The 55,771-nt window shown below is 71.4% G+C and carries 55 protein-coding genes and 1 pseudogene; 23 read left to right on the top strand and 33 right to left on the bottom strand.

Translation table 11 applies throughout. From position 1 onward, the window contains the following. Window positions 1-91 precede the first annotated feature (91 nt). The 4 genes from ASE20_RS25735 to rsmI all read right to left on the bottom strand — a co-directional run bounded on the left by ASE20_RS25735 (window position 92) and on the right by rsmI (window position 4,032). Entirely contained in the window at window positions 92-1,252 is a 1,161-nt protein-coding gene (locus ASE20_RS25735) for a resuscitation-promoting factor (protein WP_056896669.1), read from the bottom strand. 245 nt (window positions 1,253-1,497) lie between these two features. After that, the gene (locus ASE20_RS21710; protein ID WP_056896668.1) at window positions 1,498-2,343 is read right to left on the bottom strand and encodes a TatD family hydrolase; all 846 of its coding nucleotides are present in this window, start codon (window positions 2,341-2,343) and stop codon (window positions 1,498-1,500) included. Further along, window positions 2,340-3,203, bottom strand: coding sequence for an alpha/beta fold hydrolase (locus ASE20_RS21705; protein ID WP_056896667.1), 864 nt, complete (start codon window positions 3,201-3,203; stop codon window positions 2,340-2,342). The genes ASE20_RS21710 and ASE20_RS21705 overlap by 4 nt, the downstream gene beginning before the upstream one ends. Then, window positions 3,196-4,032 (bottom strand): 16S rRNA (cytidine(1402)-2'-O)-methyltransferase, encoded by an 837-nt coding sequence (gene rsmI, locus ASE20_RS21700; RefSeq protein WP_056896666.1) that lies wholly within the window; start codon window positions 4,030-4,032, stop codon window positions 3,196-3,198. The genes ASE20_RS21705 and rsmI overlap by 8 nt, the downstream gene beginning before the upstream one ends. 88 nt (window positions 4,033-4,120) lie before the next feature. Between rsmI and ASE20_RS21695 the strand changes: the two genes are divergently transcribed. Then, window positions 4,121-5,896 carry a dolichyl-phosphate-mannose--protein mannosyltransferase gene (locus ASE20_RS21695; protein WP_056896665.1) on the top strand — a complete coding sequence of 592 codons (1,776 nt, stop codon included), beginning with the start codon at window positions 4,121-4,123 and terminating at the stop codon, window positions 5,894-5,896. Window positions 5,897-5,907: 11 nt separating this feature from the next. Here ASE20_RS21695 and ASE20_RS21690 read toward each other — a convergent pair whose 3' ends face one another. Genes ASE20_RS21690 through ASE20_RS21655 form a run of 8 tightly spaced genes read right to left on the bottom strand, consistent with a single transcriptional unit; the run spans window position 5,908 to window position 10,901 of the window. After that, window positions 5,908-6,177 (bottom strand): Rho termination factor N-terminal domain-containing protein, encoded by a 270-nt coding sequence (locus ASE20_RS21690; RefSeq protein WP_056896887.1) that lies wholly within the window; start codon window positions 6,175-6,177, stop codon window positions 5,908-5,910. A gap of 33 nt (window positions 6,178-6,210) precedes the next feature. Continuing rightward, a complete protein-coding gene (locus tag ASE20_RS21685; protein ID WP_056896664.1) occupies window positions 6,211-6,900 on the bottom strand; it encodes a hypothetical protein in 690 nt (229 codons plus the stop codon). Beyond that, window positions 6,900-8,126 (bottom strand): NRAMP family divalent metal transporter, encoded by a 1,227-nt coding sequence (locus ASE20_RS21680; protein WP_056896663.1) that lies wholly within the window; start codon window positions 8,124-8,126, stop codon window positions 6,900-6,902. The genes ASE20_RS21685 and ASE20_RS21680 overlap by 1 nt, the downstream gene beginning before the upstream one ends. 3 nt (window positions 8,127-8,129) lie before the next feature. Then, window positions 8,130-8,582 (bottom strand): hypothetical protein, encoded by a 453-nt coding sequence (locus ASE20_RS21675; RefSeq protein WP_056896662.1) that lies wholly within the window; start codon window positions 8,580-8,582, stop codon window positions 8,130-8,132. Then, window positions 8,579-9,049 carry a DUF6328 family protein gene (locus ASE20_RS21670; protein WP_056896661.1) on the bottom strand — a complete coding sequence of 157 codons (471 nt, stop codon included), beginning with the start codon at window positions 9,047-9,049 and terminating at the stop codon, window positions 8,579-8,581. Before ASE20_RS21670 ends, ASE20_RS21675 begins: the two co-directional genes overlap by 4 nt. Beyond that, on the bottom strand, window positions 9,046-9,312 hold the full coding sequence (locus ASE20_RS21665; protein WP_056896660.1) for a hypothetical protein: 267 nt from the start codon (window positions 9,310-9,312) through the stop codon (window positions 9,046-9,048). Before ASE20_RS21665 ends, ASE20_RS21670 begins: the two co-directional genes overlap by 4 nt. 45 nt (window positions 9,313-9,357) lie before the next feature. Beyond that, window positions 9,358-10,221 (bottom strand): SDR family oxidoreductase, encoded by an 864-nt coding sequence (locus tag ASE20_RS21660; RefSeq protein ID WP_056896659.1) that lies wholly within the window; start codon window positions 10,219-10,221, stop codon window positions 9,358-9,360. Between the two features lie 23 nt (window positions 10,222-10,244). Next, window positions 10,245-10,901, bottom strand: coding sequence for a PAS and ANTAR domain-containing protein (locus tag ASE20_RS21655; RefSeq protein ID WP_162260971.1), 657 nt, complete (start codon window positions 10,899-10,901; stop codon window positions 10,245-10,247). A 160-nt stretch (window positions 10,902-11,061) separates the two neighbouring features. Here ASE20_RS21655 and ASE20_RS21650 point away from each other — a divergent pair, with 160 nt between their 5' ends. Then, window positions 11,062-12,069 carry an iron-containing redox enzyme family protein gene (locus ASE20_RS21650; RefSeq protein ID WP_056896658.1) on the top strand — a complete coding sequence of 336 codons (1,008 nt, stop codon included), beginning with the start codon at window positions 11,062-11,064 and terminating at the stop codon, window positions 12,067-12,069. Next, a complete protein-coding gene (locus ASE20_RS21645) occupies window positions 12,066-12,290 on the top strand; it encodes a CDGSH iron-sulfur domain-containing protein (RefSeq protein ID WP_056896657.1) in 225 nt (74 codons plus the stop codon). Before ASE20_RS21650 ends, ASE20_RS21645 begins: the two co-directional genes overlap by 4 nt. A 71-nt stretch (window positions 12,291-12,361) precedes the next feature. Here the strand turns inward: ASE20_RS21645 and ASE20_RS21640 are convergent, their stop codons facing one another. Next, window positions 12,362-13,186: a sigma-70 family RNA polymerase sigma factor gene (locus ASE20_RS21640; protein WP_056896656.1), complete on the bottom strand. Its 825-nt coding sequence runs from the start codon at window positions 13,184-13,186 to the stop codon at window positions 12,362-12,364. Between the two features lie 234 nt (window positions 13,187-13,420). Here ASE20_RS21640 and ASE20_RS21635 point away from each other — a divergent pair, with 234 nt between their 5' ends. Together ASE20_RS21635 and ASE20_RS21630 are read left to right on the top strand one after the other, a co-directional pair. After that, window positions 13,421-13,783, top strand: coding sequence for a hypothetical protein (locus ASE20_RS21635; protein WP_157538326.1), 363 nt, complete (start codon window positions 13,421-13,423; stop codon window positions 13,781-13,783). Window positions 13,784-13,905: 122 nt separating this feature from the next. Further along, window positions 13,906-14,592 carry a response regulator gene (locus ASE20_RS21630; RefSeq protein ID WP_200952909.1) on the top strand — a complete coding sequence of 229 codons (687 nt, stop codon included), beginning with the start codon at window positions 13,906-13,908 and terminating at the stop codon, window positions 14,590-14,592. Between the two features lie 3 nt (window positions 14,593-14,595). Here the strand turns inward: ASE20_RS21630 and ASE20_RS21625 are convergent, their stop codons facing one another. The 10 genes from ASE20_RS21625 to flgN form a co-directional block, all read right to left on the bottom strand. After that, window positions 14,596-16,638 carry a hypothetical protein gene (locus tag ASE20_RS21625; protein WP_056896654.1) on the bottom strand — a complete coding sequence of 681 codons (2,043 nt, stop codon included), beginning with the start codon at window positions 16,636-16,638 and terminating at the stop codon, window positions 14,596-14,598. Next, window positions 16,638-17,321, bottom strand: coding sequence for a hypothetical protein (locus tag ASE20_RS21620; protein ID WP_056896653.1), 684 nt, complete (start codon window positions 17,319-17,321; stop codon window positions 16,638-16,640). The genes ASE20_RS21625 and ASE20_RS21620 overlap by 1 nt, the downstream gene beginning before the upstream one ends. Before the next feature lie 227 nt (window positions 17,322-17,548). Next, window positions 17,549-19,852 (bottom strand): methyl-accepting chemotaxis protein, encoded by a 2,304-nt coding sequence (locus ASE20_RS21615; protein WP_225868951.1) that lies wholly within the window; start codon window positions 19,850-19,852, stop codon window positions 17,549-17,551. Beyond that, window positions 19,849-20,325: a chemotaxis protein CheW gene (locus ASE20_RS21610; protein WP_056896652.1), complete on the bottom strand. Its 477-nt coding sequence runs from the start codon at window positions 20,323-20,325 to the stop codon at window positions 19,849-19,851. Before ASE20_RS21610 ends, ASE20_RS21615 begins: the two co-directional genes overlap by 4 nt. 67 nt (window positions 20,326-20,392) lie before the next feature. Next, window positions 20,393-22,645, bottom strand: a complete 2,253-nt coding sequence (locus ASE20_RS21605) for a chemotaxis protein CheW (protein WP_056896651.1) — start codon at window positions 22,643-22,645, stop codon at window positions 20,393-20,395. A gap of 126 nt (window positions 22,646-22,771) precedes the next feature. After that, window positions 22,772-23,017: a carbon storage regulator CsrA gene (csrA, locus tag ASE20_RS26100; protein ID WP_056896650.1), complete on the bottom strand. Its 246-nt coding sequence runs from the start codon at window positions 23,015-23,017 to the stop codon at window positions 22,772-22,774. Between the two features lie 182 nt (window positions 23,018-23,199). Further along, window positions 23,200-23,586 (bottom strand): flagellar assembly protein FliW, encoded by a 387-nt coding sequence (gene fliW, locus ASE20_RS21595; RefSeq protein WP_225868952.1) that lies wholly within the window; start codon window positions 23,584-23,586, stop codon window positions 23,200-23,202. A gap of 29 nt (window positions 23,587-23,615) precedes the next feature. Then, a complete protein-coding gene (gene flgL, locus ASE20_RS21590) occupies window positions 23,616-24,506 on the bottom strand; it encodes a flagellar hook-associated protein FlgL (protein ID WP_056896648.1) in 891 nt (296 codons plus the stop codon). Continuing rightward, window positions 24,506-25,909, bottom strand: coding sequence for a flagellar hook-associated protein FlgK (flgK, locus tag ASE20_RS21585; RefSeq protein ID WP_056896647.1), 1,404 nt, complete (start codon window positions 25,907-25,909; stop codon window positions 24,506-24,508). The genes flgL and flgK overlap by 1 nt, the downstream gene beginning before the upstream one ends. Beyond that, the gene (flgN, locus tag ASE20_RS21580; RefSeq protein WP_056896646.1) at window positions 25,909-26,388 is read right to left on the bottom strand and encodes a flagellar export chaperone FlgN; all 480 of its coding nucleotides are present in this window, start codon (window positions 26,386-26,388) and stop codon (window positions 25,909-25,911) included. The genes flgK and flgN overlap by 1 nt, the downstream gene beginning before the upstream one ends. A gap of 228 nt (window positions 26,389-26,616) precedes the next feature. On the opposite strand from flgN, the gene ASE20_RS21575 reads away from it, so the two are divergent. The 5 genes from ASE20_RS21575 to ASE20_RS21555 all read left to right on the top strand — a co-directional run bounded on the left by ASE20_RS21575 (window position 26,617) and on the right by ASE20_RS21555 (window position 30,573). Continuing rightward, window positions 26,617-27,474 carry a sigma-70 family RNA polymerase sigma factor gene (locus ASE20_RS21575; RefSeq protein ID WP_225868953.1) on the top strand — a complete coding sequence of 286 codons (858 nt, stop codon included), beginning with the start codon at window positions 26,617-26,619 and terminating at the stop codon, window positions 27,472-27,474. A 113-nt stretch (window positions 27,475-27,587) separates the two neighbouring features. After that, window positions 27,588-28,388, top strand: coding sequence for a flagellin (locus ASE20_RS21570; protein ID WP_056896645.1), 801 nt, complete (start codon window positions 27,588-27,590; stop codon window positions 28,386-28,388). An 87-nt stretch (window positions 28,389-28,475) separates the two neighbouring features. Next, window positions 28,476-29,810: a flagellar filament capping protein FliD gene (gene fliD, locus ASE20_RS21565; protein ID WP_056896644.1), complete on the top strand. Its 1,335-nt coding sequence runs from the start codon at window positions 28,476-28,478 to the stop codon at window positions 29,808-29,810. Between the two features lie 11 nt (window positions 29,811-29,821). Then, window positions 29,822-30,214 carry a flagellar export chaperone FliS gene (gene fliS / locus ASE20_RS21560; protein ID WP_056896643.1) on the top strand — a complete coding sequence of 131 codons (393 nt, stop codon included), beginning with the start codon at window positions 29,822-29,824 and terminating at the stop codon, window positions 30,212-30,214. 29 nt (window positions 30,215-30,243) lie between these two features. Next, window positions 30,244-30,573 (top strand): hypothetical protein, encoded by a 330-nt coding sequence (locus ASE20_RS21555; protein ID WP_056917914.1) that lies wholly within the window; start codon window positions 30,244-30,246, stop codon window positions 30,571-30,573. Window positions 30,574-30,609: 36 nt separating this feature from the next. Here the strand turns inward: ASE20_RS21555 and ASE20_RS21550 are convergent, their stop codons facing one another. After that, complete coding sequence (locus tag ASE20_RS21550) at window positions 30,610-32,952, bottom strand: hypothetical protein (RefSeq protein WP_056917915.1); 2,343 nt, start codon at window positions 32,950-32,952, stop codon at window positions 30,610-30,612. A gap of 270 nt (window positions 32,953-33,222) precedes the next feature. Further along, window positions 33,223-34,281 (bottom strand): protein-glutamate methylesterase/protein-glutamine glutaminase, encoded by a 1,059-nt coding sequence (locus ASE20_RS21545; RefSeq protein ID WP_056896640.1) that lies wholly within the window; start codon window positions 34,279-34,281, stop codon window positions 33,223-33,225. 72 nt (window positions 34,282-34,353) lie between these two features. On the opposite strand from ASE20_RS21545, the gene ASE20_RS21540 reads away from it, so the two are divergent. The 5 genes from ASE20_RS21540 to ASE20_RS21520 are packed head-to-tail and all read left to right on the top strand — an operon-like array spanning window position 34,354 to window position 36,955. Beyond that, entirely contained in the window at window positions 34,354-35,196 is an 843-nt protein-coding gene (locus ASE20_RS21540; RefSeq protein ID WP_056896639.1) for a CheR family methyltransferase, read from the top strand. 11 nt (window positions 35,197-35,207) lie between these two features. Continuing rightward, entirely contained in the window at window positions 35,208-35,594 is a 387-nt protein-coding gene (locus tag ASE20_RS21535) for a response regulator (RefSeq protein ID WP_200952921.1), read from the top strand. After that, on the top strand, window positions 35,591-36,106 hold the full coding sequence (locus tag ASE20_RS21530; RefSeq protein WP_157538327.1) for a chemotaxis protein CheX: 516 nt from the start codon (window positions 35,591-35,593) through the stop codon (window positions 36,104-36,106). The genes ASE20_RS21535 and ASE20_RS21530 overlap by 4 nt, the downstream gene beginning before the upstream one ends. Then, window positions 36,103-36,462 carry a response regulator gene (locus tag ASE20_RS21525; RefSeq protein ID WP_056896636.1) on the top strand — a complete coding sequence of 120 codons (360 nt, stop codon included), beginning with the start codon at window positions 36,103-36,105 and terminating at the stop codon, window positions 36,460-36,462. The genes ASE20_RS21530 and ASE20_RS21525 overlap by 4 nt, the downstream gene beginning before the upstream one ends. Before the next feature lie 10 nt (window positions 36,463-36,472). Then, window positions 36,473-36,955 (top strand): hypothetical protein, encoded by a 483-nt coding sequence (locus ASE20_RS21520; RefSeq protein ID WP_056896635.1) that lies wholly within the window; start codon window positions 36,473-36,475, stop codon window positions 36,953-36,955. Window positions 36,956-37,256: 301 nt separating this feature from the next. Here ASE20_RS21520 and ASE20_RS21515 read toward each other — a convergent pair whose 3' ends face one another. The 4 genes from ASE20_RS21515 to ASE20_RS21500 are packed head-to-tail and all read right to left on the bottom strand — an operon-like array spanning window position 37,257 to window position 42,135. Beyond that, a complete protein-coding gene (locus tag ASE20_RS21515) occupies window positions 37,257-38,273 on the bottom strand; it encodes a Rieske 2Fe-2S domain-containing protein (RefSeq protein ID WP_056896634.1) in 1,017 nt (338 codons plus the stop codon). 13 nt (window positions 38,274-38,286) lie between these two features. Continuing rightward, the gene (locus ASE20_RS21510; protein ID WP_056896633.1) at window positions 38,287-39,249 is read right to left on the bottom strand and encodes a PDR/VanB family oxidoreductase; all 963 of its coding nucleotides are present in this window, start codon (window positions 39,247-39,249) and stop codon (window positions 38,287-38,289) included. A 27-nt stretch (window positions 39,250-39,276) separates the two neighbouring features. Beyond that, on the bottom strand, window positions 39,277-40,629 hold the full coding sequence (locus tag ASE20_RS21505; RefSeq protein WP_056896632.1) for a glutamine synthetase family protein: 1,353 nt from the start codon (window positions 40,627-40,629) through the stop codon (window positions 39,277-39,279). Window positions 40,630-40,674: 45 nt separating this feature from the next. Then, on the bottom strand, window positions 40,675-42,135 hold the full coding sequence (locus tag ASE20_RS21500) for an APC family permease (RefSeq protein ID WP_056896631.1): 1,461 nt from the start codon (window positions 42,133-42,135) through the stop codon (window positions 40,675-40,677). 183 nt (window positions 42,136-42,318) lie between these two features. On the opposite strand from ASE20_RS21500, the gene ASE20_RS21495 reads away from it, so the two are divergent. After that, window positions 42,319-42,849, top strand: a complete 531-nt coding sequence (locus ASE20_RS21495) for a MarR family winged helix-turn-helix transcriptional regulator (protein WP_056896630.1) — start codon at window positions 42,319-42,321, stop codon at window positions 42,847-42,849. Here the strand turns inward: ASE20_RS21495 and ASE20_RS21490 are convergent. The 4 genes from ASE20_RS21490 to ASE20_RS21475 form a co-directional block, all read right to left on the bottom strand. Beyond that, on the bottom strand, window positions 42,810-43,541 hold the full coding sequence (locus tag ASE20_RS21490; RefSeq protein ID WP_056896629.1) for a gamma-glutamyl-gamma-aminobutyrate hydrolase family protein: 732 nt from the start codon (window positions 43,539-43,541) through the stop codon (window positions 42,810-42,812). The two genes, ASE20_RS21495 and ASE20_RS21490, sit on opposite strands and share 40 nt — an antisense overlap. Continuing rightward, on the bottom strand, window positions 43,538-45,217 hold the full coding sequence (locus tag ASE20_RS21485) for an amidase (RefSeq protein ID WP_082612761.1): 1,680 nt from the start codon (window positions 45,215-45,217) through the stop codon (window positions 43,538-43,540). Before ASE20_RS21485 ends, ASE20_RS21490 begins: the two co-directional genes overlap by 4 nt. Before the next feature lie 118 nt (window positions 45,218-45,335). Beyond that, window positions 45,336-46,520, bottom strand: coding sequence for a serine hydrolase domain-containing protein (locus ASE20_RS21480; RefSeq protein ID WP_056896628.1), 1,185 nt, complete (start codon window positions 46,518-46,520; stop codon window positions 45,336-45,338). 55 nt (window positions 46,521-46,575) lie between these two features. Then, window positions 46,576-48,228, bottom strand: coding sequence for a biotin carboxylase (locus tag ASE20_RS21475; RefSeq protein ID WP_082612759.1), 1,653 nt, complete (start codon window positions 48,226-48,228; stop codon window positions 46,576-46,578). Between the two features lie 193 nt (window positions 48,229-48,421). Between ASE20_RS21475 and ASE20_RS21470 the strand changes: the two genes are divergently transcribed. The 7 genes and pseudogenes from ASE20_RS21470 to ASE20_RS26095 form a co-directional block, all read left to right on the top strand. After that, complete coding sequence (locus ASE20_RS21470; protein WP_056896627.1) at window positions 48,422-49,486, top strand: helix-turn-helix transcriptional regulator; 1,065 nt, start codon at window positions 48,422-48,424, stop codon at window positions 49,484-49,486. 96 nt (window positions 49,487-49,582) lie between these two features. Further along, the gene (locus tag ASE20_RS21465; protein WP_056896626.1) at window positions 49,583-50,710 is read left to right on the top strand and encodes a class II histone deacetylase; all 1,128 of its coding nucleotides are present in this window, start codon (window positions 49,583-49,585) and stop codon (window positions 50,708-50,710) included. A gap of 76 nt (window positions 50,711-50,786) precedes the next feature. Then, complete coding sequence (locus ASE20_RS21460; RefSeq protein WP_056896625.1) at window positions 50,787-51,803, top strand: sugar ABC transporter substrate-binding protein; 1,017 nt, start codon at window positions 50,787-50,789, stop codon at window positions 51,801-51,803. A 24-nt stretch (window positions 51,804-51,827) separates the two neighbouring features. Then, on the top strand, window positions 51,828-53,327 hold the full coding sequence (locus ASE20_RS21455) for a sugar ABC transporter ATP-binding protein (protein ID WP_056896624.1): 1,500 nt from the start codon (window positions 51,828-51,830) through the stop codon (window positions 53,325-53,327). Further along, window positions 53,324-54,331 (top strand): ABC transporter permease, encoded by a 1,008-nt coding sequence (locus tag ASE20_RS21450; protein ID WP_056896623.1) that lies wholly within the window; start codon window positions 53,324-53,326, stop codon window positions 54,329-54,331. Before ASE20_RS21455 ends, ASE20_RS21450 begins: the two co-directional genes overlap by 4 nt. A gap of 16 nt (window positions 54,332-54,347) precedes the next feature. Then, a complete protein-coding gene (locus tag ASE20_RS21445; protein WP_056896622.1) occupies window positions 54,348-55,211 on the top strand; it encodes an alpha/beta hydrolase in 864 nt (287 codons plus the stop codon). A gap of 212 nt (window positions 55,212-55,423) precedes the next feature. Beyond that, window positions 55,424-55,771, top strand: a pseudogene (locus ASE20_RS26095) (DUF222 domain-containing protein); the annotation flags it as partial.

The following is a 55,771-nucleotide window of genomic DNA, read 5'->3' as shown; positions in this document are numbered from 1 at the left end:
TGTGAGGAATGGGGCTTCGAGGTGGCGCGTGCGGCGCATCTCGCACCCCCATTCCTCACACCTCGCGCCCCCATTCCTCACACTTCGTGGGTCAGCGGGGCAGGCCCAGCGACGCCGCGCAGCCGGGCCAGGCGCCGTAGCCGCCGGAGGCGTCGCGGACCTTGGTCGCGATCGCGATCTGGGTCTCGCGGGAGGCCTGGTGCGGGTAGCCCGAGCCGCCGTAGGCACGCCAGGTGCCGACGTTGAACTGCAGGCCGCCGTAGTAGCCGTTGCCGGTGTTGATGGCCCAGTTGCCGCCGGACTCGCACTGGGCGAGACGGTCCCAGACGGTGTTGCCGCCGGCGAAGTTCGCGGTGACGGTCTTGGTGCCGACGTGGACGATCTCGGCGCGCGGCGCCTTGCTGACGTCCTGGGTGAGCACGATGCGGCGCACGACGTCGCCGTTGCGGACGATCACGCGGTAGGTCACGTCGCGGACGCCGTCGACGCCCTCGGTGACGACCTTGGACTCACCCTCGTACATCGAGTCGTCCTCGATCCGGCGGACCGGCGCGGGGACGACCTCGTCCTCGACGCTGCGCCGGCGGGTCTCGATGTCGGTGAAGACGATCGTGTCGCCGTCCTCGACCTTGGCGCTGCGCGCGGGGCGGACCTTGTCCTGGGCATCCAGCTCGACGCCGACCTCGGCGAGGGCGTCCTCGACGGTCAGCGCGGGGACGGTGCGGGTGATCGCCTTCTTGCCGGCCAGCTTGAAGACCAGCTTCTTCGGCGTCACGACGTCGATCTCGGCGCCGCCGCGGTCGATGTCGGCGCCACGGCTGGTCGAGAGGCGGCTGTCGGCGTACACGACGCCGATCTGCGCGAGCGCACCCTGGACGTCGGTGGCCGTCACCCAGTGGGTGGACGTCTTGCCGTCGACCGTCAGCTCGATGGGGCGGCTGTACCGGACCGAGATGCGGTCACCGGCCTCGATCGTCTCGTCGACGCCCGGCTGGACGAGGTCGCGGGAGGAGAGCTCGATGCCCTCGGCGTCGAGCACGTCCTGGACGGTGTCGCCGAAGGTGGTGACGCTGCGCTCCTGGCCGTCGACGGCCAGCGTGACCTCGGTGGTGAGCGAGGAGTACCCGAAGGTCACCGTGGCGACAGCGAGGAGGACCCCGGCGATGGTGGCGGTGAGGGCGACCCGGCTCTGGGTCAGCTTCTGGACGGTCCCCTTGAGGGACGGGGCAAGGTGAGGGCGCGCAACTCGCACGATTCTCCGATGTTCGTACTGCCCGGGCCTCGGTCGACCAGTCCCTTCCGAGGGCCGCTCGCGTGCTGCGAGCAGTTCCCCCAGAACCGCTGCGAACTGGTCGGGATGGTGCTGTCCGATCCCGGCCGTCGCATCTACCAGAACAAGCCCTGCGGCCGAAATGCAAACTCCGGGCGCCCGTTCCCCGCTCAGGGCGTGACCCGTCTCACGCCGTCTTGCTAACTTTTGTTAGCAGTGGCGAGGGTTCACCACCCGCCGCCGAAGGCGGCCTCGGTGTTCGCGTCGATGGCCGCGCAGAGCTCCGCGAGGTCGTCCCCGCGCTCGGCCGCCATGGCCCGCACCGTCACCGGCACGAGGTACGACGCGTTCGTCCGCCCCCGGTACGGCGAGGGGGTCAGGTAGGGCGCGTCGGTCTCCACCAGCACCCGGTCCCGCGGGGCCAGGCGGAGCGCCTCGCGCAGCGGCTCGGCGTTCTTGAAGGTCACCGTGCCGGCGAAGGAGAGGTGGGCACCGCGGTCGAGGCAGGCGCGGGCGAAGTCGGCATCGCCCGAGAAGCAGTGCATCACCCAGCGCTCCGGCGTGCCCTCGGCATCGAGCACCTCGAGCACCTCGTCGTGGGTGTCGCGGTCGTGGATCACCAGCGTCTTGCCGAGCCGCTTGGCGATGTCGATGTGCCGCGCGAAGGACTCGACCTGGACCGCGCGGCCGTCCTCGCCGGTGCGGAAGGCGTCGAGGCCGGTCTCCCCCACCGCGCGCACCTTCTCGTGCGCGCCCGCGAGCTGCTCGATCTCCTCCCACGCGGCCTCGAGCGCGGCGCGGCCCCCGGCCTCCAGGATCCGCGGCGCCTCGTTGGGGTGCAGGGCCACGCCGGCCACGAGCGCGGCGTGCTCACGCGCCGCCGCGACGGCCCAGCGGGCGCCGGGCAGGTCGCAGCCGATCTGCACGATCCGGGGTACGCCGACCGCGGCCGCGGCCGCGATGGCCTCGTCGGCCGCCCAGGCCTCCTCGCCGCGCCCGATGTCGAGGTGGCAGTGGTTGTCGACGACCGGGTGCGGCAGCGGCTCCGGGACGGGCGGGCGCTCCTCGCTCACGACGACAGGGCGCGGGTGCTGGCCGCGCCGAGCTGCTCGAGGACCGCCTCGGCCAGGGCGTCGGCGGCATGGGTGGGGATCCAGTGCGAGACGCCCTCGAGCGCGACGTACCGGAACGGACCCTCGACCCAGCGATCGGAGTTCTCCGGCCCCCAGCCCTCGACGGCGGCGTCGCCGTCGCTCCACACCATCGTGGTGGGGGCGGCGACCTTGCCACGGACCAGCTGCGGGTCGCCGAAGGGAAGCGCGCGGTACCAGTTGAGCGCGGTCGGCAGGGCGCCGTACTCCACGATCTCGGTGCGGAAGCGCTCGGCGTCCTCCTCGGTCATGCCGAAGGAGCCGACCATCCGGCCAGCGAGGGCGCCGTGGCGGAGCACCCGCTCGGGCAGGAACGGGAGCTGGAAGGCGAGCATGTACCAGGAGTGCAGCACCTGGCGCGAGCGCACCATCGCGGTCAGGAAGGCCGCCGGGTGCGGCACCGACACCGCGGTCAGCGACGCGACGCGGTCGGGGTGGTGGATCGCGAGCAGCCAGGACGGGATCGCACCCCAGTCGTGGCCGACGAGGTGCACGCGACCGCCCGGGGCGACCGCCTCGACCAGTGCCAGGGCGTCGCCCAGCAGCGCGCCCATCGTGTAGTCGCGACGCCGGCGCGGGCGTGCGCCCGGCGAGTAGCCCCGCTGGTCCATCGCGATCGTGCGGTAGCCCGCGTCGTGCAGGATCGGCCGGACGAGCCGCCAGCAGCTCGACCGCTCGGGGAACCCGTGGAACAGCAGCACCGGCTCGCCGTCGACCGGTCCCTCGTCGGTCACGTCGAACGTCAGCCCGTCGTGGGCGAGGGTCGTGATCCGGTCAGCCATCGATGTGCACCACCTGGTAGACGTCTCGTTTGGGGACTCCAGCCTGTACGGCGACCGCGGCGATCGCGTCCTTGCGCCGCATGCCGGACGCCTCCAGCCCGGCCACCGCCTCCCGCAGGCTGTCCGGGTCGCTCGCCAGCGCGGCCGTGGGCGACGCACCGGACACCACGATGGTGACCTCCCCGCGGATGCCCTCGCCGGCCCAGTCGACCAGCTCGGCGAGCGAGCCGCGTCGTACCTCCTCATGGGTCTTCGTGAGCTCGCGGCACACCGCGGCGGCCCGGTCGACGCCGAAGGCGTCGCGCATCGCCTCCAGCGCGGCGGCCGTGCGGTGCGGTGCCTCGAAGAAGACCATCGTGCGCTGCTCGGCGCCGAGGTCGGCCAGCCGGCGCGAGCGCTCGCCGGCCTTGCGCGGCAGGAAGCCCTCGAAGCAGAACCGGTCGACGGGCAGCCCGGAGACGGCGAGGGCGGTGAGCACCGCCGACGGCCCGGGTACGGCGGTCACCCGGATGCCGGCCTCGACCGCGGCGGCCACCAGCCGGTAGCCCGGGTCGGACACGCTCGGCATGCCGGCGTCGGTCACCAGCACGACCCGCTCCCCCGCGACCAGGGCCTCGACCAGCGTGGGTGTCCGGGCGGACTCGTTGCCCTCGAAGTAGGAGACGACGCGACCGCGCAGCTCGATGCCGAGGTCGGTGGTCAGGCGGCGCAGGCGGCGGGTGTCCTCGGCCGCGACGACGTCCGCGGACGCCAGCTCCTCAGCCAACCGGGGCGGGGCGTCGCCGACCTGCCCGATCGGCGTACCGGCCAGCACGAGGACTCCAGTCACGCACCGATCATTGCAGCCGGGGTTTCGAGGCTCGCTGGCGCTCGCACCTCGACCACCGGCCTCCGGGGTCCGACTAGGCTTCCCGACCGTGACCGCCGTCGACGAGGAGACCCGTGCCACCGCCGGGCCACCCGGCCTGACGACGCTCTCGCGCACGGCGACGGGGCGACGCGTGCCGCACGCCGTGGACCGGGCGCTCGGTCCGCTGCGCCGGTTGGGCGCGCGCCGGCGCCTCGTCGGATGGCTCGGGCCGATCGCGATCACGCTGCTGGCGTTCGGGATCCGGCTGGTCCACCTCAGCGACCCGAAGCGCTTCGCGTTCGACGAGACGTACTACGCCAAGGACGGGTGGTCGCTGCTCAACAACGGCTACATCCAGGAGTACCTCAAGGACGTCGACGGCAACCCGAAGACCGACATCAACGCCGACATCCTCGCCGGCCACACGCAGGGCGTCTGGAACGGCGAGCCGTCGCTCGCCGTGCACCCCGACGTCGGCAAGTGGTTGATCGCGCTCGGCGAGAAGGCCTTCGGGATGGACCCCTTCGGCTGGCGGATCGCGTCAGTGGTCGCGGGCTCGCTGATGGTGCTGGTCCTGTGCCGGCTGGTACGACGGATGACCGGCTCGACGACGCTCGGCTGCATCGCGGGCCTGCTGCTGATGTTCGACGGCATGCACTTCGTGCTGTCCCGTCTGGCCCTGCTCGACATCTTCCTGGCGCTCTTCCTGCTCTGCGGCGTGCACTGCATCGTCGCCGACCGCGACTGGCTGCGGGCGACGCTGGCCAAGCGGGCAGCCCGCACCGACGACGGCGCGCTGACCGGCTGGGGCGGCCGGGTCCTGTTCCGGCCGTGGCTGCTGGCCGGTGGCGTCTGCTTCGGCCTGGCGATCGGCACCAAGTGGACGGCGCTCTACCCGCTCGCCGCCTTCGGCGTGCTGTGCTGGATCTGGAGCGCCGGCGCCCGGCGGATGCTCGGCATCAGGGGGGCGATCCTCAAGGGGATGCTCGCCGACGGCGTGCCCGCGTTCGTGCACCTCGTCCTCGTCGGCGCGATGGTCTACATCGCCACGTGGGGCGGCTGGCTGGTGCACGCCCACGAGTACGAGGAGCACCTCAGCTCGACGCAGTACCGCCAGTACACCGGCCACGGGCACTGCGCGGACGACGACGACTCCTACGTCGCCACCGACCTCGACCCGACCAAGAAGTGGCCGACGGCCGACGAGAAGGACGCCCACGGCCTCGGGGAGGCGTGGCAGTCACTGCGCTCGCTCTGGTACTACCACCAGGACGTGTGGACCTTCCACACCCACTTCCTCAACTGCTCGGAGCACTTCTACGAGTCGAAGCCGTCGAGCTGGCTGCTGATCAACCGTCCTGTGGGGGTCGCGGTCACCAACGACATCCCGCCCGACGCCCAGGGGTGCGACGCGCCCGCCGGCAGCGACTGCATCAAGCAGGTCATCCTGCTCCCGACGCCGGTGCTGTGGTGGGGTGGCGTGATCGCGCTGCTGTTCGCCGTCGTGATGTGGATCGGCTCGCGCGACTGGAGGTACGGCGTCGCCGTCGTCGGCGCGCTCTCGACCTGGCTGCCCTGGATGATGTACGACGACCGGCCGATCTTCCTGTTCTACGCGATCGCCGTGCTGCCGTTCACGATCATCGCGATCACGCTGGCGATCGGGCACCTCATCGGGCCCTCGCGACTGCCGTCGGGCCGTCGTACCGCGGGAGTGGTCGTCGGCGGCGCCTTCGTCATCCTCACGATGCTCAACTTCGCGTGGTTCTGGCCGGTCTGGACCAACCAGATGCTGACCCACAGCGAGTGGCTCCAGCGGATCATCTTCGCCCGCTGGGTCTGACGCGGGTCGGGTCAGTGGTGGCGCAGGGCGTCGATCAGCTCGGCCTTGTCCATCGACGACCGGCCCTCGATGTCGAGCTCGGCAGCCCTCTTGTGGAGCTCGTCGACGGTCCAGTCCTCGTAGTCACCGGCCTTGCCGCCGCGCCGGCCGATCTCCGAGGCGCCCTCGGCCTTCGCGGCGTTCGAGATCCGCGCCGCCTTCTCCTTGCTCGCCCCGTCGTCGCGCAGCTCCTCGTACAGGTCGGGGTTCTTGATGCCGGGTCCGTGCTGCTTGCCGGGCATGGTCTCCTCCATTCCGTCGGGTACGTCCTCGCGCTACCCCAGGAGGGGTCGCACAGACGCCCCCGGGCCGACGCGGACCACCCTGTCCTCCCGGTCGATGACGACCTCCGGACCGACACCCACGACCCGCGCGTGGCGGTGCAGCCAGCGGACCAGGTCGGCCACCAGCCAGGGTCCCGGCTCGCTGCGGCGGTCGTAGCCCAGCAGCGCCCCCGGGCGCCCCGGCCCGACAACGAGGGCGTCGACGACGTGCCGTCGCCCGTCGGGCACCGCGACGAGGCGTACGTCGAGCAGGCGGCTGCCGCGGTGCAGACCATGCCCCGGAGCGGCCGTGACCGGCAGGCCGAGCAGGTCGCCGAGGCGGACGCGCTCGGGCCCGGAGGGGTCGTCGTCCCGCGGCCGCAGCAGCCCGGCCCGCGGCACGGACAGGCGCACCTCGCTGTCGACCTCCTCGACGAGGTCGATGTCGACCACGTCCGGACTCGTCCGGTGGGCCTGCGCCTCGAAGATCCGGGCGTGGGTCCGGGTCAGCTCCGCACCGATGCGGCGACCGAAGCGCGGCAGCAGCGCCGGCAGGCCGACGAGCAGTCCGGTCGGCACCAGCTCGCCGCCGTCACCGACGGTCAGCTCGAGGTCGTCGACCTTGCACACCATCCGTCCCTCGCTGTCGACCACCTGGCGGTCGAGCAGGTGGAGCGCGGCGTCGTACGCGGGTCCGGTCATCAGCCCTGTCCCATCGACGTGACGATCATCAGTGGGATCGCGGCGATCGCGGACAGGGTGATCACGACGAGGTAGCCCACCCCGAGCAGGTTCGCGACCCGGCCGTTGCGGTGCTCGCCCAGGTAGTCGGGGTCGTTGGCCACGACCAGGATCGGGAAGTAGGTCAGCGGCAGCGCGACCGCCGAGAAGACCACCGAGATCTCGGTGACCATGATCGGGTCGACCCCGGTGAGCAGCACCCCGGCGGCCAGCACGGTGGCGACCAGCAGGATCACGTGGAACCCCGCGGCCTCGTCGGGTCGGACGTACTTGCCCCACTGGAAGCCGAAGTACTGCGCGAGGCTGTAGCCCGTCGACAGGCCGGTCTCGCAGGCCGCACCGAAGGTGGCGGCGAAGAAGCCGAGCACGATGATCGCCAGCCCGACCTTGCCGAGTGCGACGGCCACCGGGAGCGCGACCTGGCCGAGGGTCTCGACGGCGATCCCCTGCGGCATCAGCACCACCGCGGCGCAGCCGGCGATCGCGACCGACAGCAGGCCGCCGAGAGGGAAGCCGATGAAGACGTTGGCCCGCATGACACCGATGTCCTTGCGGGTCCAGCGCTCCTCGACGCCGCCGCTGGAGAAGAAGAACACCTCGTACGGCGTCATGGCCGCACCGAACAGGGCCACGCCGAAGAAGGCGTAGGTCGCCCAGCTCTCCTGCGCCGGCTTCTCACCGAGGCTCGCGGCCAGCTCCCCCCAGTCCGGCCCGAGCTGCCAGAGCGCGACCGCGAAGCCGATCAGGGTCAGGCCCAGCAGGCCCAGCACGTTCTCGATGGAGGAGAACTTCGCCCGCCAGAGCACGATCCACACCGCCGCGGCCACGAAGGGCACCACCAGCACGTGGTTCACCGAGGTCACCAGCTGGAGCGCCAGCGCGACACCACCGATCTCGGCGATGAAGGTCAGCAGGGTCACCAGCATGGAGCCGACCAGGTTGACGAAGCCCATCCGGGGCCCGAGCCGCTCGCGGACCAGGTCGAAGGTCGCTCGGTGGCTGACGGCGGCGATCCGGCCCGACATCTCCGCGAACACGCAGATCCCGATCACGCCGATCACCACGACCCAGACCAGCGACAGCCCGAAGCGGGCGCCCACCTGGGCGTTGGTCACCAGGTCGCCGATGTCGACGAATCCGCCGATCGCGGTCAGTACGCCCAGCAGGACGTTCAGGTAGCGCTTCACCGATCACCCCCCTGCCGCGTCCTCGAGCCGACCGGTCACGCGGTCGAGCGCGTCGAGGACCCGGCGGTCGTCGTACCTGCCCTCGACGGCGCTGCTCCGGGCGTCCTCGACGGCGGTGGCGGCCTCGTCGAGCAGCGCGTCCAGGCGCGCCGCCTCGTCGTCGCGCCCGGGAGGGACCTGCAACCGGGAGAGGTCGTCCTGGACGGTGCCGAGGGACTCCTCGGCCTGGGCCACCAGCACGACCGTGTACGACGACCACGCGCGCTCACGTCGCGCGGTCTCGAGCGCCAGCCTGGCCGTGGCGACCTCGCTCGTCGCGTCGGAGACGGCCTGCTCGGCGTGGTCGTCCCACGCGGTCGAGTCCGGCTGGGCGACCAGCCCGCAGCCCGTCGCCAGGGCCGCCAGCACCAGGGCCGGGAGGACCGCGACGACAGCCGTACGCCGGGCCGTGCTCATCGTGCGCGGCTCCGCGAGAAGGGAACCGCGGCCCACATCACGATGAAGGCCAGCGCGGCTGCCGCCGCGGCGATCGTGGCCTCGGCACTGCCGAGGACGACGTCGAACACCAGGAAGACCACGGCCACCGACACCAGGGAGAGCCCGAGCAGGCCGGCGAGGCAGCACAGGTGCGCCGCGTGCACCAGCCACTCGCGCTCGCCCTGGCGGAAAAGGAGCCGGTGGAAGGACACGGGCGCGACGATCACGAGCGTCGTGGCGACCGCGCCGAGCAGGATCCCCAGGTAGATCCGCTGCTGGGTCTCGGTGAGCGTCGAGAAGCGCTCGGTGAAGGGCACCGTCAGCAGGAAGCCGGTGAGGATCTGGACGCCCGTCTGCATCACCCGCAGCTCCTGGAGCAGCTCGGCCAGGTTGCGGGTGATCTGCTCGGGCGGGCGTTGGTCCCGCAACGCCGACGGCGGCCTCACGCGGGGTCGCCCTTCGGGACCTCCCCGTCGAGGTCGTCGTCGGTCTCGTCCACGGCGGCCTCCGGGTCGAGGTCGGTCGCGCGGTACTCCTCGGGATCGTCCTGGTCGCCCGTCAAGGCGTCCGGACCGGTCGCGCCCTCGTCGACGTCGTCGTCGACAGGGTGGCCGGCGACCGAGTCGCCGGGGGTCACCAGGCCCGCGGAAAGGCGGCTGGCGACCTCGGACAGCTGGCCGTGGTCGCGCTCCTCGCGTTCGTTCGACATGGCCGCGCGGTACCCGCCCCGCACGCGGCCATTCCGCCCGGTGGCTCAGAACACCGGCTTGCCGCCCGTCACGCCCAGCAACGTCCCCGAGACGTACGACGCGTCGGCGGGCGAGGCGAGGAAGACGAAGGCCGGCGCGACCTCGCCGGGCTGCCCGGCCCGGCCCAGCGGGGTGTCCGCTCCGAACTGCTCGACCTTCTCGGGCTCCTGCGTGGCCGGCTGCAGCGGTGTCCAGACCGGCCCCGGCGCGACGGCGTTGACCCGGATCCCGTCGGGGCCCAGGGAGGCGGCGAGGTTGACGGTGAGGTTGTTGATCGCGGCCTTCGTCGCCGCGTAGTCCAGCAGGGTCGTGGACGGCTCGTAGGCCTGGATCGAGGTGTTGTTGACGATGCAGCCCGGCCGCTTGCGCAGGTGCGGGACCGCCGCGCGGGTGAGCCACATCAGGGCGTAGAGGTTGGTCTTGAACGTGCGGTCGATCCGGTCGTCGCTGAAGTCCTCGAGGGCGTGGTCGCGCGCCATCTGGAAGCCGGCGTTGTTGACCAGCACGTCGAGCCCGCCGAGCTCGTCGAGGGTGCGCTGGACCGCCTCGTCGCACGCCGCCCGCTCGGTGAGGTCGAGGGCCATCGGCACCACCGCTCGGCCGGCCTCCTCGACGAGCGCCACTGTCACGTCCGCGTCCGGCTGCTCCTCGGCGAGGTGGGTGAAGGCGATGTCGGCGCCCTCACGTGCGTAGGCCAGGGCGACCGCCCGGCCGATGCCCGAGTCACCTCCGGTGATCAGGGCGACCTGCCCCTCGAGGCGGCCGTGCCCGACGTACGACTGCTCGCCGTGGTCGGGCTCGGGCCGCATCTCGCCGGTCAGCCCGGGCGGGACCTGCTGCTGGGCGGGGAACTGGGTGTCGTCGCTCATGGCCGGGAGGTACCCGGCCGCTCCTACGGAACCCGGTGGGCGGTGAGGTCGTCGAGCAGGCTGTCGAGGAGCCGGCGCAGGCCGGGGTGGCTGACGTGGCCGTCGCGCGCGACCTGGATGAGCCGGTCGGCGACCTCGCGCACCTTGACGTTGCGGTTGCGCGACCACCACTTGAGCATGGCGAAGGCGGCGTCCGGGTCGAGTCCGTAGCCGAGCATCAGGATGCCCTTGGCCTGCTCGATCGTGTCGCGTGCCTTGGCGGAGGCGGCGACCGCCGCGTTGGCCGCGGCGCTGCTCTCGGCCTCCATCTCGGGAGTGAGGTCGAGGTAGTACCCGACCAGGCGGTCGACCGGACCGCCGATCCGGGCCTCGTCGTCGTACTCACCCTCACCGACGAGCACCACCCGGCGCACGCTGTCGCCCACCAGGATCCGGTAGTAGATGTTGAACGGAGCGCCGTCGGCCCGCGCCTGGGCGAGGGTCTCCTCGACACGCTCACGGTCGTGCTCGTGCTTGTGCCTCATGATCAGCTCGGTGGTCGGCTCGACCTCACCGGGCCGGTAGCCGTGGATGGCGTAGACGTCGTCGTCCCACTCCCACTTGCTCGCCGCCACGTGGAAGACGAAGCGACCCGTCTCCCGCGCCTGGTCGACATCGACCAGCGACCCCACCTGCTGCATCTGCCCTCCTCGTCCGTCACCACCACACCGGTGCGCCCGTGTGTCGGCAGGACTCGGGGGTACTTGCGCAACCACCCCCGGCACCGGCCCGACCGGCCGCCTGCACCACGGGATTATCTCGCCGTGCTTCCCCGATGCACAACACAGGAAGGGCCTCACCATGCGTGTCCCTGAACCGTGCGGCCCCCTCAGCGAGGGCGTCGTCCGGGCACTGACCCACGAGCCGAGCGGCCCGCGCCCCGTGCTGGAGCGCGCCGTCGGCGACGTGCTGGACCCGTTGACCGACCGCGACCTCCAGCTCGCCCTCTGGACGCTCTACGAGCTGCACTACCGCGGCTTCGACGGCGTCGACCCCGACGCCGAGTGGGACCCGCTGCTGCTCGTCAGCCGGGCCGCCATGGAGCGGGTCTTCGAGCACGCGGTGCGTGCGCTCCCCACGGACGCGGACGCGTCCGCGGAGCAGGACGTGGTCATGGCGCTGACCCGGATGACCGTCCGCGAGGGACCCTCGGACCTCGCGCGCTTCCTGGAGCGGCACGCGACCCGCGACGAGTTCGTCGAGTACCTCTCGCTGCGCGCGGTGCACCACCTGCGCGAGTCGGACCCGCACAGCTTCGTGCTGCCGCGCCTCGACGGGGCCGCGAAGGTCGCCCTCGCCGAGCTGCAGTACGACGAGTACGGCTCCGGCCGCCCGGACCGGCTCCACCAGGACCTCTTCGCCCGCGGGCTGCGCTCCCTCGACCTGTCCACGGATGTCTCGGCCTACGCGGAGAAGGCCGACGGCGCGACCCTGGCCTCGGTCAACGTGATGTCGCTGTTCTGCCTGAACCGCCGTCTGCGCGGCGCAGCCCTCGGGCACCTCGCCGCCTTTGAGGCGACCAGCGCACTCCCGTGCGACCGGATCGCGAAGGGTGCCCAGCGACTCGGCCTGCCCGAGGTGGCCGACTACTACGAGGAGCACGTCGTCGCCGACGCCGTGCACGAGCAGCTGGCGATCCGCTCCATCTGCGGCACCCTGGTCGAGGCCGAGCCCGCGCTCGCGGCGGACGTCCTCCTGGGCGCTACGGCATGCCTGACGCTGGACGGCAGGGCCGGCCAGCAGGCGCTCGACGGCTGGCGGGAACGACGCAGGCACCCCCGTCGTACGACGGTGAGGGCGGCCGGATGAGCCCGCGGCGGGTGAGCGTCGTCGAGTGTCCCGGCGGCCCGTTGCTGGTCCGCGGCGCCGACGAGGTCGTCGGCATCGACGGCGTGCCGACGCAGACCGAGCGCGCGGTGGTGGCGCTGTGCCGTTGCGGGCGCTCGGATCGCCTGCCGTGGTGCGACGACAGCCACCGGGCGCGACGCCGGTCGAAGAGGAACAAGGGCTCGTCCAAGGACGAGGACTGACGACCTGGGAGGACCAGAAGGCGGACCGCCCCCGGGGGAGGACGGTCCGCCTGGTCCCAGGCCGCCTGGTCTCAGGCCGCGGGAGCGGCGCTGCTGCCGGCGACCGCGCGCCGCAGGTCCGTGAAGATCCGCTGCAGGAGCCGCGAGACCTGGACCTGCGTGACCCCGAGCTCGTCGGCGATCTGCTGCTGCGTCATCTGGTCGTAGAAGCGCATCCGCAGGATCTTGCGGTCGCGCTCCTTCAGCTGGCGGCAGGCCGGGCCGAGCAGGACGACGGCCTCGCTGTGCTCGAAGCCGAGGTCCTCGGTCGGCAGCAGCTCACCGAGGCTGCTGCCCGTCTCGGAGACCGGCTCGTCGAGCGACGAGGCGTGCGCCAGGTCGCCGCACGCGAGGGCCTCCTCGACCTCCTCGAACGGGGCGTCGACCTCCTCGGCCAGCTCCCGGACCGTCGGCGGCCGGCCGAGCGCCTGGGTGAGCTCGGCCTCCGCGGCGGTGAGCCGCGGACGGATCTCCTGCACCCGGCGGGGCGGACGGACGGCCCAGCTCGCCGAGCGGAAGTGCCTCTTGAGCTCACCGAGGATGGTCGGGACGGCGAAGACCAGCAGGTCGTCGCCGCGCTCCGGGTCGAAGGCCTGGACGGCGCGGGTGAGGGCCAGGCACGCGACCTGCTCCAGCTCGTCCTGGCTCTGGCCGCGGTTGCGGTAGCGCGCGGCCAGGGAGCGGGCGACCGGGATGTTGATCACGATGGCCTGCTCGAGGAGCGCGTCGCGCTCCGGTCCTTCCACCTGACGGGCCTCGGCGAGCAGCTCCGCGGTGCGGGCCTTGCGCTGGTCCGAGGGGAGCGGCTGCTCCGCGTAGGAGGTCGGGATGGTGGGTACTGCAACGGCGATGGACATGGACTACTCCCGTTGTCGAGAGTGGTGTGGCGGTGGGCTTGGCCACGTGTTCATCTGCTTCGCGAATACCCAACGTAGCGGACTCCATCCGGGAACACCACCCGAAAGGACTATGCGGACTAGTCCTCACGGGTCCCTCCCAAGAGGACGCGCCCGGGCGTAACGGCGCGGCCCGTCGGCGGTTGATCAGTACGTCGGCACAGGGCCGGCGACACCGATCCAGGGGGATTCACGATGGAGCAGCTCGTAGTGGCTCTCAGCCCGTTCACGCGGCGCAGCCGCTCCCTCGGTGTCAGCCACGTCGAGCAGGGCCTGATCCAGGGCCTGGAGCCCGGCGAGCACGTCCTGGTCCACGACCCGGTCGCCGACGAGCACTTCCGCGCGGTCGTCGCCGACGTCGAGTTCGAGCTGACCGACACGTCGTACCGGATCGAGATCGGCGGGCGGATCACCGCCGCCGAGGCCGCCGAGTGGCTGGCCCCCACGGGTGGCGCGGACGGCCACCTGACGACCGGCGAGATCGTCGCGCTGCTCGACGAGCTGCGCCGCAGCGAGCGCGACGTGACCGCCGCCCTCGCCACCCTGCGCGCGCACTGAGCAGGTCGGCTCCTCCGTTCGGCCGCACCCGGATGACCCGTTCGGGTCATGCCCGCAGGACCTCCGGCCGGACCTGGCCCGAACGGTCGATTTTCAGGTCCCGGGACGTCGACAATCGGTAGGTGGCTGAACAGAACCCGATCCGCGTCTACCTCGTCGACGACCACGAAGTGGTCCGCCGCGGCGTGGCGAGCCTGCTCGCCACCGACGACTCCATCGAGGTGGTCGGCCAGTCCGGCAGTGCCACCGTCGCCCTGCGCGAGATCCTCGAGCTGCGACCGGACGTCGCGATCCTCGACGCGCACCTGGCCGACGGCACCGGCGTCGACATCTGCCGCGAGATGCGGTCGGTGGACCCCACGATCAAGGGGCTCATCCTCACGACGTACGACGACCCGGACGCCATCTCGGCGGCCATCCTCGCCGGCGCCTCGGGCTACGTCCTCAAGCGCATCGAGGGCAACTCCCTGCTGAGCGGCATCAAGCTCGTCGCCGGCGGCCACTCGCTGATCGACCCGACGGTCGCCAGCCGCGTCGTCGAGCAGATGGAGATGCAGCGCAAGTCGCTCGACGTCATCTGCGAGCTCACCCCGCAGCAGCGCAAGATCTTCTTCCTCATCGCCGAGGGGATGACGAACCGGCAGATCGCCGAGGAGCTCTACCTCGCCGAGAAGACCGTCAAGAACCACGTCACCGGGCTGCTGTCGCGACTGGGCCTCCAGCACCGCACGCAGGCCGCGCTGCTCGCCGTACGGCTGCGGGGTGGGGACGGTACGACGTCGGCTCCCCCGGCACGTCGCGTGGGCTGATCCTCAGCCGCGGTCCGTCAGGATCGCCCGAGGGTGGAGCAGCTCCACCACCTGGTCGACCTCGGCCTGTGACCGGCCGGCGACGTCGAACCAGAACGGCGCGGCGGCGTATCCGGCCTCGACGCCGTGGATCAGAGGGCTGCCGCTCGACAGCTGGTCCGTGGTCCGCACGAACGTGCCCACGGTTTCCTCGCCGATCCGCCACTCCCTCACGTCCCGGGTCGCGGTCGGCGCCTGGCCGACCTGTTGCGCGCCCGGCGTCCCGCTCGTGAAGCGCACGTAGAGCTGGTGCGGCCACGCGCCCGCTCCGGGGACGTCGGTGAGGCCCAGGTCGGAGTAGTCGCAGATCCACATCTCCTCCACGTCACCCGAGTGGTCCTCGCAGCGCGCAAGACGCCCGCGCAGGCCCGGGAACGCCCAGAGCAGCCCGGCCCGTCCGCCCACCACCGGGCAGCGGTCGGGGCTCGCGGCGCTGGTGCCGTTCCAGCAGGCGGTCGCGGAGCCGTCGGTGACGGCGACACCGCGCATCTGCGACGCGGGGCGGGGGTGCAGCCGCTCCAGCAGGACGTCGATCGCGGACTCGTCGGTGACGAAGAAGTCGAGCAGCACGTCGTAGCCCGCGTAGGCGACCGTCACCCGGACCAGGTCCGTGGCACCGGACGACGTGTCCCAGGTGTTGCTCGCACCGGGTCGCTCGACCTGGATCCGGCCGGTCAGCTCGCCGTCGACCACCCAGTCCCGGCACTCGTAGGCGCAGGCGTAGGAGCGCAGGTCGGCGAAGGTCAACCCCCCGCCGGGTCCGGGGGCACCGGCGTCCGGGATCCCCGGCACCGGCGCGACACCGGCATCGGCGAAGCTGCAGGAGGCGTAGTAGTCCTCGCCCTGCGGCGAGCACGAGGCGCTGGTCAGGTCCAGGGTGGGGAACGCCCAGTTGAGGCCGGCGACGCCGTCCGGGTCGCCACACTTCTTGAGGGTGCGCTGCCGGGAGCCGTCCCAGCACGCGAAGGCCGGGGCGACGGGGGCCGTGGGCGTCGACCGGGGCGCCGACGTGGGCGGCGTGCCGGTGTCGCGGCGCCCGAGCGACCACGCGGTCACGCTCATCCCCAGCACGAGCGCGAGCAGCCCGGCAACGGCGACCACCCGGGGGGACCGGGCAGCGCGTGGCAGGCGGACCGGTCGACGAGGCGGACGACGCCGCCCCGACAGCAGGTCGGCGGCGACCTCGACGACCTCAGCGGCCGTGGCAGGAGGTTCCTCGACGGCGTGGCGGAGGTGGGCGACGAGCGCCGTTCCGCGGGCGCCAGCGGCGACTCCCTCGCCGGCGGCTGCCTGCAGCTCACCCAGGGAGCCGGCGGCGTCGGCCGCCTCTCCCCCGGCGAGGGCGGTGAGCGCCATGACGGCGAGCATCGACCGGTCGGCGCGCTGGGCCCCGGCCAGGCCGACGGCGTCGATCGCCCGCGGACTGGTCAGGCTGGTGAGCCGCGTGTCGGACAGCTCGCCCCACAGGATGGTGTCGAAGTCCATCAGCACGGCGGTGCCGTCCGGGCGCACGATCACGTTGCCGGCGTGGACGTCCCGGTGCGCGAAGCCACCACCGGGGAGGGTGTGCAGGTGGTCGAGGGCGGCGGCCACCTGCCCGAGCCAGCCCAGGACGGCATCCGGGGCCGCCGGCTCGTGGTCACGCAACGACGTGCCCTCGACCCAGACGTGGGCGGAGTAGAACAGGTCGGCGTCCTCCTCGGCGACCCCGTGAGCGCTCAGCGGCGGACCGACGAAGCTGTCGACATGGACGGCGAGGTGCGGGTGGCGGGCAGCACGCAACCGCTCGCTGCGCTCGAGGATCTTGCGGAAGCGCTGCTCGTCGACACCGCTGAGCAGCTTGAGCCCGACCCGCGTGCCGGCCGGATGGTCGGCGACGTCCCGGCGCAGCTCGGCCTCGTAGACCACGCCGATGCCGCCCTTGCGGAAGCTGCCGGGCCGGCGTACGCCGTACAGGGTGCGGTCCGTGGGCGGGCCCGTCACGGCGGCGTACGGCGCGATGTCCATCAGCCGCCACCCAGCAGCGCGCTGTGCAGCCGGAGGGCCTGCGCGACCCGGTCGAGCGCGTCGCTGGGGCCGTCGGGGTCTGCGAGGCGGTGCAGCACGAACAGGCCGTCCATCGCGGCGACCGCCTCGCGGACGGTGCGCTCGGAGTAGTTGCTCGCGGCGGCGACCTCGGCGTACCCGGGACGGCGTGCGCGGCCGCGGTGGAGCGGCTCCACGATGGCGGCGCCGATGAGCTGCTGCGTGGGTGTCAGGCTGAAGGGCACGAAGCTCGGCGGGTCGTCGCCCAGCAGGGCCGCGTCGACCGCCCCGCGGACCGCGGCGAGCACCTCGATCCGGATCTGCGCCTGCGGCGCCTGCCCGATGATCTCGAAGCGCCGCTCCGGTGAGGACGCCGCTGCACCCGGCGGCACCTCGACGCGCGAGACCTCGCCGCCGGACGAGCCGGAGACCAGCTGCAGGCCCCAACGGGTGCTGACGTTCTGCACCACCACGCGGCCGCGGTGCCAGGACAGCTCGCCCCAGACCCGCGGGACGTTCTCGAGGTAGACGGGCGCGTGCCCGATCCGGATGGCGCAGCCGGCGCCCCGCCCGAAGGCGACCACGTCGCTGGCCGACAGGAAGCGCTCGAGCATGCCCTGGTGCGGCGCCTCCCACCAGACCTTGGCGACGACAGGTTCACTCACACGCCGAAACATAGGGCCGCCCGCGACCCGGTGGGAGTGATACCGACAGCAACTGTCGGTTCCGCGTGACAGCCCGTCCCCACGCACAGGAGTGTCGTCGCGACGGGACACCGTCGGCCGGGCCGATTTCGTGGGGGGATCGGCCCGGTGGCCGGACACGTCCGGGGACGCCGAAGGGCCCCGTCACTCGGTCGAGTGACGGGGCCCTTCGGTACGACGCGTGTGCCTCAGAGGGCGAAGCGACCCACCAGGTCCCGCAGCTGACCGGCCATGCCGGTGAGCTCGGTGGCCGAGGTGAGGGTGTTCTGCGCGCCCTCGCGGGTGTCGGCGGCGGCGGTGGCCACCTGGGTGACGTCCTCGGCGATGCCGTTGGCGCCGGCAGCGGCCTCGGTGACCGAGCGGGCGATCTCGTTCGTGGTGGCGGTCTGCTCCTCCACGGCCGAGGCGATCGTCGACTGGATGTCGTTGATCTTGGCGATGACGTCGGCGATCCGGCTGATCGCGGAGACGGCGCCCTGGGTGTCGCTCTGGATGGCCTCGATCTTCTGGCCGATCTCCTCGGTCGCCTTGGCGGTCTCCTTGGCGAGCTCCTTGACCTCGTTGGCGACGACCGCGAAGCCCTTGCCGGCGTCGCCGGCGCGGGCGGCCTCGATGGTCGCGTTGAGGGCGAGCAGGTTGGTCTGCTGGGCGATCGAGGTGATCACCTTGATGACCTGGCCGATCTCGGCCGACGACTCACCGAGCGAGGCGACGGTTCCCTGGGCCTCGGAGGCGACCGTGACGGCGTCGGTGGCGACGGTCGCGGCCTCGGTGGCGTTCTTGGCGATCTCGCGGATGGACGCGGTCATCTCCTCGGCCGCGGTGGCGACCGTCTGGATGGACGCCGACACCTGCACCGAGGCGCTCGACGCGGACGCGGCACGGTCGGAGGTCATCGTGGCGCCCTCGCCCATGCCCTCGGCCAGCGACGTGAGCTGGTCGGCCGCCGCGGCGAGCGACTCCGCCGTACCGCCGATGTCGCCCATGCTGCCGCGCAGCGTGGAGAGCAGGGTGCGCAGGCCGTCGGCGACCTGGCCGACCGCGTCGTCGCCGTCGATGTCGAGCTCGCGGGTGAGGTCGCCGGCGGCGGCCGCGGAGACGACGTCGAGGATCTGCGCGACCTTGGTCGCGAGGACGGCGGCCGCCTCCCGCTCGGCGGTCTCGCGGTCGATCCGCGCGATCGCCTGCGAGACCAGGCGGCCCACGTTGCGCAGCGCCTCGAGGCGCTGGGGGGTCGGCTGGAGGGTCTCGGTCGCGAAGAAGTCCATCGTGCCGATCACCTCGCCCTCGACGATCAACGGGAAGCAGACACCCGACTTCACGCCGACCTGCTGCGCGACAGGGGCACGGACGCAGTCGGTCATCTCGCCGATGTCGGGGGTGAAGAAGAGGTCCCGCTGCGCCCAGGCCCGGCCGGAGAGGCCGACGCCCTCGGCGAAGGACGCCTGCAGGGTCACGCGGCGGAACTCGGCGCCGGCGTCACCGGACTCGCGCTCGAACTTCAGCGTCCGATCGGCCGGGTCGATCTTCCAGTAGGAGCCGTAGGCCCAGCCGAACTCGCCGCGGACGGTGTCGAGCGCGCTCTGCACGGCCCGGTCGACGTCGGTGGCGGACGACAGCGTCGAGAGGAGCTTGTTGACGGCGGTGGTGTCCGCCTCGGACTCGGCGCGCTCGCGCTCGGCGCGCAGGCGGTCGGTGACGACCTCCCAGGTCGCCATCGCGCCGATGTACTCGCCCTTGCCGTCGGTGATCGCGCTGACCAGGAGGTCGAGGGTCTCGTCGCCGACCTTAATGTCGGCGCGGCGCGGCAGGTGCTCGGCGCTCTCGAGGATCCCGCGCTGGTACGCCGGGTTCTTGTGGAAGATGTCGAGGCTGGAGCCGATCACCTGGTCGGCGGTCACCGGCAGGACCTTCTCGAGGCTGCGCAGGGTGTTCAGCGAGGCCGGGTTCATGTAGCGGATGACGAAGTCGCGGTCCGCGAACATCATGTTCGTCGGGGAGTTCTCCATCATCGAGGTCACTCGAGCAACCTCCTCCTCCATCCGCACCTTCTCGGTGATGACCTCCCAGGTGGCCATCGCGCCGACGTACTCGCCGGCGGCGTCGCGGATCGGCGACACCAGGAGGTCGAGGACCTCCGGGCCGACCTGGATGTTCGCGCGACGCGGCAGGTTGGTCGCGTCGGCCAGGATCCCGCGCTGGTACGACGGCTTCTTGTGGAACACGTCGAGGCTGGCGCCGACGATGTCGTCCGCCTTGATCGGCAGGTGCTCCTCCAGCTTGCGCAGGGTCTCGAGCGAGGCCGGGTTCATGTAGCGGATGACGAACTCGCGGTCCGCGAACATCATGTTCGTGGGGCTGTTCTCCATCATCGACAGCGCGAACGACGACGCGTCGGTCGCGGCGGCGGGTGCGGCAGCGCGCGGCTTGGCGGTGCGGGTCGACTTGGCGGGACCGGTGCCGTTCACCGGCACGTCCAGGGTCTCGGTCACGGGTTTCCTCCGGTGGTGTCGGGCGTGGTCGAGACGTCGACCGCGCGATCTGCGTCGAGGACGAGCAGGATGGCGTCAGGCAGCGGGCGCACCCCGCGGATGACGTCCTGCACTCCCTTGGGCATGTTCGAGGGGACCGGCTGGGCATCCACGCCGGCGGTGTCGATCACGTCCCCGATGTCGTCGACGAGGAGGCTGACCACCTCGCCGCGGGTGCGGACGATCACGTTCATGGGGACCTTCTCGTCGGTGCGCGCCGGCAGCCCGAGGCGCATCCGCAGGTCGACGGCGGTGACGATCTGGCCGCGCAGGTTGATCAGGCCGGTGACGGCTTCGTCGGCCCGCGGGACCGGGGTCATCGGCTGGTGCCGCAGCACCTCCTGCACCTCGTCCACGGAGACCCCGAAGAAGAGGTCGGCGACCCAGAAGGTGCAGTACTGCTCGGCGGTGCGGGTGAGGGAGGTGACGCTCATTCCGGGGTCCCCGATCGATTGCTCGTGGAGGAGCGCAGCGGGGGAACGAGGAATCGAGTGGGGTGGATCATGCCGGAACTCCTGACCGGGCGACGACGGCCTCGAGGTCGACCAGGTCGGTGACCCGGTCCTGGACGACGGCGCTGCCCGTGACGCCCGCACGACGGCCGACCTGGCTGGCGGTGACGGCGACCTCGACCACGTCGAGGACCCGGTCGATGACGATGCCGACCGCTCCCCCGGCGGCGTCGCCGGTCTCGTGGACGACGACGCTGACCTGGTCGCTGCGGTCGCTGGTGTCGGGCAGCCCGATCGCCGTCGCGAGCCGGACCAGCGGCAGGATGCCGTCGCGGTACTGGACCACCTCGGCACTCCCGCTGCGCTCGATCCGCTCCCGCCCGAACTCCTCGAGCCGAGCGACCGCCGCGAGCGGGAGGGCTGCGCGGCGGCCGTCGGCGACCTCGAGCACCAGCAGTGCGGTGCGGTCATCGGTGGCGGTGGCGCGCGGGTCGCCGGTCTCGGCCTGCGTCGCGCCCACCCCGGCGGTGACGGCGATCCCCGCGACGTCGAGGATCAGCGCGACCCGCCCGTCGCCCATGATCGTCGCGCCGGCGTACATGGCCAGGCCCTTGAGCTGGCGCCCGATCGGCTTGACGACGATCTCCTGCGTGTCGTGGACCGTCGAGACGCACAGGCCGAAGCGCACGTCGTCCGACTGGAGCACGACGACGGTCAGCGCCTCGCCGGCGTCGGGGTGGACGCCGGTGAGCACACCGGAGAGCGACACCAGCGGGAGCAGCTTGCCGCGCAGGCGCAGCACCGGTGCACCGGCCAGGTCCTCGACCTGGCGCTGGAGGTCGTCGCCCTCGATCCGGACCAGCTCGACCAGGTTGGCCTGCGGGATGGCGTAGCGCTCGGGTCCCTCGCCCACGACGAGTGCGGGGATGATCGCCAGCGTCAGCGGGATCCGGACGCGCGTCGTCGTACCGCGGCCGGGCTCGGAGGTCACGTCGACGCTGCCGCCGATCCGCTCGATGTTGGTGCGGACGACGTCCATGCCGACGCCGCGACCGGAGATGTTGGAGACCGCGGCCGCGGTGGAGAAGCCGGGTCGGAAGATCAGGCCGAGCACCTCGCGGGCGTCCATCCGGGACAGCTGCTCGCGGGTGACGACGCCGCGCTCGAGGGCGACGGCGGAGATCTTCGCGGGGTCGATGCCCTTGCCGTCGTCCGCGATCTCGACCACGACCTGGCCGGACTCGTGGTAGGCCCGCAGGCTCAGCGTGCCCTTGGTGGGCTTGCCGGCGGCGGCGCGGACGTCGGGCGGCTCGATGCCGTGGTCGAGGGAGTTGCGGACCAGGTGGGTCAGCGGGTCCTTGACCGCCTCGAGCAGGCTGCGGTCGAGCTCGGTCTCGTGACCCTCCATCACGAGCTCGACCTCGCGGCCGAGCTGGTGGGACAGGTCGCGGACGACACGCGGCAGCTTCGACCAGACCTGGCCGATGGGCTGCATGCGGGTCTTCATGACCGACTCCTGCAGCTCGCTGGCGACCAGGTCGAGGCGCTGGCTGGCACGGACCAGCTCGACGTCCGGGGACGCCAGGCTGCGCTGCAGGAGCTGGTTGCGGGTGAGCACCAGCTCGCCGACCAGATCGACGAGGTCGTCGAGCAGGTCGACGTCCACGCGGACCGACGAGTCGACGCGGGCACGCCGCTCGACGCCGTCCCACTCGGGGGCGGGCTCGGGGGTCGGCTCGGGAGTCGGCTCGGGGGCGGGCTCGGCCTCGGCGACCGGCTCGGCGACCGGCTCGGCGACCGGCTCGGGGTCGGGCGGCGCCACGGAGGAGACCGCCGGGGACACGACCGGCTCCTCCGTGGCTCCGCCGACCTCGGACGCCACGAGCGCCGGGGTGCTGGCCGCGGGCTCGCGCCCGGCCAGCAGGTCCTCGATCACGGCGACGACCGGCACGACGTCGACCGACGGGTCGGTGTCGGCGCTGGTGTGCTCGATCACGGAGAGGAGGGCGCGGACGGTGTCGACCATCGAGAGCAGCGCCTCGGCGATGGCCGGCGTCATCTGCGCCTCGCCGTCGCGCAGCCGCGACAGCAGGGTCTCCCCCACGTGCGTCAGCTGCTCGAGGCGGTTGAACGCCAGGAACCCGCTGGTGCCCTTGATCGTGTGGATCGTGCGGAAGATGCTCGACAGCCGCTCCCTCGAGTCGGGCTGTTGCTCCAGCTCGACGAGGTCGCGGTCCAGCTGGTCGAGGTTCTCGTGGGACTCCACGAGGAACTCGGCGATGATCTCTGCGTCGTCGTCCATCGGTCCCTCCTTCCGCGCAGTCCATCGGCGCAGCGGAGGGGCGGATGAGGTGGGACGGGAGACTCGGGACCAGGTCCCGGGAACCGCGGGCGTTCGGGGATCTTCCCGAGCTCCGACGGTGCGCGGCTACTTGCGCGAGCGCAGCGCCTGGGTCAGCGACGCGACCGCGTCGGCGGTCGGGGAGGCGGCCTCGGCGTTGGCGTCGGCGAGCTCGGCGAGCAGCTCGGCGCGGTGGACGGCGACCGAGCGCGGGGCGTCGATGCCGATGCGGACGACGTCGCCGCGCACCTCGAGCACGGTGACGGTCACGGCGTCCGGCGAGCCTTCGCCGATGACGACGCTTTCACCCACGCGTCGGGAGAGAACCAGCACGAGGGTGAGGCTATCGGTTCACGCGACGCGATGAGCAAGACCGCGGGATCGTGCGCTGAGCGCCGCTCGGCGCCGCGTCGGCAAGGCGGCGGCGCGAAGGCATGCTGGGCGCACGTCGAGCGTCGGCAACGCAGCCGACGTGGATGCCGAGTGGTGCTCGGCGTGCGAGACCGTGGGCTTGCTCATCGAAGAGGTGCGGCAAGCGGCAGGTCGGTGTCGTCGAGGATGACCTGGCTGGCGCGCCGGGTGACCGGGTTGACCACCAGCGGGGCACGCAGGTTGACCGTCGTGTCGGCGAGCGAGGCGCCGGCGCGCACGACCAGCAGGACCAGGACGTCGCCCGCGGCCTCGGGCACGATGCCGAGCTCGGTCACGACGTCGTCCCCGATCTCGGGGGCGTAGTCGGGGAAGAACGGCGCCGGCGGGACCACGACGAACTGGAGGTCCTCGCTGTCGAGCGACCGGAAGCCGTGGAGGACCCCGTCGTCGTCCAGCCGGACGAGGGCGAAGCGGGCGTCGTCGGGGAAGCCGGGCATGGGGTGCGCGAGCTCGATGACGGGGATGTCCATGGTGACCATTGTGGCAAGGACCGCGACCGTCATCGCAGGAAGTCGAGGAGGCTCGGCTGCATGACGCGCGAGGTCGCACCGAGTGCGGCCTGGTAGGCCACCTCCTGGAGCTTGAGCTCCACCGTGGTCTCGGCGAGGTCGGCGTTCTCGATCGTGCTCAGCTGGTTGGTGAGCGAGATCTTCGCGTCGGAGGCGCTCAGGTCGGCGTGCTCGAGCCGCTGGTAGCGGGTGCCGGCGGCCGTGCGGGCGCCGGTGATCGTGTCGGACCGCGTGTTGAGCGTGTTGATCGACGCGCTGATGCCGGCCTTGTCGCCGGCGCGGAGGGCGGTGGCGAGCGCGTCCAGCTCGGCGAAGACCGAGGTCGCCCCGTCGCCGAAGACGGTGGGCCCGTCGACGTCCACCTTCACCACGACACCGTCGGCGATGCGGCGGTTCACGTCGCCGAGCGTGCCGACGTAGGTGCCCGAGGCGTCGTAGGCCTGGGTGCCGGCGGTGACGCCGCCGAAGACCGGGCTGTCGAGGTACTTCGTGTTCGCGCGCGACAGCAGCTCCTGGCGCAGCCCCTCGACCTCGACGGCGAGCGCCTCGCGGGCGACCGGGCCGGAGGCCGAGGCGTTCGCGCCCTGCAGGGCGAGGTCGCGGGCGCGCCCGACCGTCGAGGTCACCGAGTCGAGGGCGGCATCGACCTGGGTCAGCCAGCCGAGGCCGTCCTGCGCGTTGCGGGAGTACTGCGCCTGGTCGGCCAGCGAGCTGCGCAACCGCATCGACGAGGTCGTCCCGGTCGGGTTGTCGGAGGGACGGTTGATGACCCGGCCCGTCGACAGCTGCTCCTGGACCCGGGCCAACCGCCCGAGGCCCCGCTGCAGGTTGTCGAGGGATCCCTCGGTCAGCATCCGCTGGGTGACACGTCCGATGCTCATCAGCGACCCACCAGTCCGGTTCGGTTGATCAGGGTGTCGAGGACCTCGTCGAGGGTGGTCAGCAGGCGCGCGGCGGCTTCGTAGGACCGCTGTGCGGTGAGCATGTTGACCGTTTCCTCGTCGAGGTTGATGCCCGCCTGCTGCTCCCAGGCGTCGTCGAGGGAGCCGGCGAGCGCGGTCTGGTTGGCGGTCTGCCGCTGCAGCGACGCCACCTGCGTGCCGAACCCGTTGACGAGTCGCTGGTACGCGTCGGCGGCGTCACCGGCACGGCTCAGGGCGTCGGCGTTGACACCGTCGCGGCCCGAGCCGGTCACCGACGAGGCGGCCACGAGCGCGGGATCGGTGATCGCCACCTGCAGGCTGGCCGCACCGACGAGTGGGTCGTAGGAGAAGAACGTCCCGCCGGGGGCGCCCGCGGCGTCGTACCCGAGGGCATGCTGGGTGTTCATCGCGGCCGCCAGGTCGCCGGCGATGGCGTCGAGCCCGACCCGGTACGACGGCAGGACCGTCGTGAGGATGTCGGTCACCGCGCCCAGCTCGCCGCCTGCACCGGCGGTCCCGGTCGGGAGGACCGTGCTCCCCCAGCTGGCGTCGATGCGGAAGGTGATCGGGGAACCGTCGGCGGCACCCGCCGGGGTCACGCCGGAGGCGACGACGAAGGCGCCCGCCTCGCGGCCCGTCACCAGCGTCTCGCCGCCGACGGTGACGTCGAACTGGCCGTCGGCCCGGACGGTCGTGACGGCGCCGGTGAGCTCGGCGAGGCGGAGCGCGAGCTGGTCGCGCTGGTCGCGCAGGGTCCCGGCGTCAGTGCCGTTCTGCTCGGTGACGAGGATGTTGTGGTTGAGCTCGGCGATGCCGGCCGCGGCCGTGTTGACCTCGGACACGACGTTGTTGAGGTGGACCCGCTGGTCGGCCTCCTCGCCGGTGACGTTGCCGACCTGGAGGCGCATCGCCTGGGCGAGGGTCTCCGCACTGCCGAGCACCTGCTGGCGCGCGGCGTCACCGCCGGGGTTGGTCGAGAGGTCCTGCCAGGCATTGCGGAAGTCGAGGATCGCGGCGTACACGCCGTTGTCGCCGGGCTCGCCGATGCCCTCCTCGACGCGGGACAGGATGGTCTGGGTGGTCTGCAGGTAGGACAGCGTGCCGTGCTCGCGTCGTACCCGGGTGTCAAGCAGCGGGTCGACCATGCGACGGACCTCGCCGACGCCGACCGTGCCGCCGAAGTTGTCGGAGCGCGACCACATCGCCGGGACGTTGCTGCTGATCGTCTCGCCGATCACGCGGCGCCGGACGTAGCCGTCGGTGCTCGCGTTGGAGATGTTGCTGCCGGCCACGTCGAGCGCGACCTGCTGGAAGCGGAGCGCGGCGCTCGCCGACGTGATCCCCCCGAAGGAGCCGGACATCACAGGCTCCTGTCGACCAGGTGGGTGGCGGCCGGGGTGAGCACGGCGTCGCCCGACGGGGTGTAGCTCGCGGTCGTCGTACCGCCGAGGGCGAGGAGGGTCTCGCGGGCCGAGCGGTAGCCGGCGGTGATCAGGCCCTTGGCGTCCTCGGACGTCTCGGCGATCTCGCGGGCGAGGGCGATCATCACGTCGCGGTGGTCGCGCAGGATGGTGCCCCACGGGTCGGGCGCGGCCTCGGCGAGCGCGCCGAGCGACGGGTTGGGCGTCAGCCCGATCTTCTCGGCGGCCTCGTCGGCCGCGGTCGCCCGCAGCACCTCGGTCGCCCGGAGGTCCTCGAGCACGTCCTCGATCTCGCGCGTGGCGTTGACGAGGTAGCGGGTCTTCCCCGTGGCGAGCACCATCCGCTCGACCTCGAGCTTGTAGGCGAGGGTCTCGAGCAGCTCGCGCTCGCGCCACAGGATCTGCGACAGCCTGTCCATGTCGATTCGTCGTACCTCTCTGCTCCGCCCCCGAGATTGCGGGGTTCGCTTGAGTGCTTCCATCGTTCATGGCAAGGGCCACCTGAGGAGTTCGGCCAATTGGCCCGCGCGATGACCCCACAAGGGGTCACCCGGTTTCGGGACCTCGGTCCCGTATTGGGCCACCGAGCGGTCAGTCGGCGGCAATTCCTCTGCGACACGCCGGACAGATGGCGGAATGTCGCACTCGTGAACGAGTACGAGGGCACCGTCGCCACCGAGACGGACGAGCTGATCACCACCCACATGCCTCTGGTCGGCCACATCGTCCGGGAGACGATGGGTCGAGTGCCGTCGCACGTCAGTCGCGACGACCTCACCTCCGCCGGCCTCACCGCCCTCGTTCTCGCGGCCCGGGCCTACGACGCCGAGCGCGGCGTCCCCTTCGACCGGTACGCCGCCACCCGCATCCGCGGCGCGCTCCTCGACGAGCTCCGGTCGGTCGACTGGGCCTCCCGCTCGGTACGACGCCGCGCCCGCGACCTCGCCGAGACCCGGAGCCGGCTGGCCAACGTGCTGGGCCGCACGCCCACCGTCGCCGAGGTCGCCCAGGCCGCCGGCATGTCGCCGGACGAGGTCGTCGCCAACGACGACGACGTCTCCCGCGCCCAGGTGCTCTCCCTCCAGGGCTCGGCCACCACGCCGATCGAGGAGCTGGTCCCGACCCGCGCTCCCTCCCCCGAGGACCTCGTCGAGCACGCCGAGCGCCTCACCTATCTCCGCGAGGCGATCGAGGAGCTGCCCGAGCGGCTGCGCGTCGTCGTCCAGGACTACTTCTTCGCCGAGCGCCCGATGGCCGACATCGCCGCCGAGCTCGGCGTCACCGACTCCCGCATCTCGCAGATGCGCGCCGAGGCGCTCACGCTGCTGCGCGACGCCCTCAACCACGCGCTCGAGCCCTCGCTCGTGCGATCCGCCGGCAAGGCCGGCGGGGTGGCGCAGCGTCGCCGGGAGTCGTACTTCGCCGCCGTCGCCGCCCGGCACGCCGATGGTGCGCGCCGTGGAATGGCGCCCAGCGCCGTCAGCCCGCTCGACGCGGTCGGCTGATTCTGCAGAAAACCTCTCAAGCCCGGGGTCGGCGTACCGATCACCACCCCGACGGGAGACCACGGATGGTCACCCGGTATCCGCAAATGACCTGATTCCAGGAGGGAAATATCATGGGTCTTCGCATCAACCAGAACATCGAGGCCACGAACTCGTACCGCAACCTGTCGGTCACGCAGAACCAGCTCTCGAAGTCGATGGAGAAGCTGTCGTCGGGCTTCCGGATCAACCGGGCCGCTGACGACGCCGCCGGTCTGGCCATCTCCGAGGGCCTGCGCTCGCAGGTCGGCGGCCTGAAGGTCGCGGTCCGCAACGCCCAGGACGGCGTCTCGGTCGCACAGACCGCTGAAGGTGCGCTCACCGAGGTCCACTCCATGCTGCAGCGCATGAACGACCTCTCCGTGCAGTACAACAACGGCACGCAGAACACCGAGTCGCAGGCGGCCCTGCAGGCGGAGTTCGACGCGCTCAACACGGAGATCACCCGGATCAAGGACAACACCAAGTTCAACGGTGTCGACCTCTTCGCCGGCAACGCGCTGACCTTCCAGGTGGGCTACGACAACGCGGACACCATCGACATCGACGCCACGTCGCTGGCCGACTTCACCGCTGGTGCCGCGGTGGCGGCCGTCGACATCACCGACAGCAACACGCTCCAGGCGGCCATCACCGAGGTCTCCACCCAGCGTGCGGCGCTCGGTGCGGTCCAGAACCGGTTCGAGCACACGATCAACAACGTCAACGTGGCGATCGAGAACCTGTCGGCGTCCGAGTCGCGCATCCGCGACACCGACATGGCGCAGGAGATGATGAGCCTCACCCGCTCGCAGATCCTCTCCCAGGCCGGTACCGCCATGCTCGCCCAGGCCAACTCGGCCCCCAACGGCGTGCTGCAGCTGCTCCGCGGCTGATAGCCGCAGCATCTGCACCCGACGAGTGCCGGTGGGCCGACCGGCCCACCGGCACTCGCGCTTTTGCATTCCCCCCAGGAGGACCCCATGGCAGGCACCAGCAGCATCGGCGGACTCGCGAGCGGCCTGGACACGGCATCGATCATCAACCAGCTGATGACCCTCGAGGCCGCGTCCCAGACGAAGCTGAAGACGCAGGTCACCACCGAGCAGGGCAAGGTCACCGCCCTGCAGAAGCTGAACACCGCCCTGCAGGCGCTGGCGGGCGCCGCCAAGGACATGGTCACCCCGACGACCAGCACCTGGTCGACCCTCAAGGCCACCTCCAGCAACACCGGTGTGAGCGTCGCGGCCACCTCGACCGCATCCCCCGGTGCCTTCACGGTGACGGTCGGCCAGACCGCCCTCACCCACCAGGTCGCCTTCACCGACGCGCACGCGAAGACCGACACCGTCACCGGTACGACGAACAGCGTGCTCCTCAAGCGGGCTGGCCAGCCCGACCTCCAGATCGACACCGCGAACGGCACCCTCGAGGAGCTGGCTGCCGCGATCAACGGCGCCGACGCGGGGGTCCGCGCGACCCTCGTCCGCACCGGTACGTCGGGCGGCACGGACCAGTACCGCCTGCTCGTCGAGTCCTCGACCACCGGGCAGGCGCAGGACTTCCAGCTGACCGACAGCACCGGCGCTGCCCTGCTGGGCGGCGCGACGGTGCGTGCGGGCCGCGACGCGGCCATCGACATCGGCGGGATCACCGCGACGTCGAGCACCAACACCTTCACCGCCGTCGTACCCGGCGTGACGATCACGCTCGGCCCGTCCGCGACGGGGACCGCCGACATCGCGATCGACCGCGACGCGGCCACGCAGTCCACCGCGGTCAAGGGCTTCGTCGACCAGGTCAACGCGATCCTGACCCAGGTCGGCGCGCTGACGTCGAACTCGACCGACGCCAAGGGCCTGCTCGCCGGCGACAGCACGCTGCGCCGCGTCGCGGGCGCCCTGCAGGACGCGATCTACCCGCCCGACGGGACGTCGATGGCGAAGTACGGCATCCAGGTCGACCGCTACGGCAAGGTCACCTTCGACGCGGACAAGTTCGCCGAGTCCTACAAGGCCGACCCGGTCGCCACCGCCGCCGCGTTCACGGGCGCCGACGGGTTCGCCGCCCGGGTGCAGAAGGTCGCCGAGGCCGCGAGCGACAAGTACAAGGGCTCGGTGACCAACGCGATCACCACCCACACCTCCACGATCACCCGGCTCAACAAGAGCATCGAGGACTGGGACGGTCGTCTCGAGCTGCGGCGCTCGGCCCTCGAGCGGCAGTACACCGCTCTCGAGACCGCGCTGTCGCAGCTCAACGGCCAGTCCCAGTGGCTCTCCAGCCAGCTCGACTCCCTGTCCGCATCCACCCAGTGAGGACCGCACCCATGTACGCGACCCGATCGATGCACAGCGCGCAGAGCGCCTACCGCGAGAACTCCGTGGCGACGGCATCCCCGGCCCGGCTGCTGGTGATGCTGGTCGAGCGACTCGTGCTGGACGGCGAGCGGGCGCTGGCCGCCCAGCAGGCCGGCGACTGGCCGGCCGCCCACCAGCACCTGCTGCACGCGCAGGACGTGGTGGCCGAGCTCGAGGCCAGCCTGGACGTCGACCGCATGCCGGCCGGCAAGCAGCTCGCCGCGCTCTACCAGTACCTGCGCGGTCTCCTCGTCGAGGCGAACGTACGACGCGACGCCGCCACGACCGAGGAGGCCCTCGGCCTCTCCCGCCAGCTGTGCGACACCTGGCGCGAGGCCGCGATGGCGGCGGCGATCCAGTGACCGCCGTACCCGTTCCCGGGGTGCCGGCGATGTCGGACCCGATGCCCGAGCAGCCACGCCGACCCGTGACCTGGCGCGAGGCGCTGGACCGGCTCGAGGCGCACGCCGACCGTGCCGAGCAGCTGATCCGCGGCCACGCCGCGCCGCACGAGCCGCCGTGGCAGCCGCCGACCGACCTGGGCCCGATCCCGGACGAGTTCGTGCCGCGCGCCCGGCAGCTGCTGGCCCGCCAGCAGCGGCTGATGTCCGCGATCCCCGCACTGATGGCGGACAACCACCACCAGCGAAAAGTGGCGAACCGGGTGGCGGACGCGACCAGCGCGCCCGCACACCCGGTCTACCTCGACATCACCGCCTGAAGTGGGTCAGGCGGTGACGGCGAGGGTGGGGCCTGATCAGGGGGTGTAGATCCCCCTGCTGTTGTTGATGGCGTCGAAGAGGTTCTTCGCGCCCTCCTGCAGCACCTTGCTCCCGCCGTACCAGGACGAGCCGACCAGCTTGTTCGAGACGAACGTCAGCGCGTTGCCCACCGTCATGCTGCTCGCGCCGCCGAACGATGCCCGGACGTCCTTGCCGTCCATGTGGGCCAGGTCGACGTTGAGGTTCGCCAGGGCCGGGTTGAGGTGGATGACGCTGAGCGCGGTGCCGAGCATCTGGGCCTTCAGCATCGTCGTCATGTCGCTGGCCTTGGCCTTGCTGATGACGTCGGCGACGTACTTCGCGAGCTGCGTGCAGGTCGCCGTGGCCGAGAGGTCCTTGAACGGGTTGTACGTCCGCAGCGTCGTGGCCGCATTGCACACCCCGCCCGTCGACGGACCCGCCTTGATCAGCGCCTGACCGTTGTTGTTCGTCCAGAAGCCGATCGTGTGCGCACCGGTGTCGACCGTGGTCTTGCAGACCTGGACGTCCTGGCTGTCGCTGCTCTTCGTCCCGCTGTCGACCGCCGTGGCCGTGGCCGTGTTGCCGTACGTCGCGCAACCCGGGTTGCTCAGCGTCCAGGTCCGGCTGTAGTCGAACGTGGTCGGGTTGGCGTCGCCCACGCAGACCTGGCCGAGGTCACCGGCGTAGGTGTCGGTGACGTCCGCGCACTCGTCCACGGCGTTCTCCGTGAAGTCGATCGCGTCGGTCGTGTCGGTCGCGTTGCCGGCGTCCAGCACCGTGAGCGGCGCCGGGTCCTGGTCGGCCCAGGTGACGTCGACCGTGTTCGTCAGGTCGGAGGCGGGCACCGACCCGTCGGGTAGGTCGCACGTGTACGACAGCTCGGTGTCACCCGGCTGGACCGTCACGCCCGTGCCGTCACCGTCGACCTCGCAGGTCACGGCGCCGTCGGAGAAGGTGTCGGCGATGTCCGCCACCACCGCGACCGAGTTCGGGTTCGTGACCGTGATCGTGCCGTGCACCTCGGTGCCGGTGATGGTGCCCGCGTCGTGCGAGACCTTCACCGTGTAGTGCGCCGTCACGTCGCCCGACGTACCGCTGAGGGTGGCGTCGTCGACGGACTTGTCGACCGACCACTTGTAGGTGGTGGTGTAGTCGCCCTCAGCCTCCTTGGAGACGGTCAGCGCGTCGAGGACGTCGATCGTGCAGACCTCGACGGACTGGCTGGCGTCGTCGGTCGAGCCGGTGTCGTTGGTCTCGAAGGACGCCGTGTTGTCGTAGTCCTGGCACCCGGGGGTGTCGAGGTTCCACGTCCGGTCGTAGCTGAGCTCGGTCGGGTTGTCGTCGCCGACGCAGACCGTGCCGAGCGTGCCCTCGACCGTGTCGTCCACGTCGATGCACTCGTCGATGTCGTTGCCGGTGAAGGTGACGTCGTCGTAGGTGAAGCTCTCGTCACCGGCCGCCAGGTGGTCGGTGTTGCCGAGGGTCTGCTCCTCCCAGGTGACCGTGGCGGTGTTGTCCAGCTGGCCCTGCGGGAGGGACGTCAGGTCGCAGGTGTAGCCGAGGACCGTGTCGCCCATCGCGGGGATGACGGCGTCGGTGCCACCGTCGACCGTGCACACGGTGCCGTCGGACAGCACGTCGGTCACGTCGGCCGTGACCGCGGCGCCGTTCGGGTTGAACACCGTGATGTCCCCGGTGACCCCGATGTTGTCGACCTCGCCACCGTCGTGCTCGACCGTGACCGTGTAGTTCGCGGTGACGCTGGTGCCCTCGCGGCCCTCGAGCGTGTCGTCGTCGACCGCCTTGTCGATGTCCCAGGTGTAGGTGCGGTCGTAGGTGCCGGCCGCGTCCTTGACGATCGTCAGCGGCTTCGCCTCGACGGGCGCCGCACCGACCTTGAACGAGTCGTGGGTGCAGTCCGACGAGACGACCGGGTAGCCACCGGCGAGGCTGCAGACGCTGAGGTTGTAGACACCGCCGCCGTTCGTGGTGTCGGCGAACGGGAACACCTGGACCCGGTCGGCGAACTTCAGGTGGTCGCCGAGGATGGTGACGTGGCCGTTCTCGATCCGGAAGGACCGGTCGGTGTGCGTCCCCGCCGACAACAGGCCGTCGGAGCCGTCGTTCGGGTCGGACTGGCTGCCCGGGTCGGAGACGGCGAAGAAGTAGTCGCCTTCCGGCAGTCCCTGCGGAAGGTTGCTCAGCCAGACGTCGGCCTTCGAGGCGTAGGCATTGCAGTTGGTCGGGTCGCTCGTGGTGTTCGGGTTCAGGCAGTGGCCGTTCCCGGTCGGAGCTCCGACGTTGGTGGTGGTCGAGATCGACTGGCCGGCCGCCTGGGCGGCCGGGGTCGTCACCACCGTGGCGATGGTCGCGGTTCCCGCGACGACAAGGGCGCCCGAACAGACACGGGCGAAGGCGCGACGAGCGCGCCGATGGGCATGGAGCATGGACAAAGCAGTGGCCTCCCCACAGACCTGGTGAACATGACGGTGTCCGCGAGGCCGTGGAAGTGCCCATCCACCCACGAGAGTCGGCCGAAGCCGGACCCTCCTCATCCAACGGCAGTCGGCGGGCGTGCTCAATCCTCGTTTGTGAGGACCTTCTCCAACCTGAGAACCGAACGGCGGTCAAGCAGCGCGTGAACGGCGCACGGCACCGACGATCCGGTCGGCCAGCGCATCGAGCGGCAGCACGTCGTCCGCGAGGCCCGCACCCGCGACGGCACCGGGCATCCCCCACACCACCGAGGAGTCCTCGTCCTGGACGAGGATCCGGGCTCCGGCGGCCGCCAGCTGCCGGGCGCCGGCGAGGCCGTCCTGCCCCATGCCGGTCAGGACGGTCGCGAGCGCGCTGCCGCCGTACACCTCGAGGGCGGAGCGGAAGAGCACGTCGACGGCGGGACGGCAGAAGTTCTCCTGCGCCTCCTGGTCGAGCACGGCACGCACGGAGGTGCCGACCCGTCGTACCCGCAGGTGGAAGTCGCCGGGCGCGAGCAGCACCCGGCCGGGCCGCACCTCGTCGCCGTCGGCCGCCTCGCGGACCTCGAGCTGCGAGATCTTGTCGAGGCGCTGCGCGAGCATCGCCGTGAACACGGGCGGCATGTGCTGGACGACGAGCACCGGGACGCCGAGGTCACCGGGCAGCCGCGGCAGCAGCCGGGCCAACGCGTCGGGCCCACCGGTCGAGCAGCCGATCAGCAGCGCGCTCACCGCAGCGGTCGGCTGGACCGTGCGTTCGCGCCGCACGATCGGGCCGCCCGCTCCCGGAGTCAGCTTGCGCAGGCCCGCCAGGGCGCGGATCCGCGGCACCAGCTGGTCGCGCACGGCGGCGATGCCGTCGGCGATCTTCCCGGTGTTGCTGGGCTTCGTGACGTAGTCCGACGCCCCGCGCGACAGCGCGTCGAGGGTCGCGGTGGCACCCCGCTCGGTCAGCGTCGAGAACATGATCACGGGCAGCCGCGCGTGCTTCTCGCGGATCTGCGTGAGGGCGCCGAGGCCGTCGAGGTTCGGCATCTCGATGTCCAGGGTGACCACGTCGGGACGCAGCTCGTCGACGCGGCGGACCGCATCGAGGCCGTCGACGGCGACACCCACCACCTCGATGTCCGGAGCGCTGCCCAGTGCGGTGGTGACCAGGCGTCGTACCAGTGCCGAGTCGTCCACGACGAGAACCCTGATCTTGGTCACCCCGGCCCCATCGGCCGATTCTTGACCTTCATGAGGCCTCAGGAAGGCCGGGGGAACGCCGAATGACCGGACATGACTGCCCCCACTGCCTTCGCGTCCGTCTCGGCGCTGGTTCGCCGGGAGACGTCGATGGTGTACGACGAGGGCAAGGAGTACCTCGTCGAGGCGCGCCTCAACCCGCTGGCCGCTGCGAAGGGTCTCGACCTCGAGCAGTACGTCGCTCGGCTGGCCTTCGACGCCGACGAGCGGCGCAAGGTGATCGACGCGCTCACCATCAACGAGACCAGCTGGTTCCGCGACCACACGCCGTACCAGGCCTTCACCGACGCGATGCTCCCGCCGCTGCTGGAGGAACGGTCGATGACCCGCCGGCTGCGGATCTGGAGCGCCGCGTGCTCGAGCGGCCAGGAGGCCTACTCGATCGCGATGCTGCTCGACCAGCACCTGCCGGCCGGCTGGGAGTACGAGATCGTCTGCACCGACATCTCCACCCAGATGCTCGAGCGCGTGCGGGCCGGGAAGTACAGCCAGGTCGAGGTCAACCGCGGCCTGCCCGCGACCAGCCTGGTCCGCTACTTCACGCGCGTCGGACGCGACTGGGAGATCGCCGAGCGGCTGCGGGAGCGGGTCACCGTCAAGCACATGAACCTCGCGGCGCCGTTCCCGATGCTCGGCGCCTTCGACGTGATCTGGCTGCGCAACGTGCTCATCTACTTCGACGCCGAGACCAAGGCGGACATCCTGCGACGGATGCTGCCGATGCTCGCCCCGGACGGCTACCTGCTGCTCGGGTCCTCCGAGACCACCCTCGACATGCCGGCCGACCTCACCGCCTCGTGGCGGCGGGACCAGATCGGACGGGTGCCGGCCTACCGGCGGGCCTCCGCCATGACCCTCTCCAGGACAGGAGCCTGATCGTGCGAGCCATGATCATCGACGACTCCCGGGCGATGCGCAGCATCCTGCGCCGCATCGTGTCCGGGCTCGACTTCGAGACGACGGAGGCCGAGAACGGCCAGGTCGCCCTCGACCAGATGCACGCGGGCGTCGTACCCGATGTGTGCCTGGTCGACTGGAACATGCCCGTGATGGACGGCTACACGTTCATCACCGAGGTGCGCGCCAACCCCGAGTGGCGCGACGTGACGCTGATGATGGTCACGACCGAGAGCGAGCAGCGCAACATCGTGCGCGCGCTGGCCGCCGGCGCCCACGAGTACGTCATCAAGCCGTTCACGCCGGACGCGATCGTCGAGAAGCTCTCGCTGCTCGGCCTGGTCCCGGCCGACTCCGCACAGGGGGCGTGGGCATGAACGTGCTGACCTTCTTCGAGGCCACGCCGGACGAGGTGGACGCCCCGACCGTCGACGACCTCCAGGCCGTCACCGAGGACGTCTGGCTGGCCCTGGTCGGCGAGGACGAGGTGCTCCTCCCCCGCCTGGTGCCGCCGGGCACGCCCTTCGACGCCACCGGCGTCTGGTCCGCCGCCGTCACCATCAGCGGCGGCTGGCACGGCGTGGTCACCGTCGAGCTCGACGCCGACGTGGCCGGCCGGCTCAGTGCCCGGATGCTCGACCTGCCCTCGGCCGAGGATGCGGAGGACGCCGATGTCGCCGACGCCGTGGGCGAGCTGGTCAACATGATCGGCGGCAACGTGAAGAGCCTGATGCCGGGCCCGAGCGTGCTGTCCCTGCCGGCCGTCGCCGCCGGCCGCGCGGTCTTCGCGAGCGACGTCACCGAGGTGTGCCGCATCGACGTCGCCTGGCGCGGCGGCCCCGTCCGCATCTGCATCCACGTCCCGAACGCCTCCGGAGGCTCCCGATGAAGATCCTGATCGCCGACGACAGCCGCGTGATGCGGCAGATCGTGATCCGCACCCTGCGCCAGGCCGGCCACGGCGGCCACGACATCGTCGAGGCCGAGAACGGCCGCGAGGCCCTCGAGAAGGTCCAGACCGAGGCGCCCGACCTGGTCCTCTCGGACTGGAACATGCCCGAGATGAACGGCATCGACTGCCTCTCCGCCCTGCGCGCGGCGGGCTCCTCGGTCGCCTTCGGGTTCGTGACCTCGGAGGGCTCGGAGGAGATGCGCCAGCGCGCCGCGTCCGCCGGCGCGGCCTTCCTGATCGCCAAGCCGTTCACCCCGGAGGCGTTCGACGACGCCCTCCGCAGCGTCCTCTGAGGCCCTCGCCATGGTGATCCACCTCCCCCAGCCCAAGCAGCTGCGCGACCTCCTCACCGAGCTCCTCGGCCGCGAGGTCACGCTGTCGCCGACCACACCGTTCGCGCCCGGTCCCGACACCCCCGCCTCCGTCGCCGTGTACGTCGACGACCAGCTCCGCATCTGCGCGCTGATCGCCTGCGACCTCACCTTCTCCGCCCACGCCGGCGCGGCGATCGGCCTGGTCCCGCCCGGCGGCTCCGAGGCCGCGATCGAGGACGGCAAGCTCACCGACACCCTCAGCGAGAACCTCTACGAGGTCCTCAACATCGCCGCCTCCATGTTCAACGTCGCCGGCGCTGACCACCTCAAGCTGCACGCCCTCCACCCCGCCGGCCCGCCGCTCGACCCGCAGCTGCGGATCAGCACGCTCACCCTCGGTCGCCGCGAGGACCTCGCCGTCTCGATCGCCGGGTACGGCGACGGGGTGCTGTCGGTCGTGCTGCTGGCCTGAGGACGAGGCGCTCCTGCGCTCCTGGAACCCTCCTCGATCCGCAGCAGGGGGATGCCTGTCGCCTGCGGTGTCGTGGGTGGTGGGGTCTCAAGCGGCAGCGACGGGTCAGTCGGGTGGTGGGTCGGGTCCGGNCCGCGCAGCGGGCGAGCGAAGCGAGCGCCTTGACGCCGGGAGCCGGTCGGATACCGCGCGGCCACCCCAGGAGCCACCGCGACGGGATCCAGCAGCACGAGCCAGTCCCAGCAGCACGGCCAGGGGTTTCGAGGCTCGCTGGCGCTCGCACCTCAACCACCGGAGGAGGTCAGCCCTCGTCGGCCACCCACCGCCGCATGATGCGGCGGACCTGCAGCACGGCCAGGTCGGCGGCGACGTTGACGTCCTCGCCGTACCCGTCGCGGTCGATGACCTGCTGCATGGTCTCGAGGATCTCGCGGACCTTGCGGTAGTACGACTCGAACATCGGCCGCATGGTGGCGGTGGCGTGCTCACCCGGCGCGAAGTTGCGGCTGACCCGCCAGAGGTGGCGGGTGTGCCGGGCGTCGACCGGCGTGATGGCGTGGGTGAACCGGAAGGTCTGCGTGCCGTCGGGGAGCACCACGTCCCACCGGTCGGCCCACAGCCCGGGCGAGAGGAAGGCACCCTCCTCGCGCTGCGGGTAGGCCTCGGTGGCCGAGCCGCCGGTGAGCTCGGCCTGCCAGCCGGGCACGGGCGCGGCCGGCCAGTCGCGGTGGAAGGAGACGGTGGTCTCGGTCAGCTCGACCTCCAGCACCGGCGCCACCCCGGACAGGGCGGGCGGCGCCAGCACGGGGTCGACGACGGCGACGTGGGTGATGTCGCCGAAGTTGTCCTGCAGCAGCCGGATGTTGGCCGCGGTCTCCCACTGCCCGCCGAAGGTCTCCCACGCCGGATCGGTCAGCCACGGGGTGGGCGCCGGGAGACGGCGCTCGGCCAGGGAGCGCTCGCCGAGCCAGACCCAGACCAGTCCCCCCTCCTCCCGGACCGGGTACGACGGCACCCGGGCGCCGTAGGGCACCTGCTCCTGGCTCGGGACCCGCACGCAGGCCCCGGTCCGGTCGTAGGCGAACCCGGAGTAGCCGGAGACGATCGTGTCGCCCTCGACCCGGCCCAGGCTCAGCGGGTACGGCCGGTGGGCGTCGCGGTCACCGAGCGCCACGACCGTGCCGTCGGTGGCACGGAAGAGCACGACCGGGCGGTCCAGCGCGCGGGTACCGTAGGGCTCCGCGCCGATCTCGTCCGCGGCCGCGAGGGCGTACCAGGCGTTGCGGGGGTAGCCGGCGGTGTCGCCGCGACCTCTCATCGTCCCGCTCCCTTCACAGGTCCAGGGTGAGACGGCCGGAGCAGCGGGACACGCAGATCATCATCGCGTCGTTCGCCTCCTTCTCGTCGTCGTTGAGGAGCGAGTCGCGGTGGTCGACGTCGCCGTCGACCTCGACGATCTCGGTCTCGCAGGTGCCGCACACGCCCTCGAGGCAGGAGCCGACGACGCTGACGCCGGCGGCCTTGCAGACGTCGTAGACCGACTTGTCCGCCGGCACGGTCAGGGTGAGGCCGGAGCGGGCGAGCACCAGCTCGAACTCCTCGTCGCCCGAGCTGTCGACGGCCTTCGCCGCGAACCGTTCGAGGTGGAGGCTGCCGCTGGGCCAGGCCTCGCAACGCTGCTCGATCGCGTCGAGCAGGCCGGTCGGGCCGCAGGTGTAGACCAGCGTGCCCGGCTCGGGGGTGCCGAGCAGGCCGTCGAGGTCGAGCATCCCGGCCTCGTCCTGCGGCACCAGGGTCACCTTGTCGCCGTACGCCGACAGCTCGTCGAGGAACGCCATCGACGAGCGGCTGCGGCCGCCGTAGACGAGGCGCCAGTCGGCGCCCGCGGCCTCGGCCTCCTCGATCATCGGGAGCATCGGGGTGATGCCGATGCCGCCGGCGATGAACAGGTAGCGGGGCGAGGCCACCATCGGGAAGTGGTTGCGCGGCCCGCGGACGCGGACCGTGTCGCCGGCCGCGATCTCGTGGACGGCCTTGGAGCCGCCACGGCTGTCGGGGGTGCGGAGCACGCCCACCCGCCAGCGGCCGCGGTCGGCCGGGCTGCCGGCGAGCGAGTACTGGCGCACCAGGTCGTCGCCGAGGACCAGGTCGACGTGGGCGCCCGGCGTCCACGGCGGCAGGTCGGTGCCGTCCGGCGCCGCGAGGTCCAGCACGACCACGTCGGTCGCACCGCTGTTCGCCTCGACCACCCGCAGGTCCGCCTCGAACTCACGGACGATGGGTTGTGTCGTCACGAGATGTCTCCCTCTTCTGTCGACCACTCACAGGTGGTACGCGTACTCCCGGAACTCCCAGTCGGTGACGTACTGACCGAAGCGTTCGACCTCGTTGCGCTTGTACTCGACGAACGTCGACACGAAGACCGGGCCGAGGATGTCGGCGAGCTCCTTGTCGGCCTCGAGCGCGTCGAGCGCGGAGCCGAGGTCGCCCGGGAGCCTGTCGGCCTTCGTGGTGTCGTAGCCGTAGCCCTCGAGCTTCTCCGGCGGCTCGAGGCCGTCGCGGATGCCGAGGTACGCCGCGGCGAGCAGCCCGGCGATGGCGAGGTACGGGTTGGCCGACGCGTCGCCGAGCCGCAGCTCCATCCGCGAGGCGCGACCGCGCTCCGGGGGGATCCGGACCATCGCGCTGCGGTTGTCGAGGCCCCAGTCGACGAGCCACGGCGCCAGCGTGTCGGGGCCGAACCGCTTGTAGGAGTTGATCGTCGGGTTGCTGATCGCGGCCAGCGCCGGCGCGTGGGCCAGGACGCCGGCGATCGCGGAGCGGCCGATCTTCGACAGGCCGTCCTCGCCGTCCGGGTCGTCGAAGAGCGGCTTGCCCTCGGCGTCGACGGTGCTGAAGTGGATGTGGAAGCCCGAGCCGCCCTCGTCGTTGAAGGGCTTGGCCATGAAGGTCGCCATCTTGTCCTGGCGACGGGCCAGCTCCTTGACGGCGGTCTTGAACCGGAAGGCGCGGTCCGCGGCGTCGAGGGCCGGCGAGTGCCAGAGGTTGATCTCGAACTGGCCGCTGGAGAACTCGTGGTTCGCGGCGACGACGTCGATGTCGTACGCCGCGAGCTGGCGCAGCGACGAGAGGAGGAGGTTCTCCGGGTCGCCCTTGAGGCCGGACACGTAGACGTTGCCCGTCGCCTCGCCGTACCGGCGGTAGCCGTTGGGCGCGGCGTCGTCCTTCTCGACGACGTAGAACTCGAGCTCGGGACCGGCGATCGGCGTCATGCCCAGCTCCGCGAACTGCTCGACGACCCGCTTGAGCACCATCCGCGGGCTCTCCTCGGACGGCGTGCCGTCGGGGTTGAAGACGTCGGCGATGACGTGCGCGACGCCCGGCTCCCAGGGCACGTTGCGGACCGTGTCGACGTCGGGGAAGGCGACGATGTCGGGGAGGCCGGCGGACAGCCCGCCGGCGATGTCGACGACGTCGCCCATCGGCGAGGTGCCGTAGACGGAGCGGCAGAAGGCGACGCCGTCCCCGACGGTGCGGTCGAACCGGTTGACCAGGATGTCCCGGCCGCGCTCGGTGCCGATCAGGTCGCTGTACCCGACCCGGACGATGTCGACGTCCTCCGCCTGGAGACGCTCGGCGAGCCGGCGCAGCGCGTCTTCGTCAAAGTGGCCCATCAGCTGTGTCCTCTTCGCTTCATCGGTTCGGGGGTCGGTTCGGGGTCAGTTCGCGGTGGTGGCGGCGTCGTCGGCCTCGGCGTCGAAGCGCTCGAGGTCGGCGTTGAGGCCGTCGTAGATCTCGGGCCTGCTGGTCTTGAGGTAGAAAGCCTGCGCCACACCGACGAGGAGCGCGAGCACCAACAGCCACGGGAGGCTGGTGATCAGCTTCTCGGTCGAGCCGGCGACCACGTCGAAGTGGGTCACCGCCATCACCACGATGAAGCTCAGGCCGACGAATCCGATCGCGGGAGCGACGAGCGTGCTGCCGATCCGGCTGTCGCCGCTGCGACGGAAGTGGACCACGATGGAGAGCGCGGCGAGCGCCTGCAGGACCACGATGGCCAGGGTGCCGAAGCCGAGCATCGCGGGCACGACCTGGAGGATCGGGTCGAGGTCGATGATCCGGAAGACCGCCGCCACCAGGAGCGCGAAGCCCGCCTGGAGCGTGCCGGCGAGCACCGGTGCGCCGCTGCTGCTGGTGCGCGACAGCGCCTGCGGGAGGACGCGGGCCCGGCCGAGCGAGAACAGGTAGCGGGTCGCGGAGTTGTGGAAGGCGAGCATCGCGGCGAAGAGGCTGACCAGCAGCAGCACCATCATCGTCTTCATCATGAACTCGCCGAGGTACTCCGCGCCGAGGCTGAAGACCAGGTCACCGGCCTCGAGGTGGTCGATGCTGGACTGCTGCGCCTGCTCCACACCGGTGGCGCTGACGACGGCCCAGGTGGTGACGGCCAGCAGCAGGCCGATGATCGTGATGGCCAGGTACGTCGCCCGCGGGATCGTCTTGAGCGGGTTCTTCGCCTCCTCGCTGAACAGCGAGGTCGCCTCGAAGCCGAGGAAGCCGGTGGCGGCGAGGAGCAGGCCGATCGAGAGCGAGCCCGACGTGATCGCGTCACCGGAGAAGGCCGAGAAGTCGTAGCCGTGCTTGAACAGGACGGCGACGTCGAAGATGACCAGGATCGAGGACTCGAGGACCAGGGAGACGCCCAGCACCTTCGAGCTGAAGTCGATGCCCCGGACGGCCATCAGGTAGGCCACGACCATCGAGAGGCCACCCCAGATGAACCAGTTCATCGAGAAGCCGAACAGGAAGTCGATCAGCACCATCATGAAGAAGCCGCTGGTGCCGATCGTGCCGACGACGAAGAAGTTGTAGCCGAGCGTCGCGATGTAGCCCGCGGCGAGGCCGGCCGGGCGACCGAGGCCCTTGACGACGAACGCGTAGAAGCCGCCGGCGTTGACCATCTGGCTCGACATCTTGCCGTAGCCGATGGCGAACAACAGGAGGATCGCGGCGACCGCGAGGAACGAGAACGGTGCGCCTCCCCCGTTGCCGAAGGCGATGGCGAGGGACGCCACCACGACCATTCCGGTCAGCGGCGCCACGGCGGCCAGGACCAGGAAGACGATCGCACCCACCCCCAGCGCGTTCTTGCGCAGTGTGGTGTTGACGGTGTCCGACATCGGGACTCCTTCGCTGTCGCACCGGCCGGGACCGGCGGTCACCGGCCCCTGTGCGCCGGATCGTTCGGATCCGTACGATAATCGCAATGTGACCCGGCGCACCATCCCCCTGGGTGAAGTTTTCGGGAAAATGTTTGTTACCGAACGATCTGCTGAGTAATGAGGGTTGGCTAGTCTGATGTCATGCCGGACCGCCACACGCTCGAGGAGACCGAGCGCGCCATGAAGGACCACGTGGGCGACCTGCCCCTGGACTTCGCTGCCGCCAACGCCCTGTCCAACCTCTTCCGCGCGGCCAACGCGGTCCGCACCGAGCTCACCAACCGCGTGCTGCGCCAGCACGACATGACCTGGACCGGCTTCGTGGTGCTCTGGGTCGTCTGGATCTGGGACGGCATGGAGACCCGCCACGTCGCCGAGTCGGCCGACATCTCCAAGGCCACGCTGACCGGGGTCGTGAAGACGCTCGAGGGTCGCGGCCTGATCGTCCGCGAGGGCGACGAGCGCGACCGTCGCCTGGTCCGGCTGCGCCTGACCGACGAGGGCACGGCGCTGATGGAGCAGATCTACCCTGAGTTCAACGCCGTCGAGTCCGAGATCGTCAGCCAGCTCTCCGAGCGCAAGGTGAGCACGTTCACGCGCACCCTGCGCGACGTCGTGAAGGCCGTCGAGCTTCAGACCGACGCTCGCGACGAGGCTCGCGACGAGGCCTGAGCGACCAGCTCCGCGAACAGCCCGGCCTGCACCGGGTCCGTGGCCGCGGTGTCCTCCGGGTGCCACTGGACGCCGAGGTACCACGACGTCGCTCCGTCGAGCTCGACCGCCTCGATGACCCCGTCGGGCGCGTGCGCGACCGCCCGCAGGCCCGTGCCGAGCCGGCCGATGCCCTGGTGGTGGTAGCAGGAGATCGTCGGCACCGTCCCGACGAGCGCCGCGAGGGCCGACGCCGGGTCGACGGCGATCTCCTGGACGACGTGGCGGTGGATCCGCTCACCGAGGTCCTGGACCAGGTCGCCACCGAGGGCGACGTTGACCACCTGGTTGCCGCGGCACACCGCGAGCAGCGGCAGGCCGTGGGCGAGCGCGTGCCGGGCGACGGCGAGGTCGAAGGCGTCCTGGACCTCGTCGACGTCGTACAGCGTCGGGTGCGGCTCCTGGCCGGACCAGTGCGCCGCGAGGTCGCCGCCTCCGGGCAGGAGCACACCGTCGGCGAACCACAGCCGCTCCGCCACCTCCGTGACGTCGACGGCACCGTCGGGTGCGGCGGGGTGGACGACGAGCGGCTCGCCGCCGGCGGCGTACACCGCCTCGATGAGCGAACGCGACGCGACGTCGGCGCCGTAGCGCAACGCCGATGCCGACGCGGAGAACCGCGCCGGCACGACGATGAGGGGACGACGACTCATGACTTGATCAGCGGCGGGAGGTGCTTCTCGACGAGCCGGGTCTCGCGCTCCCACGCGGCAGCGAATTCGATCACTCCCGCATCATCGTGGTTGCGGCCGATGACCTGCAGCCCGATGGGCAGACCGGTCGCGCCGAAGCCGGCCGGCATGGCCAGGGTCGGGGCACCGAGCAGGGTGCCGATCGCGGTCACCTCCATCCAGCGGTGGTACGTCGACATCGCGACGCCGTTGATCTCCTTGGGCCAGTGCACCTCGTTGCCCTGCGCGTCGACGTTGTCGAACGGCATGACCTGCGCGGTCGGCAGCAGCACGTAGTCGTAGTGCTCGAAGAGCTCGCGGAAGCCCTGGTAGAGCGCGGTGCGCTTCACCGACCCGTTCCACGCCTGCTGGGCGGTGATCGGGCCGGACCCGTCGATGCCGTGGAGCATGCCCTCGACCTCGAAGAGCGTCTCCGGCTTGAGGTAGGGCTTCCAGGCCGGGTTGTTGTAGATCGGGAAGTTCAGGTTGCCGCTGAGCCAGTGCCGGAAGACCAGCCAGGTCGGCCACAGGTCGGCGTTGGAGAACGACCCGTACTGGTTGAGCTTGTCGACCTTGTCGACCTTGGCCCCGAGCGCGCGCATCCTGTCGACGGCGGCGCCGGTCACGGCCAGCACCTCGGGCTCGGTCGGGAGGTAGCCGCCGAGGTCGGCCATCCAGGCGACCTTGACGCCCTTGAGCGACGTACGACGGACCGTCTTGAACCTCTTCGGGTCCTCCTCCATCGCCAGCGGCACTCGCGGGTCGTAGCCCGCCATGGTCGACAGCAGCAGCGACAGGTCCCGCGCGTCCCGCGCGATCGGGCCCGTGGCGCCGCCCTGCTGGACGAACTGCTCGCCGCCGAGCTCGGGGATCCGGCCGAAGGAGGGACGCAGGCCGAGCACGTTGTTCCAGCCCGGCGGGTTGCGCAGCGACCCGAAGAAGTCGCTGCCGTCGGCCACCGGGAGCATCCGCAGGGCCACCGCGACGGCCGCGCCGCCACTGCTGCCGCCGGCGGACTTGGTCGGGTCGTAGGCGTTGCCCGTGGTGCCGTAGACCTTGTTGTAGGTGTGCGACCCGAGGCCGAGCTCGGGGAGGTTCGTCTTGCCGATGAAGATCGCACCCGCCTTGCGGATCCGCTCGACGAGGAGGGCGTCGGTGGTCGCCGGGGCGACCGGGACGCCCGGCTGGCCGAAGAAGCCGACCGAGGTGGTCATCCCCTTGACGTTCCACTGGTCCTTCACGGCGTGCGGGAAGCCGTGCATCCAGCCCTGGTAGGTGCCGTTCCTCAGCAGCCGGTCCTTCTCGGCCGCCTCGGCGAGCAGCTCGGCACGCGGCCGGAGCTGGACGATGGCGTTGACCGCGGGGTTCACGTCGTCGATCCGGTCGAGGTACGCCGTCATCACCTCGACGCAGGTGACCTCCTGGCGGCGGATCGCCACGGAGAGCTCGGCGGCGCTCCAGTCGACGATCCGGCCCAGCTCGGCGGGCCGCTTCACCTTCGGCCACACGATGTCGGGCACCCCGCCGGCCTGGGCCGCGCTCGCGGCGCCGACCAGCACGCCGGCGGCCGACGTACCGGCCACCAGGGAGCGGCGCGACAGCCGGGCACGCCCGCTCGCCCTCGCCTTGTCGGAACCCTCAGGAAGTCGAGACGCCATGGCGTCGTCCTCTCGACGTTGGATGATCGTTTTGGTCCGAACGATCTCGTTCGGGACCGAACGTATTGTGAAACGCGACACTCCGCAAGGGGTTCGCCGTGGAATCCGCCGCAGGACGTCAGGCGAGGTTCGCCGACACCGCGTCGAAGGCGCGCAGGGTCGCGAAGAGCTTCCACGCGTGCTGGGGCTCGGGCCAGCTCGACAGCTTGGCGGCGACCACACCGGTGACCGGGTTGACGTAGACCATCTGGCCGTGGATGCCCAGGCAGACCAGCACGTCGCGGTCGGGGTAGGGCAGCCAGAACTGGTTGCGGTACATGCCGCCCGGCATCAGCGTCTCGGTCGGGCTCTGGGCGAACGCGGCCCGGGAGTCCGGGTCGCCGCGGTAGGTGTCCTCGATCCACGCGGCGCTCACAACCCGCTCCCCGGTCAGCGAGAGCCCGCCGGCGGCGAGCATGGCACCGAACCGGGCCAGGTCGCGGAGTGCCGCACAGATGCCGCCGTCGAACATCCCCGACCCGACCGAGTCGACGCCGATGACCGCGTCGTGCTCCGCGCCGATCCGCGACCACAGGACGCGGGACATGAGGGTGGGCATCCGCTCGCCCGCCGCCGCCTCGCAGACCCAGCCGAGCACGTCGGTCTCGCCGCTGCGGTACTCGAACGGCCCGCCGTGCGGCGCCTTCTGCCGCAGGGTCAGCAGGAACTCGTGCATCGTGTGCGGCACGCCCGGGTGCTGGCGCGGTGCCCAGCCGATCGCCTGCTCGAGCAGTCGCACCTCGGCGCCGGGGTCGAGGTAGGCCTCGGAGAACTGGATCCCGGATCGCATGTCGAGCAGGTGGCGGACGGTCGCGCCGGCGTACCCGCTGGCAGCGAGCTCGGGGACGTACGACGCCAGCGGCGCCGCCGGGTCGAGCAGTCCGTCGTCGACGAGCGCCCCGGCCACCGTGCCGACCAGCGACTTGCTGACCGACATCAGCAGGTGGCGGGTGCCCGGTGCCATCGCCTGCGGGTAGTGCTCGGCAACGACCCGACCACCCCGGCAGACGATCCAGCCATCGGTCTCGGTCTGCGCCATCACCTCGCCGACGCTGACGACGGAGCCGTCGTACAGGGTCACGGGCAGGGGCGCGAGGTCGACGGGAGTCGCTTCGAGGGCGGCCACCGGACCTGCGCCGCGCGAGATCGTCGCGGTCGGGAACAGCTCGTCGATGTGCTGGAACGACCAGTGCAGCTGGGGCGCGGTCTGCCAGTTGTCGAGGGTGACCCCGACCTGCGGCTGGCCCGGCGTTCCACCCAGCACTGCGTCCCCCGACCTGTCCCGTCGGCCCGTCCGTCGAGCCTGCCGACGGGGAAGCCTAGCCGCCGGCAAGGGCACCTCCGGGGCTGCCCTTGAGGGCCGCCGGGTCCGGGGCCGGCTGCGCCGGAGGGACGACGGGCGTGCCGACGTAGTGCGCGCGGACCGAGTCGATCAGGTGCTTGGCCCGGATCGTCAGTGCCGCGGGCTTGCCCGGGCGACCGGTCTGCAGCCGTCCCTTGGTGACCAGGACGCCGAGGTCGGCGCCCTTCCAGCGGTAGTCGCCGGCGCCGTAGATCCGCAGGAAGAAGGCCTCGTTCTCGTCCTGCAGCTGGTGCCAGTCGAGGGCGGCCCGCTGGAAGACCAGCGTCCCCGCGCGGTCGAAGGTGTAGGCACCGGTGGGCGCGGCCGACTGGATCAGCTCCACGCCCGGCGCGGTCTCCTTGATGATCATCTGCGACCACAGGTCGACCGCCGCGAGCTCCTGCCACCGCTGGTTGATCTCGTCGACGTCGAGCTCGAACTCAACGTCGAGGAACTCCAGCAGGTGGAACAGGAACAGCGGTACGTCGGCGTAGGCACCCGCCGTGACGTTGGTGATGGACGATGCGCCGCTGATCCGCGGGTTCAGCTCGCCGAGGTAGACCTCGTCGGTGTCGACGTCGACCAGGACGTCGACCTCGAAGAACCCGCGGTAGCCCTCCTTGCCGAGCCGGTCGCCGAGGCGTCGTACCAGGTCGCCGGCCCGCACCCGCAGGTCCTCGGAGAGCACCTCCGGGAACATCTCGTTGCCGCACCAGCCGCCGCGGTAGGGCGTCAGCCGGGAGTGGCCGGTCAGCTCGGACATGAACGGGCCGACGACGGTCCCGCTCGTCGTGAGGACCGCCTCGACGGCGACCGGGCGGTTGTTGATCCGCTTCATCACCTTGGTCTCGTTGCCGGCGATGTCCTTGCGGTGCTTCCTCCAGTCGGCCTCCGAGGCGATGAAGAAGGTGGTCTTGCCCGAGTCGCCGTACGCCGTCTGGACGACCAGGTCGTCACCCAGTCCGGCCTCGGCCGCCGCCTTCATCAGGCTCTCGAAGTCCTCGACCGTCACCATCACGTTGGGCACGCTCGGCACTCCCACCTCGTTGCCCAGCCGCGTGGTGACCATCTTCGAGTCGAGGTGGTTGCGCAGCGCGGCCGACGGCAGGATCAGGTCGTAGCCGAGCTCCTCGCAGATCTGCTCGGTCTCCTCGTCGAAGAAGACCATCGCGATCTTGGGACGCTGGCCCTTGGCCCGCCGGCTCTCGATGAACGCCCGTACCTCGGCGTTCTCCAGCAGCCAGTTGTTGACGTGCTCGCCGCTCTCGAACTCGACGTAGGGCTTGTGCTGGGGCGTGAAGACGCGGGGGTGCGCGCCGTCCCAGGCGTCGTAGTAGGTGACGTAGGTGAAGTTGCGGACCCACCGGTCGAGGCCGAGCAGGTTGAACGGAGTGGCGCCGAGGAAGTAGATCGGGACGTCGTTGGTGCGGAAGAAGTGCCGCACCTCCGACATGTTCCGCAGCGGCCGGCTCACCCGGCCCTTGGCGGCCGGCGCGAACGCCGCGTCCGTGCCCAGGGTCGGCACCGGCGCGGTCGGGGTCGCCGTCCTACGCGGGGCTGCCGTCCTCTTGCGCGGGGCTGCTGCCTTCTTGCGCGGGGCCGCCGGCTTGCTCTCGTCGGGAGTGGACATGACGGGTTCCTCTCGGTCGCACGCACGAACGCAGTCGTTCGGATCCGAACTATCTCCCTCCATCGGGAGTGCGTCAAGCGTCCGTCCCGGACTTCTCGCCCCGTCCGGGGAGCGGACCGACCCGTTGCCATCGCGCCCCGCCGCTCCTACGATTTGGTCCCTAACGTTCTCGGGCCTGAGCAATGGCGGTTCCATGGCAGTTGTCGACCACGCGCCCGACGTCGCGCTGCTCGAGCTCGTCGCCGACCTGGCCACGCTCGGGACACCGGACGATGCCACGACGCGGCTCCCACAGATGCTCGACCGGCTGGCCGGCGAGGTCGGCGCGCACGCCTGCCAGGTCGACGCCGCGACGACGACCAGCCGCGGCGCGACGACCGCCCGCTGGCAGACGGTCGCGACGGTCGGCTACCCGCGCGCCGTCTCCGAGCACCTCGGCGGCGAGTTCCTCCGCTCCGACCACGGGCGCCTCGTCCTCGACAGCCACGGCCCGATGCGGATCGAGACCGACACCCACGACTTCCGCCGCACGCCGCACTTCCACGACGTCCTCCACCCGGCCGGGTACGACGACGGGATCTCCCTCGCCCTCAGGGCCGCCGACGACGTGGTGATCGGGATCGTCCACCTCTCGGCCTGCTCGGCCGACGACCTCCGCACCGAGACCCTCGCCGGCCTGCCCGCGATCGGCCGCGTGCTGGCCCGCGTGACCGAGGTGGCATCGTGCTCGGTCCGCGACGTGACCCTGCCCCCGGAGTACGCCGTGGTCCGCGTGGACGCCCACGGCAGGAGCCGTCCCGTCGTCGGCCGCGACCCCCTGCACCTCCACGTCGACGAGACCGTGCAGGCGATCGTCCACGACATCCTCGCGACCGGCGTCCGCTTCGCGACCTTCCTGCACCAGCAGGACGGCCGCCTGGTCGAGGTGCGCATCCACGCCCCCGAGGGACGCCCGACGACGCACCAGCCGTACGTCATCGCGACCCGTCCGGCCGAGTCGACGCTGGGCCTGACCCTGCGCCAGCTCGAGGTGCTGACCGCCGTCGCGACCGGCGCGGGCAACCGTGAGATCGCCGAGGAGCTCTTCCTCACCCAGCGCACGGTCGCCGCCCACGTGGAGGCGATCCTGACCCGGCTGGGCACACCGTCACGGGCGGGTGCGGCCGCGAAGGCGACCGCCGCCGGCGTGCTCCTGCCGTCGAGCCGGCCCGACTCGGTGCGCTCGATCGCCGCGGTGCTCCGCCGGCCGTTCGACTGAGCAAGACTGGCATTTCTGCCAATGTGACCCAGGCCACCCCGGTCCCACGATGGTCCGACCGCGCCGGAACCATCGGCGCCGACCACGGGAGCGACGATGACGACCGGGTACGTCTACAACGAGGTCTTCGGCTGGCACGACACCAGCACCAACGCCGGCCTCTTCCCCGCCGACCACCGGCTGGGGATCCAGCCTTTCCAGCACTTCGAGAACGCCGAGACCAAGCGCCGGCTCCACGAGCTGGTCGTCGTCTCGGGCCTGATCGACCGGCTCACCCCGGTGCGGCCGCGCAAGGCCACCGACGAGGAGATCCTCCTCGTCCACACCCCCGAGCACCTCGCCCACGTCCAGAACGGCAGCGACCAGCCGAAGGGTGGCGACTCCGGCGACGGGCTCAGCCCGTTCGGACCGGGTGGCATCGAGATCGGCCGGCTCGCCGCGGGAGGCGTGATCGCGCTCGTCGAGCAGGTCGTCGACGGCGCGGTCGACAACGGCTACGCGCTCGTACGGCCGCCGGGTCACCACGCGATGCCCGAGCAGGGCATGGGCTTCTGCATGTTCGGCAACCTTGCGATCGCGGCGAAGGCAGTGCGCAGGAGCCGCGGCGTCGAGCGGATCGCGATCGTCGACTGGGACGTCCACCACGGCAACGGCACCCAGGCCGCGTTCTACGACGACCCGGACACGCTGACCATCTCGATCCACCAGGACCGGGTCTTCCCGCCCGACACCGGCCACGTCCACGAGCGCGGCACCGGCGCGGGCGAGGGCTACGCCCTCAACATCCCGCTCCCGCCGGGCACCGGCCACGGCGGCTACCTCTCGGCGATGGACCGCGTGATCACGCCGGCCATCGAGCGCTTCCGGCCGGACCTGGTCCTGGTCGCCAGCGGGTTCGACGCCAACGCGGCCGACCCGTTGGCGCGCCAGGGCCTGACCTCCAGCGCCTACCGCGCCATGACCGAGCGGCTGCTCGACGTCGCCGACCGGTACGCCGGGGGCCGGCTCGCGATGAGCCACGAGGGTGGCTACAACCCGGTCTACGTCCCCTTCTGCGGACTGGCCGTGATCGAGGCCCTCGCCGGGGTGACCGAGCCGCTCGACGACCCCTACGAGCCGATCTTCGGCGGCATGGGCCAGCTCGAGCTGCAGCCCCACCAGACCGCCCTGCTCGACGAGGTCGTGGGCCTCCTCGACGCCATCGGCTCCGGCGACCGCGCCTGAGCCTCCGCCGCCGTACGGCACCCGCACCACCCCGACCGCTCCGCACCGCTTCCGCACCCATCAAGGGAGAACCACCATGTCCCAGACCCCCGACCTCTCGCGTCGCCGCTTCCTCGGCTGGACCGGCGGCGCCGGCGCCGCCGTGCTCCTCGCCGCCTGCTCCGCCCCGTCCAGCTCGACCGACAAGAAGGACAAGGTCGCCAAGTCCAGCAAGGACGTCGACAAGATCGCGTTCGACTACCCCTTCACCTTCCTGCCCGTCTACGCCGGCGTCACGAAGTTCGCCAAGGCACGGGCGAAGGAGGTCGGCGTCGACCTGACCCAGACCAGCGACAACGGCCGTCCCGACGTCCAGGCCTCCAACCTGGACACCGTCATCGCCCAGAAGGTGCCGGCGATCGTGTCGTTCCCGATGGTCTTCGAGGCCCTCGAGACCCAGGCCGCGGCGGCACTCGGCGCCGGGCTGATCTGGGTCACCTACGGCGGCACGCTGAAGAACCAGAGCGCCTCGATCACCTTCAGCTTCGAGGAGGGCGGCCGCCTCCTCGGCGAGGACGCCGCCGCGTGGGCCAAGGCGAACCTCGGCGGCAAGGGCAAGATCGCCTTCCTCGTCGACGACACGATCCAGCTCGGCCGCGAGCGGACCAAGGGCATGATGGACGCCTTCACCGCTGCCGCCCCCGACATGGAGGTCGTCGGCCGCGAGCAGGCGATCGACCCCGACACCGGCCTGTCGAAGATCAAGGCGATCCTCGCCAAGCACCCCGACCTCAACATGGTGCTCGGCATCACCGACGGCGCGGCCTTCGGCGGCTACAAGGCGCTGGCCGAGGCCGGTCGTGCCGAGGACGACGCGAAGACGTACGTCGGCGGCCAGGACGGCGACCTCGGCTCGCTCGAGCTCATCAGGAAGGGCACGTTCTACCGGGCGTCGGCCGCGCTGCAGCTGCGCGACATCGGCAACGCCGTGATCGACGTACCGATGGCGGTGGCGGACGGCAAGAGCGACGCCGAGGCCAGCACCGACGTGCCGATCGCGCTCGTCAAGCAGGGCGACGACCTGCTCGACGAGATCATCTCCCAGTACTCCTGACGCGAGGACCGAGGCGGACACGCTATGACGCTCAGGGTCACCGGGCTCGCGAAGTCCTTCGGCGGCGTGCACGCCCTCCGGGGCGTGGACCTCACCATCGAGAGTGGTGAGATCCACGCCCTGCTCGGCCACAACGGGGCCGGGAAGTCCACGCTGATCAAGGCGCTCGGCGGCGCCTTCTCCCCCGACCGCGGGACGATCGAGGTCGCCGGCCACACCTACGACGCCCTGTCGCCGCGCAGGTCGATCGACGCCGGCATCGCGATCATCTTCCAGCACCTCAGCCTGGTCGACTCGCTGTCGGTGGTCGACAACATCTTCCTCGGCCAGGAGCAGCACCGCGCCGGCGTGGTCACCCGCGCCAACCAGCGGGCCGAGGCCCGCCGGCTGCTGGACCGGCTCGGGGCGAACGTGTCGGTCGACGCCCGGGTCGCGAACCTGCCGATGGGCCAGCGCCAGCTGGTCGAGATCGCGAAGGCGATGAGCCGCAACCCCGCCGTGCTGGTGCTCGACGAGCCGACCGCGGCGCTGTCGGTGCACGAGATCCAGGCACTCGAGCGGACCGTCCTGGGCCTGCGGGCCGACGGGTTGGCCATCTGCTACGTCACCCACCTGCTCGGCGAGGTGGAGCGGCTCGCGGACCGGATGACCGTGCTCCGCGACGGCCAGGTCCACGTCTCGACGCCGCTCGCCGGCAAGTCGCGTCGCGACATCATCGAGGCCATCGCCGAGCCGTCGTCCGGCCTGCCCGAACGCGCGCCGATCCTCGACGCCGACCCGCCCCAGCTGCAGCTCCGCGGCCTGACCGGGCCGGGGATCGGGCCGATCGACCTCGACGTACGACCGGGCGAGATCGTCGGCCTGTACGGCCTGATCGGCTCCGGCCGCACGCGGACGATCGAGACCGTCTTCGGCCGCTACCGGCGGCAGGGCACGGTCAGCGTCGGCGGTCGTACCGTCACCCGGCGCGGTCCGCGCGCCGCGCTCGCGGCCGGTCTCGCACTGGTGCCCGGCGACCGCGGCCGGCAGGGCCTGTTCGCCTCGCTGTCGGCCCTCGACAACGCGCTGCTCCCCGCCCAGCGGACGCTGTCCCGCTTCGGCGTCCGCAACCGGAGGCGCGAGCTGGAGACCTTCCGGTCGCTGACCGACGCGCTCGGGGTGCGCCCGTCCTCCGCGGTCGCACCGGCCCGCGCGTTCTCCGGCGGCAACCAGCAGAAGCTGCTGCTCGGCCGCTGGATCAACGGCGTGCTCCCGACCACCGTGCTGATGCTCGACGAGCCGACCCAGGGCGTCGACGTGAACGCTCGCCACGAGATCTACCGGGTCGTGCAGGCCATCGCCAGCGAGCGTCGCGCAGCCGTGCTGTTCGCGTCCACCGACCCCGAGGAGGTGGTGACGCTCGCCGACCGCTGCCTCGTGATGGACCAGGGCCGTGTGATCGCGGCCATCGCCGGCCCCGACCTGACCGAGGACGCGCTCCTGGCAGCCGTCCACCGCCCCACTCCCACGGAGGTTCCGTCATGAGCACACCCCAGTCCGTGCGCCAGCTCGCCCGCTATCCGCTGATCCCCGTCATCATCGTGATGGCGATCGCGTTCGAGGCCAGCACCGGCAGCTTCGTCGGCAGCCAGAACCTGCTCGGCATCGCCACCGACAGCGCCACCCTCGCGATCGTCGCGGTCCCCACCGCGATGCTGGTGATCAGCGGCTACCTCGACCTGTCGGTCGGCTCGACCTACGCCCTCGGCGCGGTCGCCGCCGGCTGGCTGGCGTCCGAGCACGACGGCGGCATGCTGGGCTGTGTCCTGCTCGCACTGCTCGCCGGCCTCGCCGTCGGCGCGGTCAACGGCTTCCTGTGCTGCGGCCTCGGGCTGTCCCCGTTCATCGTCACCCTCGGCACGCTGACGGCCGTCCGCGGCATCGCCCAGCAGCTCGCACCGCTCCCGCAGACCGGGTTCTCCGAGTCCTTCGCCTGGCTCGGGGGCTCCAAGGTCGCGGGGCTGCCCTCACCGGTCGTGATCGCGCTGCTCGTCGTACTGGTCGCGGGGTTCGTGCTCGTCGCCACCCCCGTCGGCCGCCACATCTACGCCATCGGGGTGTCCCGCGAGGCGGCGTACCTCTCCGGCGTGCGGGTGCGCATGGTGCCCTTCGGCCTGTTCCTGCTGACCGGTGCGCTCGCCGCGCTGGCCGGCGCGATCAAGGCCTCGGTGCTGGGCGCCGTCCAGTCCGGTACGGCGGGCCTCGGCTTCGAGCTCGCGGTGCTGACCGCCGTCCTCGTCGGCGGCGTCGCGCTCGCCGGAGGCTCGGGCTCCCTCGTCGGCGTGGTCCTCGGTGTCGCCTTCCTCGGCATCCTGCAGAACGGCCTGACCCTGCTCGGCGTACCGACCTTCTGGCAGCAGGTCGCGCAGGGCGTCGCGCTGGTCGTGGCGGCCGGCCTCGCCTACCTCAGCCCGAAGTTGGAGGCGATGACCGCGCCGAGGCCGGAGGCGCCGAGGCCGGACGCACCCCGAGCGGTGCCCGTCGGGTAGGCCCTAGCCTGCGGTCATGACGCAGGAGCTGACGCTGACCACCCCCGACGGGATCGACCTGGCGGCCGTGCTCCGGCCGGGCGCCGGCCCCGGGCCCCGGCCCGCCGTGGCGCTGACCGGTCCGTTCACCGGCGTGAAGGAGCAGGTCGTCGCCGTCTACGCCGAGGGCCTCGCCGCCCGCGGCATCACCACCCTCGCGTTCGACCACCGCAACTTCGGCGCGAGCGGCGGCTCCCGCCGCCAGCACGAGGACTCCGGCGGCAAGCTCGTCGACCTCCAGACCGCCGTCGACTTCCTCAGCGGGCACACCGACGTGACCCGCGTCGGCCTCGTCGGCATCTGCCTGGGCGCGGGCTACGCGCTGAAGGCGGCCGCCTTCGACGGCCGGGTCGAGGCACTGGTGACGATCGCGGGTGCCTACAACAGCCCGCAGGCCATGCAGGCTGGCTTCGGCCGCACGGCGTACCGGGAGAAGCTGGCCGAGCTGCTCGCCGACAGCGACACGACGATGCCGGCCGTGTCCCCCGACGGGCCGGCCGCGATGGGCGGACCCGAGCCGTTCGCGTACTACGGCACCAGCCGCGGCGCGACGCCCGGCTGGCGCAACGAGGTCACCACGGCCTCGATCCACTCGCTGCTGACCCTCGACGCCGCGATCGGCGCCGACTTCGTCTCGCCGACACCGGTCCGCATCATCCACGGCACCCGCGACGAGTACTGCTCCCCCGAGGGCGCCCAGCAGGTCTTCGACCGGCTCGACGAGCCCCGCGACCTGCTGTGGATCGAGACCACCAACCACATCGACCTCTACGACCAGCCGGCGTACGTCGAGCCGGCCATCGCCTCCGCCGCGGACTGGCTCAGCACGCACCTCGGTTAGTTGTGTCGGGGGCGGGTGATGCAATACGGGTATGGCCAACTCGGGGCTGCAAGACCAACGCGATGAGCTGACGGACCTGTCCGCCAGCGACCTCCTCGCGTTCGTCGAGACCCAACACGCCATCCGACTCGACGCCGAGCGCACGATCCTCCGCGCGGCGTACCAATGGGCCCGGCTGCACCCCGGCGACTCCTACGCCGCANGGCGCCCGGATCCAGACCTCCCCCTACGGCGCCAAGAAACTCATCACCGACGCCATCGACATCACCACCCGACTCCCCCACCTCCAGGCCGGCATCGACGCCGGCACCGTCCGGGTCCGCCACGCCCGCCACGTCGCCGAAGCCACCCACGACCTCACCCCCGACGAGACGGCGTGGGTCGACACCGAAGTCGTCGACGCCGCCGACGGCCGCCTCGCCTGGACCCGCTTCGAAGCCCTCGTCGAAGGCAAGGTCGCCGCCGCCTCTCCCGAACTCGCCGAGGCCAAGGAGAAAGCTGCCTCGACCGACCGGTTCGCGCGCCTGTCCCGGATCAACCGCCACGGCATCGCGACCCTC

This window comes from Nocardioides sp. Root240 (genome assembly GCF_001428825.1).
In the GTDB taxonomy this organism is placed as follows: domain Bacteria; phylum Actinomycetota; class Actinomycetes; order Propionibacteriales; family Nocardioidaceae; genus Nocardioides.
This window is presented reverse-complemented; position numbering and strand designations above follow the sequence as displayed.

Coding starts and splice junctions, on each gene's coding strand:
- ASE20_RS21690 (WP_056896887.1), bottom strand. CDS start 6,177: ATGCCCGGCAAGCAGCACGGACCCGGCATCAAGAACCCCGACCTGTAC.
- ASE20_RS21520 (WP_056896635.1), top strand. CDS start 36,473: ATGGTGATCCACCTCCCCCAGCCCAAGCAGCTGCGCGACCTCCTCACC.
- fliS (WP_056896643.1), top strand. CDS start 29,822: ATGTACGCGACCCGATCGATGCACAGCGCGCAGAGCGCCTACCGCGAG.
- ASE20_RS21645 (WP_056896657.1), top strand. CDS start 12,066: ATGAGCCCGCGGCGGGTGAGCGTCGTCGAGTGTCCCGGCGGCCCGTTG.
- flgN (WP_056896646.1), bottom strand. CDS start 26,388: ATGGACAGGCTGTCGCAGATCCTGTGGCGCGAGCGCGAGCTGCTCGAG.
- ASE20_RS21650 (WP_056896658.1), top strand. CDS start 11,062: ATGCGTGTCCCTGAACCGTGCGGCCCCCTCAGCGAGGGCGTCGTCCGG.
- ASE20_RS21640 (WP_056896656.1), bottom strand. CDS start 13,186: ATGTCCATCGCCGTTGCAGTACCCACCATCCCGACCTCCTACGCGGAG.
- ASE20_RS21570 (WP_056896645.1), top strand. CDS start 27,588: ATGGGTCTTCGCATCAACCAGAACATCGAGGCCACGAACTCGTACCGC.
- ASE20_RS21495 (WP_056896630.1), top strand. CDS start 42,319: ATGCCGGACCGCCACACGCTCGAGGAGACCGAGCGCGCCATGAAGGAC.
- ASE20_RS21455 (WP_056896624.1), top strand. CDS start 51,828: ATGACGCTCAGGGTCACCGGGCTCGCGAAGTCCTTCGGCGGCGTGCAC.
- ASE20_RS21475 (WP_082612759.1), bottom strand. CDS start 48,228: ATGTCCACTCCCGACGAGAGCAAGCCGGCGGCCCCGCGCAAGAAGGCA.
- ASE20_RS21515 (WP_056896634.1), bottom strand. CDS start 38,273: ATGAGAGGTCGCGGCGACACCGCCGGCTACCCCCGCAACGCCTGGTAC.
- ASE20_RS21540 (WP_056896639.1), top strand. CDS start 34,354: ATGACTGCCCCCACTGCCTTCGCGTCCGTCTCGGCGCTGGTTCGCCGG.
- ASE20_RS21685 (WP_056896664.1), bottom strand. CDS start 6,900: ATGACCGGACCCGCGTACGACGCCGCGCTCCACCTGCTCGACCGCCAG.
- ASE20_RS21465 (WP_056896626.1), top strand. CDS start 49,583: ATGACGACCGGGTACGTCTACAACGAGGTCTTCGGCTGGCACGACACC.
- ASE20_RS21675 (WP_056896662.1), bottom strand. CDS start 8,582: ATGAGCACGGCCCGGCGTACGGCTGTCGTCGCGGTCCTCCCGGCCCTG.
- ASE20_RS21665 (WP_056896660.1), bottom strand. CDS start 9,312: ATGTCGAACGAACGCGAGGAGCGCGACCACGGCCAGCTGTCCGAGGTC.
- ASE20_RS21470 (WP_056896627.1), top strand. CDS start 48,422: ATGGCAGTTGTCGACCACGCGCCCGACGTCGCGCTGCTCGAGCTCGTC.
- fliW (WP_225868952.1), bottom strand. CDS start 23,586: ATGGACATCCCCGTCATCGAGCTCGCGCACCCCATGCCCGGCTTCCCC.
- ASE20_RS21485 (WP_082612761.1), bottom strand. CDS start 45,217: ATGGCGTCTCGACTTCCTGAGGGTTCCGACAAGGCGAGGGCGAGCGGG.
- flgL (WP_056896648.1), bottom strand. CDS start 24,506: ATGAGCATCGGACGTGTCACCCAGCGGATGCTGACCGAGGGATCCCTC.
- ASE20_RS21525 (WP_056896636.1), top strand. CDS start 36,103: ATGAAGATCCTGATCGCCGACGACAGCCGCGTGATGCGGCAGATCGTG.
- ASE20_RS21500 (WP_056896631.1), bottom strand. CDS start 42,135: ATGTCGGACACCGTCAACACCACACTGCGCAAGAACGCGCTGGGGGTG.
- ASE20_RS21555 (WP_056917914.1), top strand. CDS start 30,244: ATGTCGGACCCGATGCCCGAGCAGCCACGCCGACCCGTGACCTGGCGC.
- ASE20_RS21610 (WP_056896652.1), bottom strand. CDS start 20,325: ATGAGCGTCACCTCCCTCACCCGCACCGCCGAGCAGTACTGCACCTTC.
- ASE20_RS21490 (WP_056896629.1), bottom strand. CDS start 43,541: ATGAGTCGTCGTCCCCTCATCGTCGTGCCGGCGCGGTTCTCCGCGTCG.
- ASE20_RS21625 (WP_056896654.1), bottom strand. CDS start 16,638: ATGGACATCGCGCCGTACGCCGCCGTGACGGGCCCGCCCACGGACCGC.
- ASE20_RS21505 (WP_056896632.1), bottom strand. CDS start 40,629: ATGGGCCACTTTGACGAAGACGCGCTGCGCCGGCTCGCCGAGCGTCTC.
- ASE20_RS21450 (WP_056896623.1), top strand. CDS start 53,324: ATGAGCACACCCCAGTCCGTGCGCCAGCTCGCCCGCTATCCGCTGATC.
- ASE20_RS21530 (WP_157538327.1), top strand. CDS start 35,591: ATGAACGTGCTGACCTTCTTCGAGGCCACGCCGGACGAGGTGGACGCC.
- ASE20_RS21445 (WP_056896622.1), top strand. CDS start 54,348: ATGACGCAGGAGCTGACGCTGACCACCCCCGACGGGATCGACCTGGCG.
- flgK (WP_056896647.1), bottom strand. CDS start 25,909: ATGTCCGGCTCCTTCGGGGGGATCACGTCGGCGAGCGCCGCGCTCCGC.
- ASE20_RS21660 (WP_056896659.1), bottom strand. CDS start 10,221: ATGAGCGACGACACCCAGTTCCCCGCCCAGCAGCAGGTCCCGCCCGGG.
- fliD (WP_056896644.1), top strand. CDS start 28,476: ATGGCAGGCACCAGCAGCATCGGCGGACTCGCGAGCGGCCTGGACACG.
- ASE20_RS21460 (WP_056896625.1), top strand. CDS start 50,787: ATGTCCCAGACCCCCGACCTCTCGCGTCGCCGCTTCCTCGGCTGGACC.
- ASE20_RS21605 (WP_056896651.1), bottom strand. CDS start 22,645: ATGGACGACGACGCAGAGATCATCGCCGAGTTCCTCGTGGAGTCCCAC.
- ASE20_RS21635 (WP_157538326.1), top strand. CDS start 13,421: ATGGAGCAGCTCGTAGTGGCTCTCAGCCCGTTCACGCGGCGCAGCCGC.
- ASE20_RS21705 (WP_056896667.1), bottom strand. CDS start 3,203: ATGGCTGACCGGATCACGACCCTCGCCCACGACGGGCTGACGTTCGAC.
- ASE20_RS21535 (WP_200952921.1), top strand. CDS start 35,208: ATGATCATCGACGACTCCCGGGCGATGCGCAGCATCCTGCGCCGCATC.
- ASE20_RS21655 (WP_162260971.1), bottom strand. CDS start 10,901: ATGCAGCAGGTGGGGTCGCTGGTCGATGTCGACCAGGCGCGGGAGACG.